We start from the raw sequence: 57,671 nt of genomic DNA on the forward strand, positions 1-57,671 counted from the left end.
CGGAGCCGATATCGTGCTGCTGGATGTGATGCTACCCGACGGCAGCGGATTTGAGCTCTGCTCAAAAATTAGACAGCTGGGCAATCCGCATATTTTATTTTTAACCGCCAAAGCATCCGATCTCGATATACTGACCGGGTTTGCGATGGGCGGCGATGACTATATCACAAAACCATTTAATCCATTGGAGATTGCCGCTCGCATTAAAGCAAGGCTGCGCCGCATGGAAGAGGCGGAATCACTTCCACCGCATTCAACATTCGCTTCGTCAATTTCTGCTGCCTCTGCCCCTCATCAAACCTACCGTTATGGCCGTTTTCAGTTAAATGAAGCAGCTGGAGAATTATTAGTAGATAATCGGCCCGTATCATGCCCTGCACAGGTTTTTCAGCTGCTGCTGTATTTCTGCAAAAACCCCGGCATCGTCTTCTCGAAAGGTCAGCTTTATGAAGCGGTATGGGGCATTGACGGATTAGGGGACGACAACACGGTTATGGTTCACATCAGGCGAATTCGCGAAAGAATTGAATATGATCCCAGTATGCCGACGCATCTGCTTACCGTTCGTGGTCTCGGCTACAAATTAGTTAAGGAGCCTGTAAGCCTATGAAGGTTCAACGCCGAATGGCCTTTCATTTTACATATCAGCTCGTCGTGTATTCCATTCTCATATTCGTTGCGATGATCGTGCTGTTTCTTGTCCTTATTAATAGAATTACGAACGAGGATCTCAAACGGAACTTTCCCGCCGGCGCGCTTAGTTCCATTGTCGCGGAAACCGACTATTCGAAAAAAGAGATTAAGATGTCGACGCACTGGAAGGAGCTCATTGAAGAGCGTGATATGTGGCTGCAAGTCGTGAACGCCAAAGGGCAGGTTATTTATTCGGTCCATACGCCGAAAGAGCAGCCGACTTCTTATTCGATTACGCAGCTTATAGCCATCCAGCAATCCGAAAAATCCGGTATCTATACCGTCGATAACGAGCTCGATCTGACGTATTCTACTCCGCTGCTCTTTCTTCTTGGTTACAAAAATCCGCAGCAAGAGAAGCTGACTGCATGGTATATGGCATACCATCAGAATGGTCTAGTAAATGAGGCATATAAGAATGACCTACTCACCGAGCTAAGGAAAACAAACAGCTATTTGCTAATCGTAGACCAAGCTGGCCAAAGTGTTCAAACAATTGGAGACCAGACTTCTGCTATCGATGTATATGAGCCGCTGGAAGTGCTGACTATGCAGCAAAAGCCTGGTGATTATGATACGAACATCTTTGTGTACCAGCCTGAAAATAGTGATATGACTTGGATTTTGCACACACCAAACGAACGAATAACATATACGAAGCAGCCCATCCTATCGGAAGCTATACGCATCTTCATTTGGATAGGAGGCTCGTTACTTCTCCTTTCACTAGCTATCTCGTTTTGGCACGGGTATCGATACGGTCAGCCGCTCATCCTATTCGCCGGTTGGTTCGAGCGGATGGGCAATGGACGGTATGACGAGGTGCTTACGCCAAAGGATCGCAAAAAGGTATTCCGTCGCACCGGCAAGCTGCGCATTCGCTACCGCCTTTACCGGGAAGTGATTGCGGCTTTCTACCAAATGGCCGAGCGGCTGGCGCAAACGGAGAAGGATCGGCGCCAGCTTGAGAAAACGAGAGAGGAATGGATGACTGGCATTTCGCATGATTTGCGCACGCCGCTCTCCACCATTCAAGGCTACGGCTATATATTGGAAAGCTCCCCTGCGCAGTGGAGTGATGAAGAGCTTCAGGACATGGGCAAAATGATTCGCGAAAAAAGCAGCTATATGCTGGAGCTTATGAATGACTTTTCGCATATTTATCAAATAAAGCATGGAACCGTTCATATGGATCGACATGAATTTGAGCTCGGCGAGCTGGTTAGACGCTCAGTACTCAAATATGTGAACGATGCTACGCTTGCCGAGGTCGACTTCCTTTATGAGGGAGACGAGCTGCCTGTCAGCCTTTATGGCAATCCGAAGTGGATACAGCGGCTAATGGATAATCTGCTGTCGAACGCCGTGAAACATAATCCTACAGGCATAACTATTACGGTAACCTGCGGCATGCTGAATGATGATGCCTACATCCGCGTTTCCGACAACGGGAGAGGCATGGATGAGGCCACTGTCAACAAGCTGTTCGAAAGGTATTACCGCGGGACGAATACAGAAGAATCAAGCAGCGGTACTGGCCTTGGCATGAGTATCGCCAAAATGATCGTAGAAGCACATCAAGGCCGAATCGAGGTGCGCTCTGCGATTGGCGAAGGCACCTCGATCAGTATTTATTTTCCAAGCGATTGATCCACTCGTTTGGGCTGTGAGGGAGCCTCTGCTGGCTCCCTTCTTTATTTTCCAGACATACCCGCTGCCCTCAAGCAGCGGTCCATACGCTCAAGCGCTTCGTTAAGCCTTGATACAGAGGATGCATAGGAGCAGCGAATGAAGCCCTCTCCTCCTTGACCGAACACATGCCCAGGCACTGTAGCAACACTGGCATCAAACAATAGCTTTTGCGCAAATGCATCGGAAGTAAGTCCCGTATGCGCAATAGAAGGGAAAGCATAAAACGCGCCCAGCGGCTCATGGCAGGGTAGACCAATTTCCCTTAGGCCCTTAACAAACATCCGTCTGCGCTGCGCATAAGCCTCAATCATCCTGTCCTTTTCCTCTAAGCCATTGCGAAGTGATTCGATCGCCGCAACCTGCCCAATAATTGGTGCGCACATGACGGTATACTGATGAATTTTGAGCATCGCTGCAATCAGCTCCGGATGACCGCAAGCATAACCGATTCTCCACCCTGTCATTGCAAAAGCTTTGGAGAAGCCGCTAATAAGCAGCGTTCTGTCCCGCATGCCTGGCAGTGAAGCGAAGCTTACATGTTTCGCATCGTAGGTCAGCTCCGCATAAATTTCATCGGATATAACGATTATATTATTTTCTTCCACGACCTTAGCAACAGGAAGCCACTCTTCATAGGTCATGATAGCCCCTGTCGGGTTGTTCGGATAGTTTAAAATAAGCACCTTCGAGTGCGGAGTAATGACGGCTTTCAGGGCTTCTGCTGTTAGTTTGAAATGATCCTCAGCGAACGTTTCAACCTCAATGACCTTGCCGCCATTTAACTGCGCGATCGGCGCATAGGCAATATAGCTAGGAACAGGAACAATAATTTCATCCTCTGGCGATATTAACGCCCGCAGTGCAAGATCAATGGCTTCACTGCCTCCAACGGTAACAAGCACTTCATTCGATGGTTCGTATTTCACTTGGAACCCATTGTATAAATAGTTGGCGATCTCTTCTCTAAGCTCAATAAGCCCTGCATTTGAAGTGTAGGAGGTTTTGCCCTGCTCTAGCGCACGGACGCAAGCCGCTCTTACATGCTCAGGCGTAACGAAGTCAGGCTCTCCAACGCCAAGCGAAATAATATCCTTATTGCCTTCAGCCAAGCTAAAAAATTTACGAATGCCCGAAGGCGGAATTTGCTGCACCATTGGTGAAATCATTTTGCTCATCGACCAAGTCTCCATTACTTTTCCTCCTAAAATATGGATAAAAAACAAAAAAAGAGACCCATCCCTATAAAGGGACGAGTCTCTACCCGTGTTACCACCCTAGTTTCACGCCAAAAGCGCGACACTCTGCTCATGTATCTAGCAATACATGTTCCCGTTAACGCTGGAAATGCGGCAGAGCTTACTCTCGTTCAGCCTGCTTCTCGGAGATGGCTTTCCGCTACTACCCGAACGTTGGTTTTCAGCTGCCCCAACTCTCTGTTCGATCAGGCCCATAACGTACTCTTTCTCGTCATCGAATGTAAAAGCTATTTAACTTGCCATTTGTGTTCATCAGTGATCTTAAAATTTTACCAATCGTACCATCAAAAACTCGGATACGCAATACCCATTTTTTAACGGATTGAAATCGATTCATTCATAGTTTAAAACTATAAAGTATATTCATATTATATATTTCCATTATGAAATAATCATCTATAACATACTGTTTAACTCAAGTGAAAATGAAAAATCAGCACTCAGCCCAATATTCGAGGAGGCATTATTGTGAATGAAAATGTGAAAAAACAGTTTGATGCTATCGCGCCTGAATATGACCGTCAGCGCCGCCAACTGATCCCCTGCTTTGATGATTTTTACAGCATAGCAACCGACTTGGTTCACTGTGATGGCGATGCCCCGCGTATACTCGACTTAGGTGCCGGAACAGGGCTTTTCTCATCTATGATTCGCAACAAATACCCAAATGCCAATCTTACTCTTATCGATTTGAGCGAAGAAATGCTAAAGGAGGCGCAATCTCGCTTCGGAACTGACCCATCAGTCAGCTATATAGCTGCTGATTACTCAATCTATCCTTATACGGAAAAATACGATGCCATCATCTCCTCCTTGTCCATCCATCACTTATCGCATCCAGCAAAACGCGACTTATTTCATACTGTTCATCAGCTTTTAAAAGAAGGCGGCAGCTTCGTTAATGCTGATCAAGCAGCGGGTACAACCGCTTATTGGGATCAATATTATATGTCGCAATGGACAACAGCCATCCGGCAAAGCGGGTTAACCACAGGTGCAATCGAAGCGGCCATCCAGCGCCGAAGCGTCGACATTAATGCCACTGTAGAGGATCAGCTTAGATGGCTGAGTGAGGCTGGTTTTGTTCATTCCGACTGCGTATATAAAAATAATGGCTTCGCTGTTTTTGCAGCATTTAAACGTAAATCCCATTTCGAACTGAATGGGACAAAAACACAATAATTACAAATTGCTTGCATTCCCTTTAATTCCTAGTATAATACTAGGTATATAAACAAAACGGAGATTGGAGCTGACCAGCATGACTTATTCCGAGAAACAAATTGCAGCAAAATGGGTTGATGATTATTTAGATCTTTATAACTTTGCTGTAATGATCGGAGATGCAGAGTGGCAGCAACAAATCCTTCAAAACCTGCGCTCCAAAGATAACCATATCCGCCTTGAAATCGAGCATGGCATTCGTGTTGATCTATGGCTTCGCTTCGATCAAATCAATCGTAAAATGCTTGATATTTACGAGCAGCTTCGGAATGCACATAATTCGGAGCAGCAGATTCAGCTAAGAGAAAAGGTTTGGGAGTTTAAGCTTCAACGGGTTATGATTGCCAGCAAGCTGAAAGCCCACTATGCGTTATAAGGCGAAGGTTCGAGGCGCAATTGTGAAGGTCTAGAAATAAAAAAAAGCCTGCATGCAGTTGGCTGCTCTGCTTAGCTATGTAGGAAAAAACGATATACGACGGCATGCCGCGAACAGCTCTGCCGATTATACTAACCTCTATGAATGGTCAGATTCATAGATGATTACATCGATACTTGCTCCATGTCACGCATCATTTGCATCATCATCGTGGACATTTCGTCACATTCCTGCATCTTCATCATCATCATGTTCATATCCATGTTGTCCATCATTTTCATTTCCATCATCATGTCCATCATCATCTTCATGGATTTCATCTTGCACATCATTTCATCCATGCACATGTTCATCATCATTTGCATTGCCATCTTTTCCATTACCGTTCACCTCCCAAAAGTTTCCTATACAGAAGATACTACAGCCTTGAATTAATTTCAAGGTTTTTTTACATTTATTATTGATTTTTCAAAATAAAATGTGATATAAATAAAGATTACTCTTTTATATCTTATTACTCCGCTTGGAATTATCGCGTTGCTAGGAAAAATAATTTTAAAATAAAAAGGCAGTTAAGGAGGCTGAAATAATCCTCAATTAACTGCCTTTCCCTATTTCATTTTTTATTCAGCTGCTCCCTGCTCAGGTTCCGCCTTTTCCTTATGCGCCTCAATAAAGCTTTGTGTATCATACAGCATTCCTGCCGCTTCAGCACGGGTTAAAACATGCGCTGGATCAAAGTTGCCCTTCTCATCTAGAGACGCAATCTTGTATAGCAGTGAACGCTGAATGGTTCCTTGATACGCCGTCGTAATATCCTTTTCGTCTTGGATATTAATAAACATTTTGATCGTCGGATATTGACCGGTAAGTTCTAACGCTTGAACAAGATAATGCGTGAACTGTTCTTTCGTAAGTGGCGCTTGCGGATCAATATCAGCCGGGATGTCCAAACCGTTGTAGTGTGCAATGATGAAATCCTCCGCGTACCACGCATCGTTTTTCACCTTTGTATAGAAACCATCAGCGGTAGGCGCACTAGAAAAATCAATGGCTGCTAGGCTAATTTGCGTCGTTCTCACGATCAAAGAAATGCCTTGTGCTGCCGTCAAATTATCCTCTGGATGGAATGCCGTATCGCTCACTCCTTTAATAATTCCTTGCTGCTGCAAAGCTTCAATCTTTGCCTTGCTGCCAATGTTTGCGATATCGCCAAATGGAGCCGCCGCGAAGGCTTGTGCTGCAATAGATGTAGAAAGCATGACCGCGACTGCTGTTATGGCTAAACTCCGTCGTTTCCTCATGGTCGTTCACCTCTCCTATAACATGATGTCCATTCTCTTATTCGAACGACCATAAGACAAGAAAGGTTGCAGTTATCCAGCATGAGAGCTTATTTTGCTGCTCGTGCCCACTTCTCTGCGCAGCCGCGCAAACAACAAGAAGAAGCCAACAATCCCGAGCGCAGCCATGACGCTGCATAATTGATACATCGCCTGCGGACCCATTTGCTCAAACACCCAGCCTCCGAGAAAGCCCGCCGCAATGCCTGACAAGCCTCCCCAAGTAAGGGCATAAAGCGCTTGTCCCGATGCTCTGAATTCAGCAGGCACAAGCTGTACGGCCAGCTGCGTGCCAATATAATAGTAGCCGCCAAATGTTAAGCAGTGCAGCACTTGGATATAAATAATTTGCTGAGCAGTGTCTGCGTTTGACATCAGGAACCAGCGCAAGGCGAACAGGATGCTGATGACAACGAGGCATAATACCATCGTTTTTGTATTTTTTTTCAAATACCGATCAAGCAGCAAGAAGACTGGAATTTCAAATATGGATGACCAGAAGGCCGACCAACCGATTAAGGAAGCCTCTCCGCCCAATTCCTTAATATACAGCGGGATAAATGTCGTATTCATAGAGTTAGGAATGGAGATCACTAGACCTATGATTAAGAACAACAAGAAGGAACGGTTCACGAACATCGAACGGTAATTCACTTTGCCGGCAGGGGCTGCACCCTTCGCATCACCCTTTGGCAGCGTAAACGCAAAAGCAAGCGAGATAAGCATCATGACCGAATAAATAATCCAGAGACGCTCAATGCCAATTTGCCCAATCACAGGTCCAGCCACCAAAGCGATAAACGCCCAGCCGAGCGAGCCGAACAACCGAAAAGCGCCAAATTTATGGTTCGTTCCTTCAATGCTGTTCAGAATGAGACTGTTGCTCTGTGAAAATAAAGGCATTTGAAAAAAGAAAAAGAACAGCATACAGGCGTAAATGATCGTATACGATTGATATAAAAAGACGAGCTGCATGACAAGCATGCTGCCAATAAGCATCACGATCAGAATAAGCCTGACATTGCGGAATCGATCGCTCAAATAACCCCATAGCGGGTTCGCGATGATGGAAACAATCGGGCCGCCCGCCATTAACGCACCAATCTCAAGCGTAGACATTCCAATGGATTGCAAATAAACAACAAAAAACGTACTGTAGACGGCAATCGCGCCATATACAAAAAAGTTAAACGCTTTAATTAAATGAAATGTACGATTCTGATTCTGATTCATATCCAAGTCCCTCGTCTTGCTCTTTAGCTTAGCACTTCTTTAAAGCTCTACAGCAGAAGTACGTGCGCGTACAATAACTTCGTCCGCGCTAACCTCACGTCCAAGCTCCTCTGACATATAAATGCCTTCGCTAATGAGCATCGTATTCAGCGCGATTTCCGCTGTTGGCAGTAGTGGCACTCTGCCTTGCAGAGCTGCGATCCAGTGATGCTGGGATGAGCTGTAGGCATCCTCATTCTCATATAAGCGATTCCTGCGCAGGTCCATCATATCAAGGTCCAGCGTACTGTCCATATCCATATCACAAACCGTGTTATGGAAGCTGAAGGACTGAGCCCCCGGTCCTGTCTGCTCGTTCGGCAAGCGTACGCCACCCTTGGAACCAGCGATACTGCTGCCCTCGAAGCCGCCAAGATGAACAGCCCACGCTTCTACGATATCAAGCGTCAAACCACCGCTGAACCGAATCAAGCCTGTAGCCAGCTCCTCTACATCAAAGCCGCTTTGTTCCCTTCTCTCTTGCAGCATATCCGTCTCTTGATAAACTTTCCCTGAAATTCTTTCAACCTGCGGGTTGCCTAATAAATAGAGCAGCTGTGCAATGTGATAGACGCCCATGTCGAGCAGCGCGCCGCCTGCCGCTGTTTCCTTGCGCGTAAAATAAGGCGTGCCATAACCATCAACAAACGGTCGATTTCTTCGGCGAAAGCCTGACGAGCGGGCATGGTACAGCTTGCCCAGCATGCCGCCATCAATTAATGTTTTGGCAGCTTTCGTATCTTTACCATATAACGTGTAGAGCTGCACATGCAATTGTTTTCCACATAACTTCGCAGCATCGACCATAGCCTTGCCATCTGAATAGGTTCCTGCAATCGGCTTCTCACAATAGACATGCAGGCCCGCCTGCAGCGCTGCGATCGTTACCGGTGCATGGAAATTGTTGTGCAGGCACACGTCAACCGCGTCCAAATCATCACGCTTCAGCAGCTCTCTAAAATCAGAGTAGGCATGAGGGATATCATAATGCTCAGCAACTCGTTTTGCTTCCGCTTCATTTAAATCGCATACAGCAACAAGCTCAGCGCCAGCGATATTTTTATATTTTTCGATATGCATTTTTCCAATTTGTCCTACGCCTATAATGCCAATTCGTATTTTATTCATAGTGCTGAGCCCCTCTGCCTGATTGTTGATCCGCCTCGATCAGAAGCTTCTTCACCTTCGTAATAAGCAGCTCCGTTTCTACGTATTGATTTTTTGGCGCATTATATTCTACTCCCCAATATCCCTTATACCCTGATTCTTGCAGCATATGGATCGTCTCCAAAGCATGAGTACCGTCAGCAGTTTCTTCGTCAAAATGGGTATGATACGCCCAAGGCGCAACGATGCTGTCTCCTTCTGCTTGATTCTCCTTCCAACGGCCTAAATGAACAAGAAAACCAAAGGCTGGATGATCAACTGCCTCTGCGAGACGTTTCATCTCATTCGGATTTAGTGATGCACCCATATGGTTCTCTGGTCCAATTAGAAAGCCATGGTCAGCCGCATATTGGGAAAACTCCTGGTATCTTTTTACCGTATATTCAAATTGCTCGTCGCTCATTGCTTCCCAGTCCTCGTAGCTGCCTCCCGTATCAATCCGGACGGTTTCCGCACCTAAAATAACGGAAGCTTTCAAATGAAGGAGAGCATTATCATACAAATGCTGTCTCATTTCCTTGTCTGGGTCCCACAAATGAGCACCATCGATCGCAAAATTAACGACCCGCATTTCTTTTTCATCGAGCGCCTCACGTATTTTGCGAATATAGCTTTCCTCGGCCAGCTTCATAATAGGCTTGCTGCTGCGATCTATAAAAAAGCCATTCCACAAATCGACCACATCCATCCGATACCGGTATTTCACCGTTTCCAAATATCCGAAAATATCCATTTTCCCTTCTAAATACGTGTTGTTGAATGAATAACCTCCGATTGAAATGTTCATTGATTGGTCCTCCTATAAGTGAATAGATTTGCGAGCATACCCCCATTATAAACCTCGTTCAAAAAAGACCATGGTGCACTTTCTTCTTATAGTGGGGTAAATTTCTACTATTTCCTTCTTAAAAGAAGGAGAATTGGATTTAGGTGGTAATTTTTCTATCTTTACAAATTCGATACAATTTCTAAATATTGGGATGATAATTCATTGTTATGATCAGGTAGAAATAAACGATTCATTACAAAATGTATTGATCTAGCGCTGCCTGGGAGGGATCAAGCCAACCGTATATACTGACCGAGTATGCCTTGGATTGTATTAATAAAAAAAAATACCCATTTGAGAAAGGTGACCCAATTCCATGCAAATGAAAAAAGCAATGGCAATCTCGATGATCGCAGCAGCAATTAGCGCTTCAGCAGTTACTCCGGTATTCGCACAAACCGCTTCAGTAAAGCAAGCTGCACAAATTAGCACAGCAAGCTTTCTAGTAAATGCTAATCCAGTAACCGTTCGTACCGTTGTAGACGGCGGCGTTACACTCGCTTCTGTTCGGGACATGACAAACGCGATCGGCGCGACTCTTCACATCAACAGCGATCATACGGTAGTTGTAAAGTTTGGCGACAAAACGCTGAAGCTAAAAATCGCTGCAAAAACAATTAACATAAACGGTGTTGCAACTGCACTTCAGCATCCAGCTATTGAAGTGGCTTACTCCACTTTCATCGAGCCTACTGCATTCGTTGAGGCACTTGGCGGCACTTACGAAGACAACAACATACATACGGTTCAATTGCTTGATAGTGCTGAGCATGCAATCTGGGTTAACTCCAAACAGCTTATCGTATCGAACACGGCTGGCGAAGGCCGCGAAGATTTCTTAGTTGATGCTGTTACTGGAAAATATGAGCTGCTTCTAGCATCCTCTGACACTTCCGATCTTATTTTGTCTCCTGATGGCAAAAGTGTAGCTTACTCCGATGCAAACGGTGCGGTATTCACAATCGATCTGAGCACAAAACAAGCGAAACAAGTAAGTACGGACAGCTCGATCAAAAATGAGCTTCAATGGTCAAAAGACGGTTCTTCCATCTTCTTCTTACAAGGCGACAAAAGCTCTGTCATCGCTAAGCTTGCTATAGCTGACGGCAAAGTATCCAAAGTATTGGAAGATAAAGTAGATTACAAGGCAAACCTTGAAGTATCTGCAGACGGCACTAAATTCGCTTTCTACGTCTTCAAGCAGCCGAAAGTAACGGCAGACAGCAGCAAAGACGTTGAGCTTGATGATGTTGCTATTGATGCAACAGGCACTGAGCCGCAAATCTACTTCTATAATTCTACAGTTGGTGATAATAAACCTGTACAGCTGACAAAAGAAGCAACGGATAAAGTTTTCCTTAAGCTGGCAGCAGACGGCTCCAAAGTAAGCTATGTTAGCGTAAGCTCAGACGAAGCAAGCGTTGGTCAGCTCGTAACGGTGGACAATACAGGCAAAGCAAGCACGCCTCTCTTCGCTGACAAAGACGTTTACCAATTAGTTCAAGGCGGAAGCAAGCTCTATCTGCTTACAGCTGACGGAAACAGCACTAACGCAATCTACGAGATTGACAGTGCTACAGGTACGAACAAACTTGTGCAAACCGTATCGGACAGCGCAACAGAATTAGTCGTATCGGACAGCTCCGATTTTGCAGCACTTATTGATGGTCAATTGGCAGTATCCGTTCAAGGCAAATGGAAAAACATCACAAACTAATTAATGGAGGTCATTCCTAATGAAATGGTTTAAACAATTAACAATCGCAGCGCTTATCGCTGTTATCGGCTTCAGTTCCGTTCCTGCATCAACACCTACGGCTACCGCAGCTAGCAAGCTTAGCGGCAAAATTGTCATCAACGGCTCCTCTGCTCTTCTGCCGTTGACACTTCAAGCATCAAGCGAGTTCAAAAAATTGAATCCAAAAGTAAAAATCTCAGCTTCCGCAGCTGGATCGATTACTGGACCGCAAGCTGTACGCAAAGGCATCGCAGACATCGGAGCAGTTGACTGGGATGCATCCAAAGATGTTCCAGGCTTCAAAAAATTCGAAGGCCAAGTTGCACATAAAGTAGCTATCATTCCTTTCGCAGCTGTTGTTAACAAAAACGTAACTGCAACAAACCTAACGACTAAAGACTTGCAAGGCATCTTCTCCGGTAAAATCAAAAACTGGAAAGAAGTTGGCGGCAAGGATGCTGATATCATCGTTGTAAACCGTACTTTCGGTTCCGGTACTCGTGTTAACTTCCAAGACAAAGCGCTTGATGGAACAGATTTCATGAGCAAAGGCGACAATTACAAAGAAGTAAAAACAAGCGGCGACATGAAGTCCGCAATTGAAACAACACCAAACGCTATTGGTTACATGGACCTTGCTTATGTAACAGACAAAATGACTGCTGTAAAAATCAACAACATCGAACCAACTGAAGCTAACGTAATTAACGGGAAATACAATGTATGGGGCTATGGCTACTATATGACAAAAGGCGAGCCAACTGGCGCTACAAAGGAATTTATTAAATACGTACAAAGCACAAAATTCCAAAATGGTTCGCTTAAAAAGCTTAAATTCATTCCGATCTCAGCTATTAAATAGTTAAAAACAAGAGGAGCGGTCGGCTTGCGCACAAGAGCGCTTAAGTCGATCGTTCTTTTCTTTCATCGCATGAATCATTATCCCCATTTATATTTTATTGCGAAACATGCTTAGCTGCTCCAATAACAGCTAGGGCGGGTTTCGCACAGAGGAGCCTATAATTTATGTTGGAGTCCACTCATGCTGCAAGGCAGCCGCGTCTCTCTTCTGAGCTCGGCAGCGCGATCTTGACTGGCAGCAGCAAGCCGTTTGACCGGAGATCGCGCTTGTTTTTCACGAATCGTATGTTTCGTTACTTGTGCATAGCAGCAGCCGGTTTTGTTTGTCTCATCCTCTTACTCATTTTGCTGCTTATGTTCCGTACAGGCGTTTTGACATTCGGCAACATTTCACTAGCAGATTTCTTCTTTTCCACGGAATGGAATCCCGAAAATGAGCAATACGGCGCGCTTATTTTCATATTCGGCACCTTTGCCCTGACCGCTTTGACGCTATTAATCTGCGTCCCTATTTCCTTAATCATTGCAGTATTTCTGTCTGTCTTTGTACCGCCGTGGCTAAAAAACATGCTCCGTCCGGTTCTTGACCTGCTCGTCGGAATTCCGTCCGTCGTTTATGGCTATTTAGGCTTGACCGTTCTTATTCCTCTGATTCGAAATGTTACCGGAAGCGGAATGGGCGATGGGCTGCTTGCGGCAGCGCTCGTGCTCACAATTATGGTTCTACCTACTGTAAGCCGTATAAGTGATGACGCGATTAGCGCTGTACCAGCCAAATTCAGCGACGCTTCCTATGCGCTAGGCGCTACTCGTTTTCAAACCGTATGGAGAGTACTGCTTCCTTCGGCCAAAAGCGGAATCATGTATGCCGTCATTCTCGGTATGGCGCGTGCAGTCGGCGAGACGATGGCTGTCGTTATGGTTATTGGCAATACGCCTCAACTGGCAGACAGCTTGCTCAAGCCAACCTCCGTTCTTACGAGCAACATCGTTATGCAAATTTCGAATGTTCCTTTTGATTCCACTTGGAACTATGCGCTCTACTTAATGGGCTTCTTGCTCCTCGTTATTTCGCTGCTTATGATCGTTGCCATTCGCTGGCTTCAAAGAAAGGGGTCGCAAGTATGAAACAAGCTTTAGATATGAATCCATTAGCAAACCCCTTTAGCAGCAAAAAAGGACTTAATCGCTTTAAAGATCGCTTGTTTACAGGTATTGTTTGGTCGTTAGGCATTTTAATCATCGCTTTTATTTTTGGCCTTCTTTTTCTAATTCTTCAGGACGGTCTTCCAAAAATAACATGGGATTTCATATTCGGCTTGCCGAGCGAAATTGAAGAAGGCGGCGGTATCGGCCCTACTCTGCTTAACTCCTTTTACATCTTATTTATCTCTTTGCTCATCTCTATTCCGCTCGGAATGGCAGCTGGCATTTATTTGGCCGAATTTGCACCTGACAATAAGCTCATCGGCTTCGTACGCATTTGCGTGGAAGGACTCGCTTCCGTGCCGTCTATCATTTTCGGCTTGTTCGGTATCGCTCTATTCGTTGAATACTTCGAGATTGGCTTGACCATCCTTGGCGGTGCAGTCAGTCTAGCTTTTCTTAACTTGCCTGTACTAACCCGCGTAACAGAGGAGTCCATTCGTGCAGTACCGAAAGAGCTGAAGAGCGCTTCCTTTGCACTTGGCGGTACGCATTTGCAGACTATTACTCGTGCACTTATTCCAGCTGCGCTTAACGGCATCATTACAGGGATCTGCCTTGTTGCCGGCCGCGCATTCGGCGAAAGCGCCGTAATCATCCTAACTGCTGGTGTTACGACATCTGGTGAAATGTGGGATTTCAGTCTCTTCTCGCCAGGTGCTACACTTGCCGTTCATCTGTGGTATGTACAATCCGAAGCCATTGTTGGCGACGCTCAGGAGATTGCTCAAAAAGCGGCAGCCGTGCTCGTATTCGTTGTCCTGCTGATCAACTTAGTGTTCCGTATCCCGCTTTGGCTGAATTCCCGCCGTATGAAACGCTCTTAAAAACTAAGCGGCTCAAGCTAAAACGCCTTCGGCGTCCTTTGACGGAGAAATATAAGCCTTCTATAAATATCAAACTTATAAATTCTTATATTTAAACAAATAAGTGATCGAGCAACTCCAGTCTTAGCCCTCCCCCGGCCTAGGCTGGAGTTTCTTATTTGGAAAATTACTGTAAAAAAGGTTACTATCCGCAAAGCCATACGCTATAATTAATGAGTATGCACATGACTAGAGATAAGGCGGTGCTGCCACTATGGCGAATTTACCTAAGCTTACGATTGCAAAATCAAATCTTGAAAGATGGCATGATGGAATATCGGTTCTACTCCTGCTCTCGTCCGTCATCTATTTAATTGTAAAATGGCCTGATCTTCCGCAAACGATTGCCATTCACTTTAACGGGAGAGGCGAGGCTGACGGATGGGGAAGCAAAGCAGCACTCATCATTTTACCGATAATCTCATTCCTATTATTTGCTGGGCTTGCGCATTTACGCAAAATCCCTCATCAATTCAATTACATGACCACGATTACGGAGCAAAATGCCACTTACCAATACAAGAGCTCCATCCACCTGCTAAGCTGGGTCAAGCTTGAAATTGTAGCATTATTCACTTATGTGCAATGGGCGGCTATTCAAAATGCATCCGGAGGCGTCTCTTCGCTTGGCGTATGGCTGCTTCCTGTGATCCTCGTCATTCTTATTGGCACGATTGTCTTTTATGTGATGAAATCAAAAAAATAAACCTGCTGCGGCGTTCTACCATATTGTAGTTTCCATCTGGATAACTTTTTCTGATAGAATGAATAACACAGGCTATCTATCGGAGGTTAAGATTTTGGACTACATTATATTGGATATTGAATTTAACGGACGAAAATTTGCAAGCGAATTACCTATGGAGGTTATTGAAATTGGCGCGGTTCGTCTCAATAGTTCACTTGAACAGGTAGATGAATTTTCCGCATTGATCAAACCGATCTATTTCTCCAAGCTGAACAGCTTCATTAAGAAAAAAACAGGCATTCCACAGGAAGACATCGACGTAGCAAGCCGTTTTCCGAAAGTAATAGGCGATTTCACCACATGGCTGAAGAAAAGCGACTCCTTCCTGCTGTTCACTTGGGGCGGCGAGGATTTGAAGAGAATCGTCTATGATACGCGCATGCATAAGCTCGATGACAGCTTCTGGATGGCTGCCGATTATTTCGACCTTTTGAAGGGTTACATTCGCTATAAGAACGTAACGAACGATGTCAGCGTCGAAGCTGCGCTCATTGATCTAGAAATCACAGCTGAAGGCTCAGCGCACCGGGCACTCGATGATGCTCGTATGACGGCTGAGGTATTCCGCAAAATTTTTGGCGAGCTGGATTTCGAGCTTAAGCAGCAGTTCAAGGATATGTACACGAATGCGAAGGAACGCAGAATGGTTAAAAACGCGATTCGCTCTATGAACGCGCAAAAAATCGTTCCACAATGGGAAGTTTTCGCGGAACGTTATTTAGCAGGCAAAGCCTCATTCGAGGATGTAAGAAAAGTGACGGAGCTTCAGCAGTATTTTGACGCAGAACTCGAGAAGGCTGGGAAAGCTTCAGCCGGACAAGCCGGATAGCCGCAAGAGCTGTTTATGTTTGGTCATAAATATAATAAAGCCCCCTGATCCTTCCATCGCAGATGCTGCAATTGGACTCAGGGGGTTTATAAGTATGGGAGAAATTACAACGATGAACCGCAGCACCAAGTCTTTAGCTACTTATGAATTGTTATACATCATTGGTATTATCGCTATATCCTTTTCTTCAATTTTCGTTCGTTGGTCAAATGCTGACGTTGCCGTCATCGCCATGTACAGGCTCTATCTAACTAACCTGATCATGCTGCCGCTCGTCTTTAAATGCCGCACGGAAATGTTCCAGCTCAGTGCCAAGCAGTGGAGACTGCTCACCCTCTCCGGCGTCATGCTCGGGCTGCACTTCTTGTTATGGATGGCTTCTCTGCGGCTGACCACGGTCGCAAGCTCTACCGTTATTTTGACATTGGAGCCTGTTATGGTAATGCTCGGCTCCTACTGGCTGTTCCGTATTAAAGCAAATCGCATGATGCTGTGGGGGATGGGGATCGCGCTGATCGGCTCCATCGTTATTGCATCGGGAGACTTTTCCCTCTCAAGGGATGCGTTGATCGGCGACGTTTTGTCCTTCCTAGGTGCAGCTGCTGTTGCTGTTCATATGATGATCGGCAAGGAATTGCGTAAGGATATGAGCGCATTTACTTATAATTTCTGGGTATTCGCGCTTGCTGCAACTTCACTCGCTGTCTACAATCTCGTTCGCGGCAATTCCTTTACAGGCTATAGTCCGCAGGAATGGGGCATTTTCTTGCTGCTTGCGATCGTACCGACGCTATTCGGGCATTACTTGTTCAATTGGCTGCTGAAGCATATGAGCGCTGCAGCCGTATCCATGGCTGTACTGGGCGAACCCGTTATCGCCTCCTTGCTCGCTTGGGCTCTATTAAAGGAAGCATTGACGGCTTATCAAATGGCAGCCGGCGTACTCATCTTGTTCGGCGTGTGGCTATTCATACGTCATGGCAAGGAGTAGAAACTAGAGCTGCAGCAATTATCGAATTTTAAAAATGGATTAGATCCTCATAATACAAACAGCGGCAGATCTGGACGAGAAAATAAGTCCTGACTGCCGCTGTTTTATTAAGCTGTAGTGCTACGTTAACTTAACCATAAGAAAGCTTGCTGCCAAAGCCAAACAGCTCCTTTTTCAGCTCAACTATCCTGCCCTTCTGTCTGAACAATCCTCTACAAATGCATGGTAATTGCACTATAAATCAATAATAATCCCATGAATATATTGAACTTTTTCTCATGTGCAGCGAGAAATTTTTGAAATAATGCACCAAAAACAGCCCAGCAGGATGTGGCTACCAGTCCTACAAAGGCAAGGAACATCGAAAACAATAATAAGCTTATATTTGATTTGTAAAATGGCATGATGAACGTCGAAATCGCTGTAATCCCATATAATATCACCTTAAAATTAACGAACTGCAGCAGCATGCCCGATAAGAATGAATTCAGCTGCCCATGATTATCTCCATCACTACGGTGTGGTTTACTCTTCATTATTTTAAATGCAAGATAAGTCATATACAGGCTTCCTAACATATTCATGAAAAATTTCATTTTAGGAACGAAGCTATATAATAGCAGATTGAAATAACAACATAAGAGCATTAATAGTAAGAAACCAGTTGCTACACCAAACAGAAAACGAATAGACTTCTTCATTCCATATCGGCTCGCATTAGACATCGCCATGATGTTATTTGGCCCTGGCGTAAATGTATTCACAATAACATAAATCAAAAAAGGAGCTAAAGCCATGATTTAAATCCGCCTCTCGTGTGCTATACTTGAACAAGATGTACTCTTTAACGCATGTACGTTATGATTATACATTATGAACGCTATATCGCACAATCGAGGAGGCTAAATATTTTGGAAGACATCAATTATGTACTTGCCAATAACCTAAAACACCTGCGGGAGCTACAAAAGCTTAGTCTTGATAAGGTAGCAGAAATGACAGGGGTCAGCAAAACGATGTTAGGACAAATCGAACGCGGCGAATCCAACCCTACTATTGGAACCGTTTGGAAAATAGCTAATGGTTTAAAAGTTTCATTCACTTCCCTCATTAACGAGCCGCAATCCGATACAGTCATCGTTCGCAAAAATGAAATACAAACACTAACAGAAGATAACGGTAGATTTCTGCTTTATCCGTTTTTCCCCTTTGAAGAAGGCAGACGATTTGAAATGTATTCCGTTGATATGGAAATAGGCGCTTATTTGAGTTCTGAATCACATAGAGAAGGTACACAGGAGTTTTTAACCGTGTTTGAGGGTGAGCTTACCGTTCGTGTAAATAATGAAGAATATACAGTGAAAACGGGCGATTCCATACGTTTTACAGCAGATACTCCCCATGTCTATCACAATTCAGGTGATTGTATTGTGAGAATCAGTATGGTCATTTATTATCCGTCTTAACAAGAGGCTGTTCCATAAGTAGAATACTCTACTTTTGGAACAGCCTCTTTTGTTTTAATCAACTACTGGTTGCTGGAAGGAAATTGCCAAACCATTGTAGTAAGTCGTTTTTTCTCGGTATCGGCAGGCGTTGCCAAAAAATGTTTGCGCTCCAAATATTCCATTACCGCAAAAACAAGCGTCATCCCATCATTCATTGCTTTGTACACAATCTCTTTATCCGATATAAATGATGGCGCATCCTTTCTGCATACGGATATCATATCCTCATAGATTTGATCTACTTTCTTTTTGAAGTTGTTCTCATGAAATGCTTGATCCAATATACGATTCAGCGCTTTATGCTGGGAGGCATTAAAGTATGGAACCAAACATTCAAGCTTGCCGCTCTCCATGGATACAAAACCCTTTTCGACGAGTCTGCTAATTAAGATCCGATCATATTCCGAGTGTGAAGCTCCGCTCTCTATAAGCTCTACGACCCTTGATAAGTCATCCAGATCGGGCGCGTTAAAGTCTCTCCACGACATACCCGACCACCACGATTCCATCTGAAGCCCGCCATGGTAATGGCTGTTGCGCGTTTTAATGCCGTTCGTTGCATATTTGCGAACAATCTCATGGTTAGGCAAGAGAGCAAAGCCGAATATCTTTCTCGAATAGCTTTGCAGAAGCGATTCATCGATCAGGATATTTGCTGTCATGCGGCACCTCCTTTGGCAGTCGTATGGTATATAAGTAGCTGCACCAATCAAACGGTTGGTCATTTTATAAAAAAAACATTATTTTTCCATAAGGAAAATCAATTTGCTGCCCCAGCTTCTTCCTGTTACGGTTGAATAGTACAGTAAATTCATAGGTTTTATTGCTCTTATTTTAATTAGGGAGGTTATGATATGCTGCTTTCCAAAATACTGCCGAAGACTGCTAAGATGCACCCAACAAAAAAAGCAATGAAGGATAAGAATGAAACCCTTACTTATGAACAGTTATTTAATAAGGTTAACCGTGTCGCTCAAGGATTTCATAATCTCGCAATCAAGCCAGGTGAACGAATCGCAATGATTAGTTCTCCATCACCGCAGCTTGCTATTGCCGAACTTGCTGCCGTTGCCATTGGTGCCATTCCTGTAACGATTTTTCCCGGGTTAACCGCAAATGAAATCAAAAATATTGTTCAAGATGCTGCTCCCACTGCGCTAGTCTACAACTCCGAACAATCTCAGCTATTAGAAGCCTTATCTTCACTGCCAATTGCGCATTTCATTTCATGCACCTTAGATCAGTCCCCCCTATCATTGCAGTCCTTTATGGTTCATTGTCCCGCTCTCATGGAATGGCATGAAGCTGAACCAGATGATGTGGCGCTTATTATTTATACAGGCGGTACGACGGGACGATCCAAAGGTGTCATGCATTCTCACCGCCATATTCGCAATTGGTCCTTTATGAACCTAGAGAGGGGCGGCGGGCATAACGCTTCTAAAAAATCGATCGTGATGAATCAAGCCCATTTAACCGGCCAGTTTGTTTTGTGGACGACCTTATTTGAAGGCGGCTGCCTCATCTATCCGAATGAATATCCCGTTCGAGCTGAAGAAATTGTTGATATCATTGAACGGGAGCAAATTAAGTTTTTGGGTACTGTGGGGCTATTATTTCGAGATATTGTCCTTATGGAAAATATCAAATCCCGCAGCCTGCAATCCATCGAAGGCATCTCTTGCGGCGGCGCGCCCATCAGCGAAAAATTATTTCATCAAGCGTTAACTATTTTTCCGAATGCACAAATTACTGAAGTCTATTCTCAAACAGAAAGCGGACAATTTATTAGTTTTTTAAACATAAACCAATGTTTCCATGAAGGAAAGCTAAATCGATTAATATCCGTTGGCAGTCCAGCCAACATGCCGCATTGGGGACAAAAAGCATTCCAAATTCGTATTATTGACGAGCTCGGCCAAGATGTTAAACAAGGAGAAACTGGCGAAATTATATGCAAAGGAGAACAAATCATGCTTGGCTACTGGAATAATCCAGTAGAAACAAACCATGCCTTGCAGGGTGGGTGGCTCTATACAGGAGATTTAGGCAGGTTTGATGAGGATGGTTATTTGTATCTCATGGATCGAAAAAAAGATATTATTATTGTTGACGGTGCAAATGTTTACTGCTCAGAAGTAGAGGAGGCACTTAGCAAGCATCCTTCTATTCGTGAGGTTGCTGTAATTGGAACGCCCTTATTAGTGGATGGCGAAGAAGTAACTGCGGTGGTGTCCCTTAAGGGCGATGCCGAGCTGACTTTAACTGATCTAAAAATATTTTGCCATGAGCAGATTGCTCCATTTAAAATTCCAACGCGATTGGAAATCGTTTCCTCTCTCCCAAGAACCTCTGTCGGAAAGCTAAACAAGGCGGAGCTGAAGAAACCGTACTGGCTCGGCAGAAAACGTATGATTAATTAATGTTTATCTCATTAATTATTTTGGATGCCTAACGTGGTGCAAGCCCTTCAATTCGGTACTTTTTCTCCCAATCGGCATATTCACTCGATTCGATCCTAATGATTTTTGTTTGGGAATGATCAATAAATTCATATTCAGATTGCTCATTAGATTTTTTCAGAGCCAGATGTTCTTTCATAAACGCTGCGGCTTCTTCATCAACGACCAAGCCGTCCATTTCATCCTCAGATACGATCCTTAATGGCACTTCATATTCAATTCGAATAGGCTTTTCTTTTTCTCTATAAGTGATAGCAACAATGATGGTCTTCTCTCCGCATGTTACTGGGCCTGTCGTAAATAGTTCCACGATCATGTTATTTATTATCATTGGATTGGGTACGACGATCTCCTGAATAACCGTCTCCTCATATCCGCTCAAATTGTGCAGACGATGAATGCCGCTTGGCAGCGTAAGCTGTACACGAACATCATCCGCATCACGGGTTGGAGAAAGCTGAAGCCATAGATGGTTCATGCCTTCTTCATTTTCCATAACGGATTTGGTGAACCTTGCTTTGATCATCACTTCACTTCTCCCTTCAGCATTTGAGAGATTGTCTCTACCATTTTCACTCGGAGTTCCGCCGATATACGTGGACTCATCGAAAGAATGACGTCCTCATTAATGACATGGGTATCGTTGGTTAGCATTTTTTTGGAGCGATACAGCTGAAGATTCTCGCCAATTTTGGAAATCTCATCTATAGAAAGCTCCTTCAGCTTTTCTTGAATGGCAGCCAGCGTTTCTCCGCTATGGACTAACGTGAGAATCGCACGAAAGTAACTAACGTGGCTGCTCGTATAAACTCTTTTGTTCCCAAGAAGCTCTAACGGGGGAACGATCCCGATCTGGGTATAATACCTAACGGTTCTCAAATTCATCTCAGGGTCTTCCTGCTGGAGTATCTCTGCAACTTGTTTCGCTGTGAATGCGTCCATCGTCTCACCTCTTTTCTCATTATCGACGACCAATACTTTTACAGTTCGCTGTATCGGTTACAGTATACTGTAACTATGGCGTGATGTAAAGATATGGATTACTCTACTTGGCAATACAACAACACCAAAAAAAGCCGGGTCTCCAGAAGGAGAAGCCCGGCTTTTGTCTGTTTCAGCAACTACATCATGTTAGACATAATGATTTGCTATCTTTCTAACCCTTACATTAAAGAAATGCTTATTTCCCTAAAAGCTTATAGATGACCTGTGCACTTTCTGCACGTGTCATTTTCCCTTTCGGCGCAAATGTATCGTTTGCTCTGCCTTGAACGAGCCCTAGCTTAGCAGCTGCCGCAACCGATGCTTCCGCCCAATTGCTAATTTGGCTGCGGTCAGTGAATGTTGTTTCCTCTGCCGCTGAAGCTGCAGCCGCTCCCTTTCTAACCTCATACGCTCGCATGATCATGACAGCCATTTCCTCGCGGCTTATCGTTTCATTTGGCGCAAACGCCGAAGTACTGCGGCCTTTTATAATGCCCAGCTTGCTTGCTGTCGCCACATAAGCGGAATACCATTTGCCCGCTTCTACATCGCTATAGCTTGCCGTGCCTTCTGCCTTCACTCCAAGAGCACGGATAAGCATAGCTGCAAATTCAGCTCTCGTTACGTTCGATTGCGGTGCAAACTGCTTCTCATTAATGCCCGAAACAATGCGCTTCGCAGCCAGTGATTTAATCGCTGCGATAGCCCAGTGACTCGCTGGCACATCCGTAAATGATTTATCGTACTCAAGAACCGCATATTTGCTGAAATGGAATACCTCAGCCGTAATTATCTCACCCTTAAGCGTACCGCCGATGTATTCCAGCTTGCCAGTATCACTCACATAATAGATACCAACGATGTCTTGGTTGGCGTTCGGATTAAGCTGGAAGCTGAGTAGGATCGGCTTCTCAAACTTCGTAACCGGAATCACTTTTCCAGCCTTCGTTACGATGCTTAAGTTGAAATCATAAACCAGAGAGCCCGCTTTCAGCTTAGCTTGAGCATCCTGGGTTCCGTCAACCAAAGCGTCCGCATCTGCTGTCTTCAACGGTTTTGCCTCGAATACGATACGAGCCCCATCCGCTTCACTCGCAGACACAAGTCCTTTAATGGAAGCCAATAGTTCATTTGACAGCGTCATTGTAATGCCAGCTGCCTTCAGCTCCAAGCTATTGCCTGCCAGTACTGCTGCTGCATCAAGCGGAAATTGTACCGAATGTTTTCCATCGACAAATTGTACCGACACTTTACCATCCTTGCCGCTGCGCAAGATGTCATTATCAATCACTTGGACATCAGCTGGCTGTGGTTTACTCGGCGTCGTAGGTGTCGGAACATTATCCGCAACCTCACTCAAAATAACCGTTCCGCCTTCATTTCTGCCCGGCACTTCAACTGTCACCTGTCCATTATCCTTCACCGTGTAAAGCGTTCCGCTGTACTCATCCTTTGCCTTTGCTCCAACTTCGAAAGGAACCTCCAGTGTAACCTGCTTGCTCTCTACGGCTGTGTTAATGATCGTTACAATATTTACGTTGTTAAATTGTTTATTAAATGCTAAATAGGCTAGTGCATCCGATCCAGCAAGCTTGGTACGCAAGCCTTTGGAATAAACCTTCGAGAATTTCGCCCGAATACTGAGCAGCTTCTCGTAGTGATCATGCAGCGCTTGTTCTGCCGTCAACTGATCCCATGGCATATCTGAACGATTTTCGCTGAACAATCCTGCGCTCATATCGCGAGCATTAGGTCCTGAGCGGCCAAGCTCCTCGCCGTAATAAATGACGGGCTGGCCTTTCGCTGTGATTTGAAGAGCTGCTGCGATTTTCAGCTTGCCTTTGTCTCCTTTCACAAACTCAGACAGGAAACCATCCTCATCGTGGCTGCTTAGGAACTGCCCCATCATTGCTGTGTTATCCAGCTTCGTTTCCCGGTCTGCCAGATAAGCATCAACAGCATCAATCTTCCCATCCGTAAAATCTTTGGCTCTGTCATTAAAGCTAAAATCGAGCAAGCTGTCCATTTGGCCGCTGCGCAGCATGCCGCCGTCACCGTCGATTGAAGCGCCAAAATTTTCACCGATCAGCTTGAAGCTTGGATCGATAGTCGTCAACGCATTTTTGAACGCTTTCCATGTTGTGCTCTCTACATGCTTCACTGTATCCACGCGGAAGAAATCAATCGTGTCGCCGCGATCCGTTCTTGCACGCTCCAGCCAGCCTGCTTGCCATTCGATCATTTTCTCACGAACGGCTGGGTCCTCTGTCTTGAAGTCCGGCAAACCATCCAGTTCACCTTCAATTGGATTGGTGCTGGCTTGAACGCCATTTGTTCTGAGCATCCCTTCAAAGCGAGCTTTGTCCTCCGGTGTAATGCCTGGACGGTTATCCTCAGCTTTTAAGCCGTAGCCGGTGTGGTTAAGCACCACGTCAACCATAATTTTGATGCCCTTGTCGTGGGCTTTGTTAATGAGCTCCTTAAACGTATCCATATCACCAAGATGCTCATCAAGCTTCGTGAAATCTTTAGCCCAGTAGCCATGATAGCCGTACTGCTTGGTGTTAAAATCTACGCCTTTGTTGAAATCGATATTATCGACAATCGGAGTGATCCACAGCGTATTAATGCCCAGCTCCTGCAAATAATCCAGCTTGTCGATCATGCCTTGGAAATCACCGCCGTGGTAAGCTTCAAGGTGATCTTTATCTACATCCGCATTATTGGCCCAATCCCCATCCGCAAACCGATCAGTTAGCACAAAATAGATACGTGCCTCATCCCAATCAAAGTCGAGATTGCCAGCAAAGGTTCTTGCTTTTACCGTTATTGTGGCTGTATGCGTGTGCTTGTTGCCGTACTCATCGATGAGTGTAACGGGTATTTCTTTTACTCCCGCTGTAACTGTGTCTTTCACGGCAATCGTTTGTGCAAACAGCTTGGTGTCGAAAGGCACTTTAGCTAATCCACCTACTGCCGTTAAATCCATATACCCTTCAGTAAATGCGACTTCTTCTGATGCTGATGCCTGTAATTTGAGCACCGCACTTTCATTGTACGAAATCGCAGCTGGATCAACCGATGTCGTCATCGTTACGACCGGCTTCCGATACGTAATGATTGATTTGCCATTGGTCGTATTTTTGGGATCGGTTATTTCAAAGGCTGCTTCGTCTTTCTTCTTCACAAGGAAGGTATATTCGTATGTGCCGCCTTCTACATTTGCAAGTGAATAAGTAAACCACTCCTTCGCAGCATCATAAACCATTTCATGCTCTGCACCATTCACCTTTACCTTAACCCCGGTCAAATCACTTGAGCGTCCTTTTTCAAATAAAGCATCATCCCGGTACAGGAAGGTAATGCCACCATCTTTTAGAACTGGTCCGGTGATAGTTGGCAAAATATCCAGCTGATTTACCATACTCGTTATATTTACTTTCGTAAAAGCAGCCCCAGGCGAGATCGGAATCACGCGATCGTCTGGAATATCCTGCTTCGCTGTGTCCCAGTCTGTTCCTTTACGAAGCACGAAGCCCACATTGGTCGCATCCTGCGAAATTTCAAGCATGACTGTTGCAATGCCATTTTCGATTTTATCAAAGTTGATTTGATCATTTTTCACACCGGTGTTCCATATCCACATATTCCAGTCCTGATAGTTTTTATCCGGACGAATGTAGTTGATTTGGACATACCGTTTGATTGATTCTGTTTTTACAGCAACTACAGCGCTCACGGATATTCCGTTGTACGTAGCTGTGATCGTTGCATTTCCTAAGCTGTTTGCTTTAACAAGGCCTCCTGTTGTTACAGAAGCAATTTCGGGCTTATTCGAAGAATATACAACTCCGCTTGTTACTTTTCTTTTGCTGCCGTCACTGTATTTCGCATAAACTACCGTTTGATGGGTCGTTCCAACCTGCAAAGGATAGTTAGCGTTATCCAGCTCAAGCGCATTTAGAACAGGCGCTGCCGCTTCCATCTTAATAATGACTGCGGTCAACGGCTCAATCGTAATCGAGCTAGCCGTCAGTTCAAAGCCGGATGGCGCAGAAACCGCCGAAATCCCCGCTTCATCATTATCTACAAGCACTGTGCCTGCAGTTAAATCCTCTGATAACGTAAGCGTTCTTGCTGTACGATCAGCATTCATAAATACATAATAATTGCCGGTGCCGTCTGTTGCTTTATTTTTGTAGCCGATCACAAGATCGTTATCTTTCATTTCCTTCGCAGGAATGAGCGTGACATTGGAATCAACTAGGTCCTTTTCGCCTAAACGGAAGGCATCCGTATGTTTCCGAAGTTCAATTAGTCCTGCTGTGTACTCCTTCGTTACATGATTGACTGGATATTGCTCAGCATTCGTCGCCTTCTGCCAGTCAAATTTATTGATTGCATCGGAGGAATCATAGGAATCATGAATGAAATAACCAAATGAGGTTCCGGCTGCATCTTTAAGCTCGTGGTATTTCTGCTCCGGCACTCCTGCCCCAAGCCACTGCTTCGTTCTGCCATATTCTTGACCAGCATGAAGGAAAGCCGTACCTTGAGAGGTTAGAATGAGCAAATTGCCCAAACGTATCCGTTTATGAATTTCCAGATCATTAGCCGCTATAGCCGGGTCTTTCTTAATCGACTGGGCAATAACATCATACAGCGGCAAGTTGTCATGGGCTTCAATATACTGCACCATGTCTCCCGGGTCATCAGCAGGCGTGTTGCTTGGCTGCCCCTTGATATTATTCAGGATCGTAGCCACGCTTCTTGCTCCACCTGTTATAAATCTTGGCTCGCCCTCCGAGCCGAAACCGGATTTCAATTCATTGCGAATCTCATCGGAGAAAACGCCTACGCTGTCTGTTTTATCCATCCATTTTTGGTCTGCGCCTTTGCCCTTCAAAGCAGGATCAGAAGCATCGCCCCCGAACGTTACCCAGCCTTCACCGATAAACAAGGCATTCGGATTAATACTCGCTGCTGCATCGTAAGCATTCTGTACGGAATCATACGTAGCGTCGCCCATCATATCCCAGCGCATGCCGTCGATTTTGTATTCATCAAACCAGTACTTAACCGAATCAACCATTAGCTTCTCCGCCATTTTGTGAGAGGTAGCAAGATTGTTGCCGAATCCGCCGATATTGTTGCCATTTGCATCTTGGAATGCGTAATAGTTAGGTACGATATCATTTAAGAAACTTGCTTTGGCCATATGGGTGTAGACGACATCAAGAACGACTCCCATACCTTCATCATGAATCGCATCAATGAGTCCTTTTAATTCCTTTACTCTCAGCTCGGGATCTGCCGCATCCTCCGAATAAGCGCCATCCGGCGAGAAGTAGCTATGCGGATCATAACCCCAGTTGTATTCGTTGTTTTGTGCAGAGTATTCCAGTTCTCTTGTTCCCATCTGAGCTTCGTCGCCATAATACCAGGCCATAACTGGAAGCAGCTGAATATGGGTAACGCCTAATGATTTAATATAAGACAGCTTATCCTTGAACGCGTTATAAGAGCCCCATCTCGCATTAAGATCATCAGCTACGGATGGATCGGACGTAAAGTCTCTAATATGCGCCTCCCAAATAATCGCGTCCTCTCGTTTCTCATAGCCGTCAATTTTGGCAAAATCATAATCTACAGCAGGATCAGTCGCACCTAGATCAACGATTGCCGCTTTGCCAACTGCATCGCCATCTGGACCGGTTTCACCTTTCGTATTCACTCTAAATTCCGCCATCGATTTCGCGTACGGGTCGAGTACTTGTTTCGTAACCCCATCATTGGTCACTTCATATTGATAAAAATACCCCTTCAGGTCGGTTATGCCTTGACCTGTGAAATCAGTTGGCGCGATAGCTGCCGTCCAAACGCCCTTGTCGCCTTTCGTCAAACTGACGCTGCCAACCAGCTTAGTGGAATCAGCTTTATCATAGACATTTGCTACGACTGCGCTTGCTTTTGGCGCCCATAGCTTCAGAACTACGCTGCCAGAATGATAGCTCGCCCCAAGATCATTACCTTCGTAGTTGTAAAGCTCATCAAGCATTCTCCAGCCTGAAGTCGCGGATACGGTTCTCCCTTGGTAGGTTACGCTCAGCGGCGTTTGATCCAGCTGAATGTTTGCCGAGACATTTGCTGTTTTTTTATCAGCGTTCAACACCACTTGATTAATCGGTACAGCTGTACCGTTCTTATCCTTAATAGTGATCGCACTTTTCAATTCCTCTGCTGCGAGACCGTCGGTCATCGTAAATCCGAGAAGGAGCTTACTTTCGGATAAGATCTCTGCGGATTCAAGGGCTGTAGGCAGTTCCCAGTAAGGGGACACGTATACATTATTATCTCCCTTCTTGATCCAGAGCTGATTGTAACGATTTACAAGACTGAAGGAGCGATTGCCTCCATCCTTATCCGCATCGCCCAAGGTGCGATTAACGACAAGAAAACTAATTTTTTGCGCGTTCTCTTGAAGCGGAATATCGACATAGCTGCCATAACGGTCGACCTGTTCCTCTGTAAAAGCGGATGCGCCCGTTGGCCATCCTGTTGAAGGAGTCGCCACCTGATCCCACAGCCATAAACCGTAAGCACTCTGTTTTTTATCGTCTCTCACATAGTGAATACGAACGGTATTAGCTGGGAGCTCTACCGGCTCGAAATAAGATACTTTATCGGAGTTCTCCTTAATCCAAATTTCATTTACTGCAGGGGAGCTTATCGCTACCGCTTTATCGCCGCCATCCTTAACTCCATCTAATCGATTAACGATAAGGAAGCCCACTTTTTTGGCATTCGCAGCTAGCGGAATATCAACATAAGCACCATAGCTGTCTATCTTATCTGCTGGAAAAGCTGTTGCGCCACCCGGCCAGCCTGTTGAAGGAGCGGCAACCTGCTCCCATGTCCATATTCCTTGATTCTCATAAAGAGCATCTGCCCGATTGTAATGAATGCGCAGGTGGTTGGCCGGAATCGGATCGAGGTTCGGGTCAACCGGATCTGGACTCGGACTCGGTTCAACTGGTGCTTTGAAATCTGCTGATACTGCTTCTGTATTCGCATTATATTTAAACGTTACCGGAAGATCGGCAGGAAGACTAAGCAATTGATCATCCTTTGGATACGTCTGGTCATCCCAAGTGGATCCAAGCACGATTTTGAATTTGTAATCCCCTTTGGGTACATCTTTCGTTATCGTGTAGACGCCATCCAGATCGGTATCAGTCAAAAGAGATAGCGCCGATTCTGGTGCCCAGTTACTTGGTTCCCCTAGCGGAACCTGCAGAGTCCCAACAATACGAGGCAGCTTGTCGCTGGCTACCTGGGTGTAATAGGTAGAATCCGCAATTTTATGTGTATCGTGGTTATAATAAAAAGTCACTTCTTTCTCTTCGGAGAGTGTCAGCTTAATATTGCCGCCGCTATCCACACCGCTTGGATTCGTATAATTACCAAAGCCATAGCTTTCCAACCAGCCTCCATTTAGAGCAACTTTATATTCATATGTGCCTGCTGGCAGCGTAGCCTTAAACGTATAATAACCGCTGCCGCTATCGCTCATCTTGGTTACCTCGGCTTTGGGGTCCCAATTCTCGCTGTTACCGAGCCCCTTCTGCAAGTCGCCGACAAGAACAACCTGAGTTGGCGCCGCGGCGTTCGTATGTAGCGGTATCGCGCCCACTATCGACCAGATCATAGCTGCAATAAGCATGATAGACATCAATTTCTTTCGTTTTAAAGCAAAGCCCATTTAGATGAACCTCCTCAAATTATGATCATTGCACCTTTCAATCATCAACGCGAACCGTTCTGACTACACCAAAGTTCGTTTAAACAACACCCCCTGACTTCTGTCTAAACAGCTATAGATTTTATGCAAGCGTTTGCACAAATAACATAATTAATGCAAACTTTTTAACCGCATCTTCTACAACAGCTGTTCCAGTCATAAAAGCGCAATGAAAGCGTTTGCTGATTCCCATATTAATACTCAAAATAAAGCGCTGTCAATTGTTTTTCTCACCTTTTACCTATTTCGACACGTAAATTCACCTTTTTCCCCCGAAATGACAACGTTTGCACAAAATGTTGCACAACCTTCTTTTCTCATCCCCCCTCTCAATTCAGCACTTTGTTCCGTGCCATTTATGGCATACATAGGGATTTTCCTATACAATTCATAGTAATAAACTTTTAAAAAAGCGGTGACTCTATGTTTAAACTATTGTTAATTGAAGATGACACAACGTTATTTAACGAGATAAAAGACCGATTATCCCAGTGGTCATATGAGGTACATGGCATATCGGACTTTGAGAAAGTGATTCAGCAATTTACCGCGATTAAGCCGGACCTCGTGATCATCGATATTCAGCTTCCAAAATTCGATGGATTTCATTGGTGCAGAATGATACGTTCCCACTCCAACGTCCCGATCATCTTCTTATCCTCGCGAGACCACCCGACGGACATCGTCATGTCTATGCAGCTTGGAGCGGATGATTATATACAAAAGCCCTTTCATTTCGATGTGCTCATCGTCAAAATACAAGCTATTCTTCGGCGGGTATACAATTACAATACCGAACATATCGAGCTTAAAACCTGGTGCGACGCAACGGTTGATTACGAGAAAAATCTGGTCTCCAATCATAAAGGCTCCATTGAGCTTACCAAAAATGAGATCTTTATTTTAAAAATGCTCATTGACCGTAAAAATAAGATTGTAAGCCGGGAAGAGTTAATTAATAGCTTATGGGATGATAAACGGTTTGTCAGTGACAACACGCTTACTGTGAATGTGAACCGGCTGCGCAAAAGGCTCGATGAAATTGAACTGGGCCGATTTGTTGAAACGAAGGTTGGACAAGGCTATATGGCTGTTGAAGAGGCGCATGATTATGATTAGAAAATATATAGTGGAACGGCGCAGCTGGATTCTGTTGTTTATTATTTTGCAGCTGCTGATTCTTGTTTGTGCTTATGTAGATTCAACAATTCCCCTGCAATCAATGATCTATCTCTTTTATTTATCATCGATTATTTTTATCATCCATTTCGTCATCCGGTATCATAAAGAAACAAGGTTCATCAGAAGCTTAGAGGAGCGAGACATCAGCTTGGATACTACGAGCATGGCTGAGCCGGAGAGCCCGTTTGAGAAAGTGATCGAAAAAAGCATGACGAATCAAGCGGAACTGCTGAAGCACGCTGCAATGAACAATCGGATGATTTTGGAGCATGAGAAGGATGAGCTGTTATCTTGGATACACGAGGTAAAAACGCCGCTAACCGCGATGCGTCTCATGATCGACCGTATACAGGATGAAGGAATGAAAACGCATTTGACGTATGAATGGCTGCGGATTCACCTCCTGCTCGACCAGCAGCTCCATCAGAGACGCATACCGTTTATTGAAAATGATATCTATATCGAAAACACCGATTTGGAAACGATCATCTTCGATGAGATTAAGACGCTGCAATCATGGTGTATTCAGAAGGGGATCGGCTTTGATATTCAATTGGATGAACCGAAAGCGCTGAGCGATGCGAAATGGCTTTCCTTTATCATCAGACAGATTTTAACTAACGCCGTAAAATATAGCCCGCCATCCGATATCGTCATCAAGAGCTATCAGCGGGACCAGCAGACTATCCTTGAAATTATAGACTATGGTCGCGGCATCGACCCGAAGGATCTGCCTCGCATTTTCGATAAAGGCTTTACATCGACCACGATGCACCAAGACAGCGCGGCAACCGGTATGGGATTGTATTTAGCTCAAAAAGCAGCTCAATCGCTGTTGATCCGTGTCCATGTCAAATCCGAGCTTGGAGCAGGAACAGCGTTCACCTTAACTTTCCCGCAGCGAAATGAATTCGTTCGTATCACAAGCATGTGACAACATTGTCACATGCTTCTATTATTTGTTCGGTCATTCGAAGGAACTAATCGGACATTCGATTTACAATACAAGTAATAGATCTAGGGAGAGTGTTAATCACATGTTCATTCTGGAAGCAACCAAAATTCATAAAATTTACGGAAACAAATTCAATAAGCAGGAAGTATTATGCGGGCTCGATATTAGCATTGAAAAAGGGGAATTCGTCAGCATCATGGGCGCATCCGGCTCAGGAAAAACAACCTTGCTAAACGTGCTTTCATCGATTGACCACATTAGCAGCGGCTCGATTAAAATCGAAGGGAAAGTTATTTCTGGGTTAAAAGAAAAACAATTGGCTGAATTTCGTAAAAATCGTTTAGGCTTTATTTTTCAGGAATACAATTTGTTAGATACGCTAACGGTCAAAGAAAATATTTTATTGCCGCTGTCGATAACAAAGACGCCAAAAAAAGAAGCTGAGCGTAAGTTTCAGGCGGTAGCGACCGAGCTTGGCATTTATGAGCTCCGCAATAAGTACCCAAATGAAATATCTGGCGGTCAAAAGCAACGTACATCCGCTGCAAGAGCGTTCATTCATGAGCCAAGCATTATTTTCGCTGACGAACCGACAGGCGCTCTTGATTCCAAATCCGCCTCTGATTTACTGAACAAGCTGAGCGGTTTAAATCAAAAAAGACAAGCTACAATCGCCATGGTTACTCACGATCCGGTAGCTGCCAGCTATTGCAGCAGAGTCATCTTCATCAAGGATGGACAAATCTATTCTCAGCTTTATAAGGGAGAACAAACGCGGCAAAACTTCTTCAACGATATTATGGCAACACAAAGTGTACTAAGCGGGGTGCACCATGAGCATTAATCAACTCATTTTCCGCAATCTAAAAAAGAATTTAAAAAACTATTATCTCTATGTGTTTGCTCTCGTGTTTAGCGCTGCTCTTTATTTCGCCTTTGTCACCTTGCAGTTTGATCCTGCCATGGATGAGGCAAAAGGCTCTGTTAAAGGGGCTGCCGCCATTAAGACTGCTTCTTATTTGCTCGTTGGAATCGTTTCTATTTTTCTGCTGTACGCCAATACCATCTTTATTAAAAGGCGCAGCAAGGAAATCGGCTTATTTCAGCTTATCGGAATGACCAAAAATAAAATTTTCCGCATTCTGACTCTGGAAAACTTTTTTCTTTATTTCGGCTCCATCCTGCTGGGGGTTCTGGTCGGTTTCTCTGTGTCCAAATTAATTATTATGATTTTATTTAAAACGATAGGTGTAGAGGTGGCCGCCGAGTTGCATTTCTCCACCCAAGCCTTCAAGCAAACCATAATTATTTTTTTAGTTATTTATCTTCTGATTATGTTGATGAATTATTTATTTATAAAAAAACAAACGATATTATCGCTGTTTAGAGTGAATTCCGTCACAGAAGGCAAAGCAAGAAGAGTGTCTATTCTGGAAATGCTGATCGGCATTGCCGGACTGCTGCTCATTTCCCTTGGCTATTATATTTCTTCCGAACTGTTCGGCGGTAAATTTGTGACGATGACCGCGCTCTTTGCTGCCATGATCGGCATTTTGGGCTCCGTTATCCTTGGAACTTTCCTTTTCTATAAAGGATCGGTCAGCTTTATTTTCAACGTGATCCGAAAGCAGAAAAACGGTTACCTTAACATAAATGAAACCTTATCTCTCTCGTCTATTATGTTCCGTATGAAATCGAATGCGCTGCTGCTCACCATCATTACGACCGTGTCGGCGCTTGCTATCGGCTTATTGTCCTTAAGCTATATCTCTTATTACTCTGCCGAAAAAACAGCCAAAAACAATGTTCCCGAACATTTTGCATTTATGAACGTTCAGGACGCGGAGCAGTTTAAAGAAGCGCTAAACAAAAACAAGCTGCCGTATACCGAAAAAACGATTCCTGTCATTCAGGTAGACGTCAATGTGAAGAGTATTATGAATAACAATCTGGAAGGGGTAAGCGTGGCTGGGAATTCGGATATGATGACCTTGCCCGTAGTCAGCGAAAAGTCTGTTGACGGCATTCAGCTGTCTAAAGACGAGCTCTATCTCTCCGGTTACAGCAGCATGCTCAAACAGTTCATGTCTTTGAAGGACTCAGGGCCTGTACAGCTAGTGAATCCTACTCAAAGTATTCCACAGCAATATATCGGACTTAAGGAGCAGCCCATCGTCTCTTGGTGGTTTAAAAGCGGCGGATTGCCTGTAGTTATCGTCGATGATTCTGTTTTTGAGCGCTTAAATAATCATCTTGATCCGGCTATTCAGAAACACTCTACCCTGCATATCGGAATTAATATGAAAGATCGTTCTGATCTAAAAGAAGCGACTCAGCTATTCAATGAGATGAAGTTCTCTGAGCACAACAGAAATGATTCTCAGCTTAATACAAGCAACCAGCAAAAACAAACGATGGGCTTGATTATGTTTATCGTTGCTTTCCTTGGATTAACCTTTCTTATCACATCCGGCAATATTCTCTATTTTAAGCAAATGGGAGAAAGCGAAGAGGAAAAGCCAAACTATACCATCCTTCGAAAGCTCGGCTTCACAAGGGCTGATTTGTTAAGGGGCATAAAAATAAAACAAATGTTCAACTTTGGCATTCCCTTAGTGGTTGGGCTGCTTCACAGCTATTTTGCAGTCAAATCCGGATGGTTTTTCTTCGGAACAGAGCTTTTAACTCCGATGATTATAGTCATGCTGCTATATACCATCCTTTACTCCATATTCGGAATTCTTTCCGTCTCTTATTACAAAAAAATCATTAAAGAAGCACTTTAATACCATCTAAACAGGATATCCCTCTTTGATTTTCAGAAGACGGGTACCCTGTTTTTCTTTGTGTGTTAATATGCAAAAAAATGAGATCGCTAACTCAATATCCAAGTGGAAGTTCGTTTCATTACCTGTTAAGATGTGGATATGTAAGGAGGGTTGCGGAAATGAGTTCATTTAGAGCAGAAGATATTGAACAGATTGTGCTAGAGCAAAAAACATTTTTCGAACAAGGCCAGACCAAGGAGCTGCGCTTTAGGCTGAATCAATTGCAACGATTGCTGCAAGCCATACAACGTCATGAGCAGGAAATTGTCGAGGCGCTTTATCAAGACCTTCGCAAAAGTGAGTTAGAGACTCATATGACAGAAATTATAATCGTAACCAATAGCATTCGACATGTCATTAAGCATCTCAAAAAGTGGATGAAGCCGCAGAAGGTGAAAACACCGATTTATCTGTTTCCATCATCCAGCCGTATTATGAAGGAGCCCTACGGCACAGCTTTAATAATTGGTCCCTTCAACTATCCGTTCCAGCTTGTCATTGAGCCGCTTATCGGAGCCATTGCCGCAGGCAATTGTGCCATTCTCAAACCATCCGAAAGCTCGCCTCATGTTTCAGCTTTAATAAGTAAAATCATAAATGAAACCTTTGATCCCGCCTACATTAAAGTCATTGAGGGGGAGAAGGAAACGACCTCTTTGCTCATCCACGCGCCGGTTGATTATATTTTTTTCACAGGGAGCATCGCGGTCGGTAAAATCGTTATGGAGGCGGCTGCCAAAAACCTTGTGCCTGTCACGCTTGAGCTTGGAGGAAAAAGCCCTGTCATTGTAGATTCTACCGCTAATCTCGAGATCGCTGCCAAGCGGATCATCTGGGGCAAATTAATGAATACCGGCCAAACCTGTATTTCACCCGATTATGTGCTGGCTCATCAGGATATTAAAGAAAAGCTGGTCGCAAAAATGAAGGAAGTCATCCAATCCTTCTATGGAGCTTCTATACAAAGCAACAAAGATTATGGTCGAATCATTAATCAACGTCAATTTGACAGGCTTGCTTCCATTCTAGAGCAAGACAAAGCCAGTATCGTTTATGGAGGAGGCACAGACCGCGCAGACCTCTTTATCGAACCGACGATACTGGATGGTGTTTCATGGGATAGCGCGGCGATGTCAGAAGAATTATTTGGCCCTATTTTGCCTGTTATGGAGTACCGAGATATCCATGAGGCCATTCGAATGATTAACGCTCATCCAAAGCCGCTTTCCCTCTACTTGTTTACAGAGAATAAAGCATTGGAGGATGAAGTTATGAGCCGTGTTTCCTTCGGCGGCGGCTGTATTAACGATACGATTATGCACGTCTCTAATCCCTATTTGCCATTTGGCGGTGTTGGCAGCTCAGGTGTAGGAGCCTATCATGGCAAATACAGCTTTGATCTTTTCTCGCATCAGAAGAGTATTTTGAAGAAAAGCACCAAGCTTGAGCTTGGGCTCGTCTTCCCTCCTTATGCTGGAAAATTAAAAAATATTAAAAAGCTGCTCAAATGAGCAGCTTTTTTGGCTGACAAACAGGAAGTTAGTTTTATGCAAGCTTCACTTAGTTTCGTGTATGTAGCATTGGTTCGACTTCTCATATAATCGGTTTATCACCACAACATTAGGAGGTCATCCATTATATGAATCAATCACCGCTACTACTCACTGACGAACAAATGCAAAAGTTTATAACTGAAGGTTTTCTTATTCTAAAAACAGATTTCCCTGAATCCTTCCATCAAGCCATGACAGCTGAACTTGGAAAAGTATATGACGAGGAAGGCAATCCCGGCAACAACCTGCTGCCGCGAATCCGAGAAATTCAACAGGCTTTCGACAGCCCCGTTATTACAGGCGCATTAACAAGCGTACTGGGTCCAAACTACATGCTGCATGCCCATCGCCATGGCCACTTTAATGCACAGCCGGTTGCTGGCGGTTGGCATAAGGACAGCTACTGGGGCTACTCCCGTATGCGCAACCACCACCCATGGTGGGCTATGATTATGTACTTCCCGCAAAACACACCAATTGAGCTTGGGCCTACTAGCGTTGTGCCTGGCACCCAAAATTACGAGTCGCGTACCTTCGCCTCTGACGAGGTTCAAGGAGAAGCTTACGCTAGCGGTGAAGCAGGTACATTTGCACTCATCCACTATGATATCTGGCACCGTTCAACACCAAATATATTAGGCAATGCTCGTTACATGCTTAAATTTGAATTCATGCGTACAGCTGTTCCAACTAAGCCTTCATGGAATAATCTGATCTCCGAGTGGAAAGAGCCTGCTGACCTTGCCCTGCCAATCGCAAACCACGAAGACATGTGGGAAGAAACATGGAACTGGATGTCAGGTAAGCTAGGCAGTCTAGCAAACACTGCGGAAGCAAACGAAGAGAAATTAGCCGCACTGGCGACGGCTTTGGAAGATAGCTTCGAACCAAATGCCTTGAATGCTGCCTATGCGCTTGCTAAATATGGCGCTCCAGGCGTGAAAGTACTGCTGGCTGGTCTTCATCATGAGAGATTAGACGTATCACGCACGTCTGCTTATGGACTGTCCATCGCAGGCTCAGATGCAGTAAGCGGATTGATCGACGCACTAGAGAGCGATCGCTCAGAGACTGTACAATATGCTATATTCGCACTTGGCGAGCTGCGCAGCTATGCTGAATCCGCGCTTCCAAAGCTTGTTGAACTTCTGTCCCACTCCGATGCGACAGTAAGAATTGCAGTCGTTGAAGCACTTGGCATTTTGTCTAATTCTTCAGAAATTGCAGTGAAGGGTCTTATTACAGCCTTGTCCGATGAGGATGTTCAAGTACGATTTACAGCTGGGCTGTCCTTATCTCGCATGGGTGCTGCAGCGGCAGCAGCCGTTCCCGCTTTGGCGGCAGTACTCGATGACGAGAACCGTTATGTAAGAGCTCATGCTCTAGAAGCACTGCGCTATATCGGCACGGATGAAGCGAAGGATATTTTGATCAAATCACTATTCAATTCCCGCTGGTGTTCGACAACTACGCCTGCAAATAGCTTTTATCCTTGATTCCATCGGAGTTCTTATACTTGCAGCAAAAAGGTTGTCCCAAAAGAATTAGTTGTGCAGAACAATCCTAATCATGGGAAAAGTTCGGAATAACAAAGGAGCTAAGCGATTTGAATCCGCTTAGCTCCTTTGTTTTTGGCGTATGCTGTAACGAACTCAGCAGCTCTTATTTAAACCATTTGCAAGGAATTATTATTGCAACGAACTCCAGCATCGCTATTTCGAGAAAAATAGCTCATATCACCCTATAAAGCATGATATAACGCCAACCAGGTTCGTTAGCGTTTGAAAAAGATCATTTTCTGCATAATAAGCATGATACAGTTCGTTAGAGAAAATATGAGCAAGCAATGTACTTGTACTATTGGCGAGATAGATGATTGAATCCGAAAGCATAACAGGGCAAGCGAACTATTCGCTGTCCTGTTTGCTTACCTCCATCAACTGATGGCATTTCGTTTGAAATTCATGAGGATTATCTACAAATAAATAGATTTGGTCAACTTGTTCTCGAATCCCAAACGCCGTAATAACCGTGATTTCTTCTTTTAATATCATATGCACATTAGGTTCTGTGTCCAGAATTTTCATCGTTTTCTTCATTTTATCCTTACCTAATTTCTCGAATTTAATGACCGAAATGGATGCAATCGTATGGATATTCATGTCCGAATACAACTGAATGCCGTACTGAAACCTTATTTGTTGATCCGATACCAAAATAGGATTTAAGCACATCGCTCGGTAATCAGCAACAAGCAGCATAATAATATATACATTTCCTAATGAGAGTAACCATGCAGCTGTATGCGACCATTGCGCAAGCAGAATGTGCATGCATACCCCTTCAATAATCAATATTTTCGAAAATACGAGTAAGGTTATCAGTTTGTTAGAGTTTTTATGATAACTAAATGAGGCAGACCCCGTTCGAATGAAAATTGGTTCTCTCCATGCGAACAAGGTGTAATAAAAAACAGATAATTCATGAGTGAGCAAAGCTGCAATTTTGGGATGGCGAATGGTCTCTTCTAGACTTTTCCGAAGTGTTTCTATAGGATGATTATCCACTTTTTTATAACGCTTATAGGCAGCCGCAATATCATAGATTTTTAAAGCTAGAATAAAAGGCGGCAGCGGAATAAGGAAATATTTTATAGCGTTCATCGTTTCTTGATCGGTGTTTGGTACAAATAACGCTAATGCTAAATAACCTATAAGAGCAAAAGGAATGATGGATGCGATCTTGAAATTCAGCTTGCGGAACCATAGAAAGTACAGCAATAAAGGGATAACCACGACAAAATCTAATGCAATGCCAAGCGTCAGCAGCTGATCGTTCTCTTTAATTAGAACAGAATTAGCAAATAGAAGATCCAGCAAAATGATAATGAAGCTTGAAGCAATAAAGAAACTAATATTCTTTTTATAGAGTTTGTTAATGGCATAAACACTCCCTTCCACTTACCTTTTCATTATCTAATATATGGTTAAAAATAACGCAGATCAATTCCCTCTTGTGAAGAAAATGGAAACGTTTTGTTTGTAATCTCAAAAAACCGTCGCTTAAACAGCAACGGTTTTCTTTATTAATTAATCATTTCAGTGAAAGCTCCCTATATTCGCTCGGTGACAAAGCCATATATTCTTTGAATAAACGAGAGAAATAAGTAGCATCCATTCCTAGAGATTCAGCTATTGCCGAGATGCTAAGTGAAGTAAAGGATAGCAGCTGCCGTCCTTTGTCCATACGCTTGCGATTCACATATTGTATAGGTGAGAGCCCTGTCGTATTTTTGAACATTCGTATAAAATAATTAGGGTGAAAATGTACAAGCTGAGCAAGAGTATCTACTGTAATATTTTCCGATAAATGCTCTTCAATATAGGTCAGCACAACATTCAGCTTCTCAAATGAGCTGGTTGCCGGTGTTTTGATTGTCACATCCTCAGCCTGCTCCAGCATCATGGCCATAATCTCAAGAAACGCCGACTGCAGCTGCAGCTCGGATGTCCAGTCTTCACTCTTATGATGGTGTACCAGCCTCTCAAATTTACCCTTCAAGCCTTCGTGATCGGATATCGATATCATGACGGGCATTTCGAGCAGTTGAAACAGGTTGAAATTATCTATTTTTGCAGTAAAGTGGCACCAATATTTTCCGTAAGTATTCGTATTAATCGTTCCATAGGATTGTACGACATCTGCGGGCAGCAGACACAGATCACCGGGCTTTGGATAATAAATTTGATTCCCGGCCTTAATGTACCCTTCGCCCTCTTGGATATAATATAGCTTATTCACATCCGTCGTATAATTATCGTCCTTCCACGAAAGCGGCACCTTCGTATAGTCGGCTATGGCAACATGCAATTTTAAACCGCTCATATAGGACTTCCAAAATGTACTTTTGCTTGCGTTCACCGTTATTCCCGCCTTTCAAGGCTGTCATACCCATTGTTCATCGAAGATCGCTGCGATTACCATACCATAATAGCACAAAAAAAAGAGGCAGTATCCCTCTGCCTCTTCTTATTTTCTGCTTAAGCTTGAGCGAGCCCTTGCTTGACCCACTGCGCAACATTGACTGTACGCTTAGCTTGATATTCCACAGCTGCTTTTACGTCCTCAACCATTTTCCCGCCTTGCACCGTCACGCTTGTCCCATATGGGTTACCGCCAGCTTCAAAGGTAACTGGACTCGAATAACCCGGTGCAGCTACTATCGCTCCCCAATGGTACATCGAAGTGTACAGTCCAAGGATGGTTTGCTCTTGACCGCCATGAGCATTCTGAGCCGAAGTCATTCCGCTGACGACTTTATTGACCAGCTTGCCGTTAAACCAAAGTGAGCCTGTCGAATCAAGAAACTGCTTAACAGGACCAGGCATACCGCCAAAGCGTGATGGAATGCTAAATATAATAGCGTCCGCCCATTCCAGATCCTTATAGGTAACCTCAGGTATATCTTGCGTCTCTGCAACATGAGTTCTCCAGATGGGGTTAGCTTGTATTGCTTCTTCTGAAGCAAGCTCAGGCGTCTTCAATATTTTCACCTCAGCTCCAGCTGCTTTCGCACCTTCTGCAGCCCACTGCGCCATTTGATAATTTGTTCCCGTTACACTGTAATATATAATAGCAAGATTAATCGTTGTCATTTGATACATCCCCTTAAACTTTTATGTTATTTGCTCAGTTGTTCTGCATTAATGCCGATCGTTTTTAATAGCTCAATAAGCTTCTCTTTATCCTCGTCGCTTACAGAACTCAAATTGCGTGTAATGACATCCGCATGCTTCGGAAAAATATCATCAAACAGTGTTTGCCCCGCTTCGGTAAGAATGACATTTGAGCCTCTACGGTCTGTAGCGCTTGGCTCTCGCCTCACATATCCTTTTTTCTCAAGCTTATCAACAACATAGGTAATGCTGCCGCTTGGAATGCAGAACTTTTCACTTATTTTCTGTATCGGATGAGGCCCCTTGCTATACAAAAGCTCCAATATCATAAAATGTTCCTGACTAATGCCATGGCTTTCTATATCCTTGCGCACATTGTCGCCAACTGCCTTAGACGCTTTGAACCATATACGAAATAACCGAAGATCAAGCTGGCTCTGTTCACTTTGTTGATTCATGCCCATGCCTCCTTGCTGCATTTATCTTAAAGTCATATTTCCTAGTTCTAGTGTACTTTTATCCTATCATTAGGCTAAAGACATGTCAACCAACTTTTACCACACGCAAAAAAGGACCGAGCTCTTTCTCCATATAGAGAGTGTGTCGGCCTAGTCGCTTCGTATTATCGCTTGCTCCGAGCAATACAAGTTCAATGAAGTAAAAATGGGATTAGTTCATTATGTACAGCATCAGGCTGTTCATGATTAACGCCGTGTCCTGCATGAGGGATTATTTTGTAACGAAATTGTCCTGCGTTTAATACCTGCAAAAAATCCTTCTTATGGGATAGCTTGTACTCACCCATCAGAAAATACAGCTTATCCTTTATCGCAGCTGCTGACGCTTGATCATATTTCTGCAGCTTATGTGCAAACATCGCTTGTTGATTATGATTTTTCATAGCAAGCACAAGATGATCCGCTAATTCGGGGTGCTGTTCATAAACGCGGGATTGGGGCGAACTTAGCTTTTTTATAATTTTTAGCATATTATTGCGGGTTGGAATCAGCATTTCCGGCATCATCATCATTAAGGTGCTCACCATCGTTTTAATTGGTGTTGTAACCATACCTCCCTCCATGCAAACGACTTTGTTCACTCTACTTGCCTCGTTAACCGTATAAATAAAAGCCATATAAGCTCCATTCGACACACCAGCGATATGAAATTGATCCAATCCCATTTGATCAACGATTTCATTGATCCAATCCACCTGATCAAACGTCTTTTTCTGAAAGTTTTCGTTAGGCACACTTTTTCCTGGTCCACCCATCGTATCTACTGCAATGCAATAAAAATGGTTGGATAATTCCTTTATGTTTAGCATCCACATCACCGCCGAATTATCTCCAACGCCATGAAGCAGCAGCAGAGGCGGATTCGATTTATGACCAGCAATAAGACAATGCGTGACGCCGTATTTGGTGTTAATGTCCAGCTCCTCAAATTTCGCTGGCCACAGTTCCAGAAGCGCATTATAGGAATGCAGAACCTGTTCTTTTCCTGATTCACTCTTATATATTTTTATCATGACAGCCTCCTTCTTCTTCAAACGTTTACGGTTCTTATAAGCTATCTTATTTATCTCATGAATGCTGCTTAAGTCTACATTATCGTCACTATCAATTTTTACATTAAAATACTTAACTGTATATAACGTTTGCAAATGATATTTTATATATATTAACTAATGTGGTCTCCTAGCAGGTGTCTAATCGCTTGGCATAGCCTTTTTTTTATGCACAGAGCATGATGTTTCCAACAGTCCTTTGAAGAAAATATGATAAACTAGTACGTAATGATAGAAAACGTAAGGAGATAGATCATGATTAAGCTAGTATCTTGGAACGTAAATGGTTTACGGGCATGCGTAACGAAAGGTTTTAACGATTATTTCAAGGAAACGGATGCAGATATTTTTTGCCTGCAAGAAACGAAGCTGCAGGATGGACAAATCAACATGGAGCTTGGTGAGGAGTACTCGCAATATTGGAATTACGCGATTAAGAAGGGTTACTCAGGCACTGCGGTGTTCACCCGCATAAAACCACTCTCCGTGCACTATGGTATTGAGGAAAACTCGGAGCCAGAGGGACGAGTCATTACGCTGGAGTTTGAAGGATTCTATCTAGTTACGGTATATACGCCTAACGCCAAGCGCGACTTATCGCGCTTGGATTACCGCATGGAATGGGAAGATCGCTTCCGCGGTTATCTTCAGCAGCTTGATGCCTTAAAGCCTGTCATTGTTTGCGGTGATTTGAACGTAGCCCATCAAGAAATCGATCTTAAGCATCCGAAGCCTAATCTAGGCAACTCTGGCTTTACGCTTGAGGAGCGCGGCAAGATGACGGAGCTGCTAGCAACTGGCTTCCTCGATACATTTAGACATTTTTACCCGGATCGTACGGATGTGTACAGCTGGTGGTCGTACATGATGAAGGTTCGCGAGCGGAACGTGGGATGGCGGATCGATTATTTCTTAGCCTCTTCAAGACTGAGCCCACTGCTCATCGATGCGTCCATTGACACTCATATTTTGGGCAGCGATCATTGTCCTGTTTTGCTTACTTTGGAAGAACCGCCGGCAATCATATAATCGTCATAAAAAAAAGGCGGGCAGCACTCATGATGAGCGCTGCCCGCCTTTTGCTTCGAATTAGCTTTGAAGTGACTGTGTTAACACATTTTTTTCACGTAAAATCGAAAGTGCCTTTTGCATCTTGTCCATGTAAGCTGGCTCTTGGCCCGAGCACATAAAGCGTACGTTTCCGTTGCCTCCGCCTCCGGAAATGCCATAGCGGCTCAATAATGCGGATAGGCGTTTCACCGTTCCCACATTCCCATCCACAATCTCGATATGAGCAGGTAACAGCTCCCTCAATATATCCTTGTAGAAAGGATAATGTGTACAGCCGAGTACGATAATTCCGTAATTGTCTAAATCATAGTTTGCGAGCTTTGCCCGGAAATATTCGTTGATAATCTGTTTATCGAATTGCAGCGCCTCACAATAACGCACAAGCTCCGGCAGAGGCAGTGAATCCACGATTCCCATCTCATCCACGCGTGACACGAGTGCGTAATATTTTGGCAGTTGTAGCGTTAACTGCGTTGCAAAGACGAGTACCCTCTTGCCTGTTGCTCGATTCATTTCTACTGCTGGCTTAACAGCAGGCTCCATGCCGACAATGGGCAGGGAATAACGTTCTCTTAACTCGTTAATTGCAATACTGGTCGCTGTATTGCAAGCGACGACCAATGCATCTATGCCCTCTTCCATCATTAAACCAACCGTTTCAAAAATGTACGCTTTCACGTCTTCCTCTGACTTCGTCCCATAGGGAACATGGAGCGTGTCCGCCATATAAAGAAAATCCTTATCAGGAAGTCTTTGAAGTGCCTCCGCTAATACGGTAAGCCCGCCAAGCCCTGAATCAAAAAAACCAATTCGCATGTCTCATCGATTCCTTACGTTTATTGGAATAGAGTACCTTCTGTAGCTATATCCATCTTACCTCATTGCCTGCCTCCATAAAAGCTTATAATTGCATTTGCGAAGAAAAAAATGCCTCAAGTCCGGATAGACAAGAGGCATTTCATCTGCTTCTATGGTGCCCGCTTCGGCAGCAGACGTACATAATCATCCGAAAGCTTCATGAGTTCCAGTATATAATCATAATCTCCACGATATTTACTGAAGTCGGCTACTGGCTTTTTCGTTCTAATATCGACAGCAGTTCCGTCCTCAAAGCCTTTGCCTGGTATAAATAAAATGTCATTATTAAAAAATGATCCTGTCGGCAAATAATACCGCATACCGATTACATTTTGTGAAATATTAAGCAAGTCATGGCCAAACGTCGTAAAAGCTTGATCATCAAGCGATATGCCTAGCAGATTTGTAACGGTCGGCATAATATCAACCTGACCGCCAACCTGATTAACGGTCTTCCCCTCTACGCCAGGTACATGAACAATAAGCGGGATGTTTAAGCGGCTAATTTGCTCATCATAGTCGATGCCAAGCTGCTCACTAACCCATGCAGGATCATTGTCTGTCGTTTGTAGACCAGCGTGATCGCCATAGGCAACCAACACCGTGTTTTCCCACATGCCGCTCGCTTTGAGCCCCTCAATAAAACGGCCCAGTTCATAATCGGTGTAATTTAATGCGGTCAAATAATTGCCCAGCTGCGTTCCTTGCAAGGAGTCCGGCATCGTAATATGCTGAAGCTCCGTTGGAACCTTGAAAGGATGATGACTGGATGCAGTTACGAATTGAGCATAAAAAGACTTGCCTTGCTCCTTCATATCCTTAAGCTTTTCAAGACCGACCCTGTAAAGCTCCTCATCCGATGCGCCAAAAGAATTAAAATGATCATTTTTAAATGATGCTTTATCATAATATGCCGTAAAACCTAGCGCAGGATACATTCGGTTGCGATCCCAAAAAGTCACATCATTGATATGAAAGGTGCCCGATTCGTACCCGCTTTCTCCAAGCAATCTCGGAAGACTCGGCAGCTCACGATCACCATAGCCTGTAGACATCGCCATATCCCCGGTTGGATAGATTGAAGTATTCGACATGAATTCAGCGTCCGCAGTATTCCCTTGTCCAATTTGTTGGAATACATAAGGAAAATAGAAGCTTTCCTTCGCTAGCTGATTAAGAACAGGCGTAACCGCCTGACCACCGACAGACAAATTGATGGCAAAGTTTTGGAACGCCTCCATTTGAACGACGATCACATTTTTACCTTCGGCAGATCCGAAATAATTAGGCGTGCCGGCAACGACCATATCTCCAGCTTGTTCAAAATAGGAGGATTTGAGCGCTATCGCATCAGCCCCTGTTTCTTCTACATTGCCATTTTTCAGCGCGGCCTGCTCTTTGCTCGCCTTAACAGCTGCCGCAACCTGATAATTGATATAGCCTAAATTCTCAGCTTTCACGATCTCATTCGGAATCGTACTCGCGGACCAAATGAATCCACCCGAGATCGCAATACATAGAACAGCTGCAATAGCTGTGTATAGAGGTTTGGCAATTCGCTTGCGCCCGTCGCTGCGTATTCCTCTGACACGTTTAACGATATATAGAGCTGCCAAGACGGCAACATCGAGAAAGTAAACATAATAAGCAGGCAAAATAATAGACCCTACGCTTGTCCTAATTTGCAGTACCTGGTCAAGTCCATGCAGTGCGGTATACGTAGGTACTGTTCCGTAATAACTGACATACACCGTTGAAGCAAATAGCAGCAAGGAAAACACGGCATTCACGAGCCCAAATACGGCTCCTCTCCACCTCGCAGAGCTGACTAGCTCCAGCAGCAGAAGCAGTGCAAGTACAGCTGCTGCATCAGGCAGCAAGCTCTTCACCTGTATGCCTGAAAAGACGAAATGGCGAAACAGGAGCATTTTCAACATCATAAAGATGAATATAACGATAAACAGTGATCTGTCATAACGTTTAGGGAAAAACTGCAAGACGCTCACTCCTTAGAAATTTGCACTTCATTAAATATAAAAAAACCGTCATCACCTGACGGCTTTCTTAAACTTTAATGTTAAGGCAATATAAAAGCAAATGCAACGGCTAATAATTAGAAGACTTTATGCCGTGGCCACTTCAAAAATAGAATCAACAATGATCGGCAGCTGATTTCTTAAGGAGCTCGCCCCCATGACCGAACGTGCATGAATTCCTCTCTCGCCAAATACCTCCACCATCAAATCCGAGAAGCCATCGAGTACCTTATGATGCTCTTCATAGCTAGGATCAGCATTCACAAAACCTTGTACCTTTACGACGCGGGTCACAAGATCCAACTGCTCTAGTGAATGCTTTAATACGGCGAGAACTTCAATTCCTGTCTGCCTAGCGAGTTGATAACCGTCTGCTGTCGTGAACTCCTTGCCAAGCTTCCCTTTTATCGCGGACGAAGGACCTTTTCCCGAAACAAAAAGAAGTCCATTTGAAAATACGCAGTTGGCATATTTAGCTGCGGGCTCGCTCGCCTTTGGTACAATAATCCCTAATGTTGCTAGTCTTCTTTCAACGGTTCCTTCTACTCGCGGCATAGCAACCCCTTCTCTCCATTTATATTTCTTGTTATTGATGGAAGCCTATGCCAAAGTTTATACTGAAATTGACCTCTAACACAGTGTCAGATTTATATGAATTTTAAGGGTCAGATTGTGTGGAGATAAGATGGATATCAACCTTTCAGAAGAAGAGCAAGGCCCTGTCTATTTGGTGTTGTACAGACATTTACGGAAACTCATCCAATCTGGCGCTCTAGCGGATGGAACAAAGCTTCCCTCTATTCGATCGCTCCACGAGCAATCGAAGCTTAGTAAAACGACAATTGAAACGGCGTATCACATGCTGCTGGAAGAAGGTTATGCGGTTAGCAAGCCGCGCGCCGGTCTTTTTGTCATACAATCACAATTAACTCCTGCTGCCGCCATGGTTCATACAGAGATTTTAGAAGAAAAAGCCAGCATACATCGCCATTCCATTCCGATTCCTATCCAAAACGACGCAGTCGTCGATTTCAGCCTGCTCGCCGTGGACGGACAATCATTCCCCATTCGCGCATGGAAGTCCGTACTTCATGATGCCCTATCTCTCCATGCGAATGATGTTCATCAGTATGGCGATCCGCGGGGCGAATACGATTTACGTTTGCAAGTGTCTTACTATTTAAAGCGTTCAAGAGGCGTCAATTGCAAGCCTGAACAAATCATTATTGGATCAGGTTTTTCTTACAGCACACAAATTCTCGCTAAACTGCTAAACGGTGCATCTACAATTGCAGTGGAAGAAGCCGGTATCGCTCAGGTAAGAGCTGCCTTCCAGCAGCACGGCTACAACGTCGCTCCTGTCCCCATCCATAACATGGAGAACTTCATTTCTATATTAGAAGACAAACAAATTCGAATCTTATATGTCACTCCTTCACATCGTCCTACTGGGAGCTCATTGCCGTACTCCACTAGGCAGCTGCTGCTCCACTGGGCAAGCACAAACAGCGCCTATATCATTGAGGATGACTACGACGGTGAGTTTCGTTATTCGGGCAAGACCATCCCTTCTCTCCAAGGAATGGATCATCAGGGCAGCGTCATTTATATTGGGACGTTTTCCAAAGCATTCACACCCGCGCTGCGTATGAATTATATGGTTGTCCCGACTCCTCTGCTCACCAAGCTGCAATCTATAGAGCACACGCTTACAAGTCCATCACGCATCGATCAGTGGGCTATGCAGCTGTTCATGGAACGAGGGCATTGGTACAGGCATGTAAGGAAGGTTCGCAATCTTTATCGTAAAAAACGTGCTAAGCTGCTTCAGCTCATTGACACTTATTTGCCCGGGTATGTGCAGGTTCATGGAGATTCTGCAGGGATGCATGTGGAAATCGCTGTTCAAACAATGTGCAGTGCCGAGGAGCTGATTAAGCTTGCTGCTTCGGAGGATGTTTACGTGTATGCTGCACAGGATACGCCTATCCTGCCCAGTCGTTTTGCAAGATTATACTTGGGGTTCGGCGGACTACACGAGAAAGAAATGGAACGAGGGATACGCCGGCTCGCGAAAGCATGGGCGGGAGCAGCGTCTTATATTGAATAACAGGGGGCTTATGAATGGCAAATAAACATTTCCTTACTGATCTTGACGGAACGCTGCTGCAATCGGATGCATCCTTGTCCGAGTATACAATTAACGTCATAAAGCATGCGATGAAACAAGGTATCATCATTAGTTATGCAACGGCAAGAAGCTATATGAGCTCCAACAAAATTGTATCTATCATTCCGTGGAAATATCCGATCGTTTTATATAATGGCGCGGTTGTCTTTGATCCCATTTCATCTAAGGTCATAGGCGGATACTGGCTGGATAACGAAACGACGAATCAAATTATTGATCTAGGAAGAAAACAAGGTCTAATTCCCTTCTTGTTCGCGCTGGATGCAGAGGATAAGGAACGTGTATTCCATGAGAAGCTGCTGCGAATTGGCGACATAACCTTCTACGAGAGCCGCCCTAATGATCCTCGTTTTGGAGAAATGCCGCTGCTCGAATGCTCGCATGTCTTTAGGACACTGATTGTGACCTATATTGGCTTGCTGCATGAGCTTGAGCCGCTTAAGGATGAAGTACAGCGTACATTCGGCGATCGGGTTCATGTTCATCTCATGAAGGATCAATATATAAAAGATCATTATTTTCTAGAATTCAGCCACAGCAAAGCAAATAAAAAAGAAGGCTTGAAGCAATGGGCTGAGCTGATGCAATGTACGCCTGAGGACGTTACGGTGTTCGGTGACAATCTGAATGACTTAGGGATGTTCGAAGCTGCCGGCACCAAGGTCGCTGTTTCCAATGCGCATCCTACTCTCATTGAGCTGTCCACGCTAGTCGTAGAGAGCAACGATGAGGATGGAGTAGCGAAGTATATTGAGCGTGTGATTGAGGAGGAGTCTTAGCCTGCATATCTAAAAGCATCATTGCTGAATAGCTGCCACCAGTTGCGCGAAGTACAATGAAAACCTATCGTGTGTATGAAAGAAGAAGCTGCCCTAAGGTCATCGACCTTCTGAGACAGCTTCTTCTTCGTTCTCGTTTTACTTCTTCGCTACATATTTGCGAATATCAAACGCTACAGCAACAACGATAATCAAACCTTTGATAATCAGCTGCCAGTTCGGGTTGATACCGATATAAGTCAAACCATAGTTAATGACAGTGAAAATGAGAACACCTGCGATGATCCCTTTCACTCTGCCTACGCCGCCAGTTGTTGAAACGCCGCCGACCACGCATGCAGCAATGGCATCAAGCTCATACATATTGCCGTAGTTGTTCGACGCGCCGCCCGTACGCGCTGCTTCAAGCACACCCGCTAAGCCGTACAAAGCACCCGCAATTGCATAAATCCACATCAAGTTTTTAGCCACGTTAATGCCGGATACATGAGCCGCTTGAATGTTGCCGCCAATGGCGTACATGTTTTTACCAAGACGCGTTTTATTGAAGACAACCCATACGATGAACGCTACAAAAATAGCGATTAATACGATATAAGGAATAGAGAATTGGCCGCTGCCAACAGCACCTGTACCAATTTCAGTGAAATCACTGCGCAAACCGCCGATTGGCTGCGAGTTGTTTGGCGGCATATCGAAGTAAAGAGAATTCGCACCGTACACCGCGACCATCGTACCAAGCGTAGCAATAAAAGGCGGTACGTTAAATTTCGCTACGATTAAGCCGTTCAATAGTCCGACCAGCAAACCAACCGTGATCGCGATTACAATCGGAATGATCACCCATAGCTCAGGCAGGTTAGGGAAAAACTTGCTCGCATATTCAGGCATTTGCAGCATCGATGCGGATACGACCGCGCTGAGTCCGACTACACGCCCTGCTGACAAGTCAGTTCCCGCTGTGATAAGAACAAATGCAGCGCCAAGCGCAATAATGACTCGCGTCGATGACTGCACCATCATATCTCTAAGCGTTGTTATAGACAAAAAGTTTGCATCAATAATGGCGATTCCTAAAATTAATGCGACAAGTACAATCCAAATGGCATTTTGCGAAAATGCATTTTTTATTTTCAAACCTTTAGCTGCTTCCATTGCCGTAAACCTCCTTTAAATCCTTCATCATTAGCCCGTCTGTGCCGCAAGCCGCATAATACTTTGCTCGGTTGCCATGTTGCCTTCAAGAATACCTGTGGCACGACCCTCCGACATCACCATGATACGATCGGACATGCCAATGAGCTCTGGCATCTCAGACGAAATCATAATGATGCTTTTCCCTTGCTTGGCAAGCTCAATAATAATATTGTAAATTTCATATTTAGCTCCGATATCAATGCCTCTTGTTGGCTCGTCCAGCAGCAAAATATCTGGATTTGTAAGCAGCCAACGAGCTAACAGCACCTTCTGCTGATTACCGCCGGATAGGTTGCGAATCAGTTGATCAACAGACGGCGTCTTCGTCTTGAATTTCTCAACACCTTTTGCTGCTTCCGATCTCATCTTCGATTCATTTAAGAAGCCAAAGCGATTCTGATATAAATCGAGATTAGCGATCGCTGTGTTCTCGGTTACGGACAACACCGGAAAAATCCCCGTCACCCTGCGCTCCTCAGTTAATAGTGCAATTTTGTGGCGCTTTGCATCGATTGGCGACTTAATCGTAATCGACTTTCCATCCTTGTAGATGACACCTGATTTTACGGATCGAAGCCCGAACAACGCCTCAATCAGTTCAGTACGCTGAGCCCCAACCAGTCCGCCTATTCCGAGAATTTCACCTTTTCTCAGCTCGAACGATACATCATTGAAGGAATGTGCATGCGGCGAGGTTAATCCCTCTACGCGCAGCATGACTTCTCCTGGGATGTTCGTACGCTCCGGGAATCGATCCGACAAATCTCGGCCAACCATGCGCGTAATAATCGTATCGATGGTCAGCTCAGGAGCTGGCCAAGTACCGATGTATTTACCGTCGCGCATGATCGTCACGTCATCGGAGATTCGTAATATTTCTTCCATTTTGTGCGAAATATAAATAATCGAAACGCCTCGTGCACGCAGCTTATTGATGATGTCGAACAGCTGCTCTACCTCATTGCCTGTAAGCGAGGAAGTCGGCTCATCCATTACAATAATTTTGGAATTGAAGGACACCGCTTTGGCAATTTCGAGCGATTGTATTTTGGAAACTGACAACTCGCCGACCAGCTGATGCGGGTCAATCGTCATATTTAAATCCTCGAACAGCTGAGCTGTGTCGCGGTACATCTTTTTATGATCAATGAACCGGAAAGGCGCTATGCCTCTTACCGGAAATCTGCCAAGCCAAATGTTCTCCATCACGCTGCGCTGCGGCACTGGATGCAGCTCCTGATGAATCATGGAGACGCCGTAATTCAATGCGTCCTTGGAGTTTTTAATATCAACCTTTTGCTCATCAAGAATGATCTCGCCGTTATCCGGCTTATAAATGCCAAACAAACATTTCATCAATGTAGATTTACCTGCACCATTCTCGCCCATGAGCGCATGAACCGTGCCCGGCCGTACTTTTAACGTAACATCATCTAGCGCCTTAACACCTGGAAACGTCTTGGTAATCCCGTTCATTTCAAGCAAATAAGGATGCTGCTTTGCCATCGTATAGCCTCCCTTTGTCCAGCCCGCCAAGAAAGTAGGCGAAAAAAAACAGGGGCAACGCAAGTGACGTTATTCCCCCGCTCTTGATCATCCATCTTAACGCTTATCTTATTTGGTCTCTTGCGTTACCTTTTGGTATGGAATCCAAACGTATTTACCGTCTGTAATTTCAAAGCCTGTATTCTCCTTCGTTGGTGTTTCGCCTGCAGCAAGAACGCGCATAAGCTCAACCGTTGCTTTACCTTGGTTCGACGCATCGTTTAGAACGGTACCGAGCAAAGTGCCTTCTTTCAGCGCTTGCTTAGCTGGATCTGTTGCATCTACGCCAACAACCGGCATAAATTTATTGTCTTTAAAGTAGCCAGCAGCTTTCAATGCTTCAATTGCGCCAAGCGCCATGTCATCATTGTTTGCCAGAACAGCTTCAATTTTATCGCCTTTGGAAGCAAGGAAAGCTGCCATCTTTTCTTGGCCCTTAACACGATCCCACATCGCAGTATCTTCAGCAATATTCTCGACTTTGATGCCAGCATCTTGAATCGCCTGTACAGAAAACTTAGTCCGAAGCTCAGCATCTTGATGCCCTGGCTCGCCTTTCAGCATCGCATATTGCAGCACGCCGTCACCGTTTTTGTCCGCTTCCGGATGTGCTTTCCAATACTCAGCAATGATTTCGCCTTCCATAGTGCCTGACTCTTCCGCTTTTGCGCCTACAAAAAACGCCTTGTCCCATTTTGCCAAATCATCAGCAAGCGGCTCGCGGTTAATGAATACTACCGGAATATTAGCTTTTTGTGCTTTATCAATAACGATGCCAGCAGCTGTACGGTCAACCGGGTTAACTGCCATTGCTTTTACTTTTTTAGTTATAAACAAATCAACTTTATCATTTTGTGTGGGCTGCGAGTTTTGGCTATCTACGATATCTACTGCCAATTTACCTTCTGCCGCTGTATCGATCGCGCTGCGCACACCGCTCATAAATGTGTCGTCAAACTTATAAATGGCTACGCCTGCCTTAGGCAAGCTGCTTGCGCTCCCGTCGCCATTTGCGCTTCCGCAACCTGCTGCTGTAACTGCTAATGCTCCAATAACGAGCGCTGCTGTCCACTTTTTCATTATTTATATCCCCCTGGTGGATGAATTAACTACTGCTTCATTATGTCGTAATTTTGGAGGGATTCACATGTAATATCCTCATCACTTTTATTAATATCCTCATCTATTTGCATATAAAATGAGCATTATTGCACAACAGGGAACAATAACTTCTGATTTTTAAGCCAAAACATATTCTCTTCCGTTATAAGCTCCATACTCATTTCAACCTTCTCGGGAACCGCTTGTCCATTTGCTGCTGCTAATGCATGCTTGACGCTAAGATAGCCCATGCTGAAGGGATTTTGTACGATTAATGTTTGCAGCTGATTTTCCTGAAGCAGCTCCAGCAGCTCCGGCGAGCTATCGAAGCCTACCAGCTTGATCTTATTGCCCGCTTGCCTGCGTTTCAGTTCATGCGCCGCTCCTATCGACGTTTCTGTGTTAAGTGTTAATATGCCGTCTACCTTTTGTTTATCTAAAATACTGCTGACGGTTTGCTCACATTCTTGGTACGCCTCCGAGCACAATTGACTGCCAACAAGGTGAAGTCCCTCATATTCGTTAACTGCATCACGGATTCCCCGCTCCCGCTGAATGCCATTAATTCCACCCTTGCTATACGTTAAAATCGCAATATCGCCGTTGCCTCCAAGCTGTCTGGCGATTTCCCGCAGCGCTTCTTTGCCAGCCAAGTAATTGTCCATTCCGACATAGGAAGCCGTCTTCCCCGAGGTTAGCAAGCTATCCATTGCGATAACCGGTATATTCCGCTTCGCAGCTTCCTCCAAAAAAGGCTGAAATGCCGCATCATCATTTGCTCCGAGTACAATTGCATCTGGCCGAGTCTCCAGCGATTGCATAGCTGATTGCAGCTGCCCTTTGATGTCCCCCTCATCTGCACCAGCAGAGACATGCAGAGTAATGCCAAATTCTTTGACGGCAGCTTGTGCGCCCATCGTCACATTTTTCCAGTAGTCGCCTTTGCTCGTCCGAAGAATAAGCTGAATCGTCTTCCCAGTCTGCTCCTGCTTCGGCACTTCTGGACCCGGGTAAAGAGCGGAATACAATAAAAGGACAGCTATGATGAAGAGCAGCAAGCTAATGACTCTGCCTTTGAAATTAACCATTATGCTTTTCCCCTCCTTCAGCTTGCTGCAGTGTAAGAGCAGGGAAACGAATCGTGACGGTTGTGCCTACTTCCTGCTCGCTCTCGAAATGCAAACCATAAGTTGGACCGAAGAACAATCGAATTCTCTCCTGCACATTCATAACTCCAACACCAGATCCCTTCGAGCTTATGACAGCACCTGTAAGAATTTTACCCAGTCTCTCCTCCGACATGCCAAGCCCATTATCAACGATCTTGATCACAATATCAGTGCCTTCAAGCCTCATGGAAATAGCAATATGCCCCTTGTCAACGGAGGGCTCAATGCCATGCACGAGCGCGTTCTCAATTAGAGGCTGAACAATAAGCTTTAAGGTAGCAAGCGACAATGCCTCCTGCTGCAAATCAAAGGAATAGTCGAATTTGTTTTTGAACCGCATGTGCTGGATAACCAAATAGTTCCGTGCATGCTCCATCTCATCTGCAAGCGTGATTAGGCTTTTCCCTTTGCCTATACTAATGCGAAACAGCTTGGACAGCGATGTAATCGTCGTAATCACTTCTTCATTTTTGTTCATGCCCACCATGCGTACAACCGTATTTAATGTGTTGTACAGAAAATGCGGATTGATCTGCGCTTGCAGCGCTTCCAGCTCATACTTTCGTTTGCTCTCTTGTTCCCTTACAATTCGGTCCATCAGCTGCTTGATCGTACCGATCATAATGTTGTACCGATCTGCAAGACGCTTGATCTCAAGCGGCCCTTCGCCGCTGGCGGCCAGGTTGAAGTCGCCCCGCTCTACGCTTTTCATCGAAAGCTCCAGTCGTTTGATCGGTCTTGAGATTCTCCGTGCGACTAAACTCGATAATAAAAATACGATTAGCGCTAGGCCGATAACAAGCTTGGACATCGATCGGTTTAATTGCCCGCTTGTCGTCATCACCTCATCCAAATAGGATACGCCCACTACCTTCCAGCCGACGTTGCCAATCGTTTGAACGCTTATCATTTTTGCCTCATCCTTAGAATCGTCAATAAAGCTGCCGTACGTATGCTTAAGCGCCAGCTCAACATTCTCTTCTTTCAGCTTCGCATAGATGAGCTCAAGCTGCGGATGATAAACAATGTTGCCCGCAGACTCGTCCAGCATATACACATAACCCTTTTGCCCCAAGCTCACTCGTTCGGAAAGCTCATCAATCGTATTGAAATTGACATCCATCAGCAAAACGCCATGAACCTGCTTGCCTTGATGCTGGACTGTGATGCTTTTGCTCATCGATACGACCCATCGGAACTGCTGCTTATACAAATTTTGAACATGCGGAAGCGATATGGATAAGTGACCTGCTGAATCGAGTGCGCTTCGAAACCAGCCTTCCTCCGTCACTTTCAGCGTTTCCTTCAGCTCAACATTCGGTAAATCGATAAGCAGCTGACCTTTATCATCGAATAAGGCGAGTGATACCGTGTCCGAACGCGTCGACATCATCGATTCCAGCTGGCGGCGCATCCCATCGGACTTCACATCGGCGCTTTGTCCGATTGAATGATGCATCATGTTGAACAAGTCAGACGTGACCTCTATATAATTTTCAAGATTGTAGCTTACTTGATCGACAATTTGCTGTGAATTGCGAAAGGCATTCTCCTGCGCAGTTGCAGAGAAACGGCCATAGAGAACAACGCTGACAAGCAATATAATAAACACAGAAAATATAGTAAAAGAAACGGTTAAAATAAACTGTATGCTTTTGCGTTTTATCATTTCTCTAGTCCCAGTAAGCCGCTGCGATATTCTTTGGCAGACAATCCGGCATATTTCTTAAAGCTGAGGCTAAAATAATTTGGATCGGCAAATCCGATTTTCTCCGCTATCTCAAATGCTTTGAGCTCTGTCGTGCGAAGCAGCTCCTTCGCCTGTTCCATTCGAAGCTGCAGCAAATAAGCACCGAACGTCATTTTTAACTCTTTTTTAAACAAGCCGCTAAAATATCCTGCGCTGATATGCAGATGGGCACACACCTTCGCAATAGACAAATCACTATCGTGATAATGCTCTTTCGTATAGTGAATGGCATCCTCTACGATTTGTTTATAAGTATGCTGCCTGCGGCTGGCGATACGAACTCTCACCTTAGCACATAAATCTCCAAACCAAGCCTTCGTTTCCTGCATGCTGTTCAGCTTCTGGTATTGATTCAATATGCCCCATCCGCCTGCGAAAATGTCATCATTGTCACTCTCATAAGCTTTGGTCAGCTTGATAATCGCCGTTACCATCTCGAGCAAATAATGCTGATACTCATGAACAGGAGCCTGGATGCGGGATATTTCATCAAACAGTCCATCAATTACTTCTTCCAGTTCTTTCTCCGTACCAAGCTTCACCGTTCGAACTAGATTTTGCTCCTTCCATTCGTCAAAGAGAAGCTTGTCATTCACACGACTTTCCATATCATCGATACAAATGATGAGATTGTTGCCAAGAATCCGGCGATAATCTAAAGCAACCGTTGCAGCCTCATAAGCATACTTGAGATTTCCCACATCTTGTGTGAAGGTTCCAACGCCAATCATGACGGGAAAACGCAAAAACCTCTCGATGCTTTGCAATATTTCCTTTAATGCATCCTGTGTTTTCTCCATCACCAAGCCCTTATCGAGCTCTGGGCTGACCGTGAACAGTACAACTTGATCTTGATGAATAAAAACTTTGCCAAGCAAATGTTTATTCCATATTTCAGCTGCAATATTGCATACGGAGAATAGCTTCAGATCCAAATCTGTTGACGAAGCAAGTGAATGTGAGGGTATTTGAAGCTCAGCATCCTTCTGATGTTCAGAGTGATTAACTGCAATAATGGAGACGATATACCCCTCGCCATTCAGCTCCATGCCGTATTTCGCTGCTTTTATAGAAATGTCCTTATAAGACTGTTTGCGAGTAATTAAAGAGGAAAGAAACTTCTCGCGCACGATAGGCAGACTGGTGCGGTAATGCTCCTCCAGAAGCTCAATATTGGTTCGCTTCTCACGTTCTTCATCCATGCGCTTCGCTACTTCCGCAATCGTGTCCGTTAGCTGCTTTGCCGAGAACGGTTTCAAAACATAAGCCTCTACCTGCAAATGTATGGCCTGCTTCGCGTATTCAAATTCATCATGACCCGATAAGATGACAATCCGTGTAATGGGATATATCTTTCTAGCCCA

47 protein-coding genes and 1 other annotated feature (2 of these 48 cut by a window edge) are annotated in these 57,671 nt (G+C 44.5%); of the genes, 22 read left to right on the forward strand and 25 right to left on the reverse strand.

Annotated elements, in window-relative coordinates; genetic code table 11:
- Positions 1-610, forward strand: the 3' portion of a protein-coding gene (locus ACIFSR_RS04300; protein ID WP_430055210.1) for a response regulator transcription factor. 140 nt of this gene lie to the left of the window's left edge; 610 of the gene's 750 nt are visible here — the last part of the coding sequence; the start codon falls outside the window, past its left edge; it ends in the stop codon at positions 608-610.
- Entirely contained in the window at positions 607-2,343 is a 1,737-nt protein-coding gene (locus ACIFSR_RS04305) for a sensor histidine kinase (protein ID WP_430055212.1), read from the forward strand. Before ACIFSR_RS04300 ends, ACIFSR_RS04305 begins: the two co-directional genes overlap by 4 nt.
- Before the next feature lie 44 nt (positions 2,344-2,387).
- Here the strand turns inward: ACIFSR_RS04305 and ACIFSR_RS04310 are convergent, their stop codons facing one another.
- The gene (locus tag ACIFSR_RS04310) at positions 2,388-3,575 is read right to left on the reverse strand and encodes an aminotransferase class I/II-fold pyridoxal phosphate-dependent enzyme (protein WP_430055213.1); all 1,188 of its coding nucleotides are present in this window, start codon (positions 3,573-3,575) and stop codon (positions 2,388-2,390) included.
- Positions 3,576-3,627: 52 nt separating this feature from the next.
- Positions 3,628-3,865, reverse strand: a binding site (T-box leader).
- A 244-nt stretch (positions 3,866-4,109) separates the two neighbouring features.
- Between ACIFSR_RS04310 and ACIFSR_RS04315 the strand changes: the two genes are divergently transcribed.
- A complete protein-coding gene (locus ACIFSR_RS04315; RefSeq protein ID WP_430055215.1) occupies positions 4,110-4,823 on the forward strand; it encodes a class I SAM-dependent methyltransferase in 714 nt (237 codons plus the stop codon).
- 79 nt (positions 4,824-4,902) lie between these two features.
- Entirely contained in the window at positions 4,903-5,241 is a 339-nt protein-coding gene (locus ACIFSR_RS04320; protein ID WP_339206787.1) for a hypothetical protein, read from the forward strand.
- Between the two features lie 164 nt (positions 5,242-5,405).
- On the opposite strand, the gene ACIFSR_RS04325 is transcribed toward ACIFSR_RS04320, so the two are convergent.
- The 5 genes from ACIFSR_RS04325 to ACIFSR_RS04345 form a co-directional block, all read right to left on the reverse strand.
- On the reverse strand, positions 5,406-5,621 hold the full coding sequence (locus ACIFSR_RS04325) for a hypothetical protein (RefSeq protein WP_076268805.1): 216 nt from the start codon (positions 5,619-5,621) through the stop codon (positions 5,406-5,408).
- Positions 5,622-5,864: 243 nt separating this feature from the next.
- Positions 5,865-6,545 (reverse strand): S-layer homology domain-containing protein, encoded by a 681-nt coding sequence (locus ACIFSR_RS04330; RefSeq protein ID WP_076268804.1) that lies wholly within the window; start codon positions 6,543-6,545, stop codon positions 5,865-5,867.
- 72 nt (positions 6,546-6,617) lie between these two features.
- Positions 6,618-7,817, reverse strand: a complete 1,200-nt coding sequence (locus tag ACIFSR_RS04335) for an MFS transporter (RefSeq protein WP_430055218.1) — start codon at positions 7,815-7,817, stop codon at positions 6,618-6,620.
- A gap of 39 nt (positions 7,818-7,856) precedes the next feature.
- A complete protein-coding gene (locus tag ACIFSR_RS04340) occupies positions 7,857-8,984 on the reverse strand; it encodes a Gfo/Idh/MocA family protein (RefSeq protein WP_339206781.1) in 1,128 nt (375 codons plus the stop codon).
- On the reverse strand, positions 8,977-9,810 hold the full coding sequence (locus tag ACIFSR_RS04345) for a sugar phosphate isomerase/epimerase family protein (protein ID WP_339206780.1): 834 nt from the start codon (positions 9,808-9,810) through the stop codon (positions 8,977-8,979). Before ACIFSR_RS04345 ends, ACIFSR_RS04340 begins: the two co-directional genes overlap by 8 nt.
- A gap of 358 nt (positions 9,811-10,168) precedes the next feature.
- On the opposite strand from ACIFSR_RS04345, the gene ACIFSR_RS04350 reads away from it, so the two are divergent.
- From ACIFSR_RS04350 to ACIFSR_RS04380, 7 genes are all read left to right on the forward strand, one after another.
- Positions 10,169-11,569, forward strand: coding sequence for a stalk domain-containing protein (locus tag ACIFSR_RS04350; RefSeq protein WP_430055222.1), 1,401 nt, complete (start codon positions 10,169-10,171; stop codon positions 11,567-11,569).
- A 19-nt stretch (positions 11,570-11,588) separates the two neighbouring features.
- Positions 11,589-12,452, forward strand: a complete 864-nt coding sequence (locus tag ACIFSR_RS04355) for a phosphate ABC transporter substrate-binding protein (protein ID WP_076268799.1) — start codon at positions 11,589-11,591, stop codon at positions 12,450-12,452.
- 164 nt (positions 12,453-12,616) lie between these two features.
- Positions 12,617-13,579, forward strand: coding sequence for a phosphate ABC transporter permease subunit PstC (gene pstC, locus ACIFSR_RS04360; protein WP_076268798.1), 963 nt, complete (start codon positions 12,617-12,619; stop codon positions 13,577-13,579).
- Between the two features lie 14 nt (positions 13,580-13,593).
- Complete coding sequence (gene pstA, locus ACIFSR_RS04365; RefSeq protein ID WP_430056169.1) at positions 13,594-14,484, forward strand: phosphate ABC transporter permease PstA; 891 nt, start codon at positions 13,594-13,596, stop codon at positions 14,482-14,484.
- A gap of 253 nt (positions 14,485-14,737) precedes the next feature.
- Positions 14,738-15,229, forward strand: a complete 492-nt coding sequence (locus tag ACIFSR_RS04370; protein ID WP_430055226.1) for a DUF1648 domain-containing protein — start codon at positions 14,738-14,740, stop codon at positions 15,227-15,229.
- Positions 15,230-15,323: 94 nt separating this feature from the next.
- Positions 15,324-16,100, forward strand: coding sequence for a 3'-5' exonuclease (locus ACIFSR_RS04375; RefSeq protein ID WP_339206772.1), 777 nt, complete (start codon positions 15,324-15,326; stop codon positions 16,098-16,100).
- A gap of 112 nt (positions 16,101-16,212) precedes the next feature.
- The gene (locus ACIFSR_RS04380) at positions 16,213-17,091 is read left to right on the forward strand and encodes a DMT family transporter (protein WP_430056172.1); all 879 of its coding nucleotides are present in this window, start codon (positions 16,213-16,215) and stop codon (positions 17,089-17,091) included.
- A 212-nt stretch (positions 17,092-17,303) separates the two neighbouring features.
- On the opposite strand, the gene ACIFSR_RS04385 is transcribed toward ACIFSR_RS04380, so the two are convergent.
- Complete coding sequence (locus tag ACIFSR_RS04385; RefSeq protein WP_430055228.1) at positions 17,304-17,888, reverse strand: LysE family transporter; 585 nt, start codon at positions 17,886-17,888, stop codon at positions 17,304-17,306.
- Positions 17,889-17,951: 63 nt separating this feature from the next.
- Between ACIFSR_RS04385 and ACIFSR_RS04390 the strand changes: the two genes are divergently transcribed.
- Complete coding sequence (locus ACIFSR_RS04390) at positions 17,952-18,557, forward strand: helix-turn-helix domain-containing protein (RefSeq protein ID WP_430055231.1); 606 nt, start codon at positions 17,952-17,954, stop codon at positions 18,555-18,557.
- 62 nt (positions 18,558-18,619) lie between these two features.
- Here ACIFSR_RS04390 and ACIFSR_RS04395 read toward each other — a convergent pair whose 3' ends face one another.
- Positions 18,620-19,261 (reverse strand): hypothetical protein, encoded by a 642-nt coding sequence (locus tag ACIFSR_RS04395; RefSeq protein WP_430055233.1) that lies wholly within the window; start codon positions 19,259-19,261, stop codon positions 18,620-18,622.
- 192 nt (positions 19,262-19,453) lie between these two features.
- Between ACIFSR_RS04395 and ACIFSR_RS04400 the strand changes: the two genes are divergently transcribed.
- Positions 19,454-21,022: a class I adenylate-forming enzyme family protein gene (locus tag ACIFSR_RS04400; RefSeq protein WP_430055236.1), complete on the forward strand. Its 1,569-nt coding sequence runs from the start codon at positions 19,454-19,456 to the stop codon at positions 21,020-21,022.
- 28 nt (positions 21,023-21,050) lie between these two features.
- Here ACIFSR_RS04400 and ACIFSR_RS04405 read toward each other — a convergent pair whose 3' ends face one another.
- The 3 genes from ACIFSR_RS04405 to ACIFSR_RS04415 form a co-directional block, all read right to left on the reverse strand.
- Positions 21,051-21,587 (reverse strand): hypothetical protein, encoded by a 537-nt coding sequence (locus tag ACIFSR_RS04405; RefSeq protein WP_430055239.1) that lies wholly within the window; start codon positions 21,585-21,587, stop codon positions 21,051-21,053.
- A complete protein-coding gene (locus tag ACIFSR_RS04410; RefSeq protein ID WP_430055242.1) occupies positions 21,587-22,003 on the reverse strand; it encodes a MerR family transcriptional regulator in 417 nt (138 codons plus the stop codon). The genes ACIFSR_RS04405 and ACIFSR_RS04410 overlap by 1 nt, the downstream gene beginning before the upstream one ends.
- Positions 22,004-22,241: 238 nt before the next feature.
- Positions 22,242-29,807, reverse strand: coding sequence for a pullulanase (locus ACIFSR_RS04415; protein WP_430055245.1), 7,566 nt, complete (start codon positions 29,805-29,807; stop codon positions 22,242-22,244).
- Between the two features lie 462 nt (positions 29,808-30,269).
- Here ACIFSR_RS04415 and ACIFSR_RS04420 point away from each other — a divergent pair, with 462 nt between their 5' ends.
- The 6 genes from ACIFSR_RS04420 to ACIFSR_RS04445 all read left to right on the forward strand — a co-directional run bounded on the left by ACIFSR_RS04420 (position 30,270) and on the right by ACIFSR_RS04445 (position 37,860).
- Positions 30,270-30,965, forward strand: coding sequence for a response regulator transcription factor (locus ACIFSR_RS04420; protein WP_339206761.1), 696 nt, complete (start codon positions 30,270-30,272; stop codon positions 30,963-30,965).
- Positions 30,958-31,962, forward strand: coding sequence for an ATP-binding protein (locus ACIFSR_RS04425; protein WP_430055248.1), 1,005 nt, complete (start codon positions 30,958-30,960; stop codon positions 31,960-31,962). The genes ACIFSR_RS04420 and ACIFSR_RS04425 overlap by 8 nt, the downstream gene beginning before the upstream one ends.
- Before the next feature lie 103 nt (positions 31,963-32,065).
- On the forward strand, positions 32,066-32,827 hold the full coding sequence (locus ACIFSR_RS04430) for an ABC transporter ATP-binding protein (protein ID WP_076268787.1): 762 nt from the start codon (positions 32,066-32,068) through the stop codon (positions 32,825-32,827).
- Entirely contained in the window at positions 32,817-34,769 is a 1,953-nt protein-coding gene (locus ACIFSR_RS04435) for an FtsX-like permease family protein (RefSeq protein WP_430055250.1), read from the forward strand. Before ACIFSR_RS04430 ends, ACIFSR_RS04435 begins: the two co-directional genes overlap by 11 nt.
- A 161-nt stretch (positions 34,770-34,930) precedes the next feature.
- On the forward strand, positions 34,931-36,322 hold the full coding sequence (locus ACIFSR_RS04440; protein ID WP_339206755.1) for an aldehyde dehydrogenase: 1,392 nt from the start codon (positions 34,931-34,933) through the stop codon (positions 36,320-36,322).
- A gap of 128 nt (positions 36,323-36,450) precedes the next feature.
- Positions 36,451-37,860: a HEAT repeat domain-containing protein gene (locus ACIFSR_RS04445; protein WP_430055253.1), complete on the forward strand. Its 1,410-nt coding sequence runs from the start codon at positions 36,451-36,453 to the stop codon at positions 37,858-37,860.
- Between the two features lie 411 nt (positions 37,861-38,271).
- Here ACIFSR_RS04445 and ACIFSR_RS04450 read toward each other — a convergent pair whose 3' ends face one another.
- From ACIFSR_RS04450 to ACIFSR_RS04470, 5 genes are all read right to left on the reverse strand, one after another.
- Positions 38,272-39,324 carry a hypothetical protein gene (locus ACIFSR_RS04450; protein ID WP_430055255.1) on the reverse strand — a complete coding sequence of 351 codons (1,053 nt, stop codon included), beginning with the start codon at positions 39,322-39,324 and terminating at the stop codon, positions 38,272-38,274.
- Positions 39,325-39,457: 133 nt separating this feature from the next.
- Positions 39,458-40,285 carry an AraC family transcriptional regulator gene (locus ACIFSR_RS04455; protein ID WP_083682118.1) on the reverse strand — a complete coding sequence of 276 codons (828 nt, stop codon included), beginning with the start codon at positions 40,283-40,285 and terminating at the stop codon, positions 39,458-39,460.
- 119 nt (positions 40,286-40,404) lie between these two features.
- On the reverse strand, positions 40,405-41,019 hold the full coding sequence (gene wrbA, locus ACIFSR_RS04460) for an NAD(P)H:quinone oxidoreductase (RefSeq protein ID WP_076268782.1): 615 nt from the start codon (positions 41,017-41,019) through the stop codon (positions 40,405-40,407).
- 26 nt (positions 41,020-41,045) lie between these two features.
- Positions 41,046-41,498, reverse strand: a complete 453-nt coding sequence (locus ACIFSR_RS04465; RefSeq protein WP_430055257.1) for a MarR family winged helix-turn-helix transcriptional regulator — start codon at positions 41,496-41,498, stop codon at positions 41,046-41,048.
- A 191-nt stretch (positions 41,499-41,689) separates the two neighbouring features.
- The gene (locus tag ACIFSR_RS04470) at positions 41,690-42,571 is read right to left on the reverse strand and encodes an alpha/beta fold hydrolase (protein WP_430055258.1); all 882 of its coding nucleotides are present in this window, start codon (positions 42,569-42,571) and stop codon (positions 41,690-41,692) included.
- Between the two features lie 297 nt (positions 42,572-42,868).
- Between ACIFSR_RS04470 and ACIFSR_RS04475 the strand changes: the two genes are divergently transcribed.
- Positions 42,869-43,639 (forward strand): exodeoxyribonuclease III, encoded by a 771-nt coding sequence (locus tag ACIFSR_RS04475; protein ID WP_339209499.1) that lies wholly within the window; start codon positions 42,869-42,871, stop codon positions 43,637-43,639.
- A gap of 60 nt (positions 43,640-43,699) precedes the next feature.
- On the opposite strand, the gene murI is transcribed toward ACIFSR_RS04475, so the two are convergent.
- The 3 genes from murI to ACIFSR_RS04490 all read right to left on the reverse strand — a co-directional run bounded on the left by murI (position 43,700) and on the right by ACIFSR_RS04490 (position 47,130).
- Positions 43,700-44,497: a glutamate racemase gene (gene murI / locus ACIFSR_RS04480; RefSeq protein WP_339206744.1), complete on the reverse strand. Its 798-nt coding sequence runs from the start codon at positions 44,495-44,497 to the stop codon at positions 43,700-43,702.
- Between the two features lie 152 nt (positions 44,498-44,649).
- Positions 44,650-46,536 carry an LTA synthase family protein gene (locus ACIFSR_RS04485; protein ID WP_430055260.1) on the reverse strand — a complete coding sequence of 629 codons (1,887 nt, stop codon included), beginning with the start codon at positions 46,534-46,536 and terminating at the stop codon, positions 44,650-44,652.
- A 126-nt stretch (positions 46,537-46,662) separates the two neighbouring features.
- The gene (locus ACIFSR_RS04490) at positions 46,663-47,130 is read right to left on the reverse strand and encodes a RidA family protein (RefSeq protein WP_430055263.1); all 468 of its coding nucleotides are present in this window, start codon (positions 47,128-47,130) and stop codon (positions 46,663-46,665) included.
- Between the two features lie 130 nt (positions 47,131-47,260).
- On the opposite strand from ACIFSR_RS04490, the gene ACIFSR_RS04495 reads away from it, so the two are divergent.
- Both ACIFSR_RS04495 and ACIFSR_RS04500 read left to right on the forward strand, forming a co-directional pair.
- Entirely contained in the window at positions 47,261-48,685 is a 1,425-nt protein-coding gene (locus ACIFSR_RS04495) for a PLP-dependent aminotransferase family protein (RefSeq protein ID WP_430055266.1), read from the forward strand.
- Positions 48,686-48,699: 14 nt separating this feature from the next.
- Positions 48,700-49,545 carry a Cof-type HAD-IIB family hydrolase gene (locus tag ACIFSR_RS04500; protein ID WP_430055268.1) on the forward strand — a complete coding sequence of 282 codons (846 nt, stop codon included), beginning with the start codon at positions 48,700-48,702 and terminating at the stop codon, positions 49,543-49,545.
- Between the two features lie 138 nt (positions 49,546-49,683).
- Here the strand turns inward: ACIFSR_RS04500 and mglC are convergent, their stop codons facing one another.
- The 6 genes from mglC to ACIFSR_RS04530 all read right to left on the reverse strand — a co-directional run.
- On the reverse strand, positions 49,684-50,700 hold the full coding sequence (mglC, locus tag ACIFSR_RS04505) for a galactose/methyl galactoside ABC transporter permease MglC (RefSeq protein WP_430055270.1): 1,017 nt from the start codon (positions 50,698-50,700) through the stop codon (positions 49,684-49,686).
- Positions 50,701-50,730: 30 nt separating this feature from the next.
- Positions 50,731-52,248, reverse strand: a complete 1,518-nt coding sequence (locus ACIFSR_RS04510; RefSeq protein WP_430055273.1) for a sugar ABC transporter ATP-binding protein — start codon at positions 52,246-52,248, stop codon at positions 50,731-50,733.
- A gap of 108 nt (positions 52,249-52,356) precedes the next feature.
- Entirely contained in the window at positions 52,357-53,367 is a 1,011-nt protein-coding gene (locus tag ACIFSR_RS04515) for a galactose ABC transporter substrate-binding protein (protein WP_339206735.1), read from the reverse strand.
- A 125-nt stretch (positions 53,368-53,492) separates the two neighbouring features.
- Positions 53,493-54,476 (reverse strand): substrate-binding domain-containing protein, encoded by a 984-nt coding sequence (locus ACIFSR_RS04520; protein ID WP_430055276.1) that lies wholly within the window; start codon positions 54,474-54,476, stop codon positions 53,493-53,495.
- Positions 54,469-56,226: a cache domain-containing sensor histidine kinase gene (locus ACIFSR_RS04525; protein ID WP_430055279.1), complete on the reverse strand. Its 1,758-nt coding sequence runs from the start codon at positions 56,224-56,226 to the stop codon at positions 54,469-54,471. Before ACIFSR_RS04525 ends, ACIFSR_RS04520 begins: the two co-directional genes overlap by 8 nt.
- Positions 56,223-57,671, reverse strand: the 3' portion of a protein-coding gene (locus tag ACIFSR_RS04530; RefSeq protein ID WP_430055280.1) for a response regulator. Its footprint extends 204 nt past the window's final position; 1,449 of the gene's 1,653 nt are visible here — the last part of the coding sequence; its start codon lies beyond the right edge, outside the window; its stop codon occupies positions 56,223-56,225. Before ACIFSR_RS04530 ends, ACIFSR_RS04525 begins: the two co-directional genes overlap by 4 nt.

It is taken from the genome of Paenibacillus sp. NRS-1760, from assembly GCF_050467785.1.
GTDB lineage: Bacteria > Bacillota > Bacilli > Paenibacillales > Paenibacillaceae > Pristimantibacillus.

Coding starts and splice junctions, on each gene's coding strand:
- ACIFSR_RS04305 (WP_430055212.1), top strand. CDS start 607: ATGAAGGTTCAACGCCGAATGGCCTTTCATTTTACATATCAGCTCGTC.
- ACIFSR_RS04310 (WP_430055213.1), bottom strand. CDS start 3,575: ATGGAGACTTGGTCGATGAGCAAAATGATTTCACCAATGGTGCAGCAA.
- ACIFSR_RS04320 (WP_339206787.1), top strand. CDS start 4,903: ATGACTTATTCCGAGAAACAAATTGCAGCAAAATGGGTTGATGATTAT.
- ACIFSR_RS04325 (WP_076268805.1), bottom strand. CDS start 5,621: ATGGAAAAGATGGCAATGCAAATGATGATGAACATGTGCATGGATGAA.
- ACIFSR_RS04330 (WP_076268804.1), bottom strand. CDS start 6,545: ATGAGGAAACGACGGAGTTTAGCCATAACAGCAGTCGCGGTCATGCTT.
- ACIFSR_RS04335 (WP_430055218.1), bottom strand. CDS start 7,817: ATGAATCAGAATCAGAATCGTACATTTCATTTAATTAAAGCGTTTAAC.
- ACIFSR_RS04340 (WP_339206781.1), bottom strand. CDS start 8,984: ATGAATAAAATACGAATTGGCATTATAGGCGTAGGACAAATTGGAAAA.
- ACIFSR_RS04345 (WP_339206780.1), bottom strand. CDS start 9,810: ATGAACATTTCAATCGGAGGTTATTCATTCAACAACACGTATTTAGAA.
- ACIFSR_RS04350 (WP_430055222.1), top strand. CDS start 10,169: ATGCAAATGAAAAAAGCAATGGCAATCTCGATGATCGCAGCAGCAATT.
- ACIFSR_RS04355 (WP_076268799.1), top strand. CDS start 11,589: ATGAAATGGTTTAAACAATTAACAATCGCAGCGCTTATCGCTGTTATC.
- pstC (WP_076268798.1), top strand. CDS start 12,617: ATGTTGGAGTCCACTCATGCTGCAAGGCAGCCGCGTCTCTCTTCTGAG.
- pstA (WP_430056169.1), top strand. CDS start 13,594: ATGAATCCATTAGCAAACCCCTTTAGCAGCAAAAAAGGACTTAATCGC.
- ACIFSR_RS04370 (WP_430055226.1), top strand. CDS start 14,738: ATGGCGAATTTACCTAAGCTTACGATTGCAAAATCAAATCTTGAAAGA.
- ACIFSR_RS04380 (WP_430056172.1), top strand. CDS start 16,213: ATGAACCGCAGCACCAAGTCTTTAGCTACTTATGAATTGTTATACATC.
- ACIFSR_RS04385 (WP_430055228.1), bottom strand. CDS start 17,888: ATGGCTTTAGCTCCTTTTTTGATTTATGTTATTGTGAATACATTTACG.
- ACIFSR_RS04390 (WP_430055231.1), top strand. CDS start 17,952: ATGATTATACATTATGAACGCTATATCGCACAATCGAGGAGGCTAAAT.
- ACIFSR_RS04395 (WP_430055233.1), bottom strand. CDS start 19,261: ATGACAGCAAATATCCTGATCGATGAATCGCTTCTGCAAAGCTATTCG.
- ACIFSR_RS04400 (WP_430055236.1), top strand. CDS start 19,454: ATGCTGCTTTCCAAAATACTGCCGAAGACTGCTAAGATGCACCCAACA.
- ACIFSR_RS04405 (WP_430055239.1), bottom strand. CDS start 21,587: ATGATCAAAGCAAGGTTCACCAAATCCGTTATGGAAAATGAAGAAGGC.
- ACIFSR_RS04410 (WP_430055242.1), bottom strand. CDS start 22,003: ATGGACGCATTCACAGCGAAACAAGTTGCAGAGATACTCCAGCAGGAA.
- ACIFSR_RS04415 (WP_430055245.1), bottom strand. CDS start 29,807: ATGGGCTTTGCTTTAAAACGAAAGAAATTGATGTCTATCATGCTTATT.
- ACIFSR_RS04420 (WP_339206761.1), top strand. CDS start 30,270: ATGTTTAAACTATTGTTAATTGAAGATGACACAACGTTATTTAACGAG.
- ACIFSR_RS04425 (WP_430055248.1), top strand. CDS start 30,958: ATGATTAGAAAATATATAGTGGAACGGCGCAGCTGGATTCTGTTGTTT.
- ACIFSR_RS04430 (WP_076268787.1), top strand. CDS start 32,066: ATGTTCATTCTGGAAGCAACCAAAATTCATAAAATTTACGGAAACAAA.
- ACIFSR_RS04435 (WP_430055250.1), top strand. CDS start 32,817: ATGAGCATTAATCAACTCATTTTCCGCAATCTAAAAAAGAATTTAAAA.
- ACIFSR_RS04440 (WP_339206755.1), top strand. CDS start 34,931: ATGAGTTCATTTAGAGCAGAAGATATTGAACAGATTGTGCTAGAGCAA.
- ACIFSR_RS04445 (WP_430055253.1), top strand. CDS start 36,451: ATGAATCAATCACCGCTACTACTCACTGACGAACAAATGCAAAAGTTT.
- wrbA (WP_076268782.1), bottom strand. CDS start 41,019: ATGACAACGATTAATCTTGCTATTATATATTACAGTGTAACGGGAACA.
- ACIFSR_RS04465 (WP_430055257.1), bottom strand. CDS start 41,498: ATGAATCAACAAAGTGAACAGAGCCAGCTTGATCTTCGGTTATTTCGT.
- ACIFSR_RS04470 (WP_430055258.1), bottom strand. CDS start 42,571: ATGATAAAAATATATAAGAGTGAATCAGGAAAAGAACAGGTTCTGCAT.
- murI (WP_339206744.1), bottom strand. CDS start 44,497: ATGCGAATTGGTTTTTTTGATTCAGGGCTTGGCGGGCTTACCGTATTA.
- ACIFSR_RS04490 (WP_430055263.1), bottom strand. CDS start 47,130: ATGCCGCGAGTAGAAGGAACCGTTGAAAGAAGACTAGCAACATTAGGG.
- ACIFSR_RS04495 (WP_430055266.1), top strand. CDS start 47,261: ATGGATATCAACCTTTCAGAAGAAGAGCAAGGCCCTGTCTATTTGGTG.
- ACIFSR_RS04500 (WP_430055268.1), top strand. CDS start 48,700: ATGGCAAATAAACATTTCCTTACTGATCTTGACGGAACGCTGCTGCAA.
- mglC (WP_430055270.1), bottom strand. CDS start 50,700: ATGGAAGCAGCTAAAGGTTTGAAAATAAAAAATGCATTTTCGCAAAAT.
- ACIFSR_RS04510 (WP_430055273.1), bottom strand. CDS start 52,248: ATGGCAAAGCAGCATCCTTATTTGCTTGAAATGAACGGGATTACCAAG.
- ACIFSR_RS04515 (WP_339206735.1), bottom strand. CDS start 53,367: ATGAAAAAGTGGACAGCAGCGCTCGTTATTGGAGCATTAGCAGTTACA.
- ACIFSR_RS04520 (WP_430055276.1), bottom strand. CDS start 54,476: ATGGTTAATTTCAAAGGCAGAGTCATTAGCTTGCTGCTCTTCATCATA.
- ACIFSR_RS04525 (WP_430055279.1), bottom strand. CDS start 56,226: ATGATAAAACGCAAAAGCATACAGTTTATTTTAACCGTTTCTTTTACT.